Here is a 56,527-nt window from a genome sequence, read left to right as displayed (position 1 = left end):
CTCGGTGTTGGAAACGCCGCCTTCGAGTTCATCGAGGTAGCCCTTGACCGGGCCGCCCGCCGAAGCGCCGGCGCGGTACTGGCCGCGAACGGTCGCCTGCTCGACGTTTGAAGCGTCGATCGGCTTCAATGCGCGCAGGACTTTCAGCTTTTCGTCGCGAACGGCTTCCGAATCCATCGAAGAGGGGATTTCCATCGCGGTCAGGCAAAGCAGCTGCAGGATGTGGTTCTGCACCATGTCGCGGAGCGCGCCGGCGGTGTCGTAGTAGCCGGCACGGCCTTCGAGACCGACCGATTCTGCCACCGTGATCTGCACGTGGTCGATATGGTTGGCGTTCCACAGCGGCTCGTAGAGAGCATTGGCAAAGCGCAGCGCCATCAGGTTCTGCACGGTTTCCTTGCCGAGATAATGGTCGATGCGGAAGATCTGCTCTTCCTTGAAGACCTTGCCGATCGTGTCGTTCAGCTGCAGCGCCGAGGCGAGGTCGCGGCCGATCGGCTTTTCGACGACGATGCGGGTCTGCTTGGTAATCAGCTTGTGGTCGTGGATCTTCTGCGAGATGTCGCCGAAAATGCCTGGAGCGACGGCGAGGTAGAAGGCACGCACGCGCTCCTTGCCCTCGTCCAGAAGTTTCTTGAGCTGATCCCAGCCGGCATCGCTGCGGGCATCGACCGGCACATAGAACAGGCGAGCCAGGAACTTCTTGACTTCGGCCTCGTCATATTCGCCCTTCTTCAGGTGTTCCTTGAGGGCGGCATCGGCGAACTTGCGGTATTCTTCATTGGAAAGCGCGCTGCGCGAAGCGCCGATTACGCGCGTCGGCTCGGAAAACTGACCTTCGACCTGACGATGGTAAAGAGCGGGCAGGAGCTTGCGTTCGGCAAGGTCGCCGCTGCCGCCGAAAACGACATAATCAAATGGTTCAACGGGAATGATTTGGCTGCTCATGAGCTATCTCTCAATCGGTCTTGGTTGAGGCCCCTTTTAATCTAATCGATTTAAAAAGGCCAGTGTGCATCGCAAAATTCAGACTCGGCTTTTTAGAGCGGATTGCCGGCGGAAGAAATCATCTTCCGGTTTTTAAAACCTGTCGCGCAACGCAAACCACGAGAGCGCCAGGAACAGCAGAGGCGCCCGCATGCGCGCCCCGCCGGGGAAAGGCGGGATATTCAGCTCCTTAAAGAGATGAAGCTCGTCCGCATTCCCGAGAACCGTTTTCGCATAGAGTTTACCGCAATAGTTTGACAGCATCACCCCATGGCCGGAATAGCCGCCGATCGAGGTGACGCCCGGCATGACCTCGCGCACGAAAGGCTGGCGCGGCATGGTGATGCCGACCGAGCCACCCCAGGCATAGTCGATCTTGATATCGCCGAGAGCGGGATAGATTTCGGTGATCTGACGGCGGATGTGCTGCGTTATGTCGCGCGGATTGTCTGACGTATAGGCCTCGCGGCCGCCGAACAGCAGGCGTCCGTCCTTCGATTTGCGGAAGTAGCGCACGACGAACCGCGAATCGGCCACCGCCTCGTTGCCGGGTAGCACGGTTGGAAAATCATCGAGCGGCTCGGTGGCGCCGATGAAGGAGCGGATCGGCATGACGTGGCTCGATGTCACCGGCTCGAGGTTGCCGATATAGCCGTTGCAGGCGATCAGCACCCGGTCGGCGGTGATCTCTCCGCCATCCGTTTCGATGATCGTTTTGCCGCCCGCTTGGCGGAAGCCCTTCGCCTTCGTCATTTCGAAGAGCGCTGCACCGGCTTCGGCAGTGACGCGGGCAAGGCCGATGAGCAGCTTCAACGGATGGATATGGCCCGTGCCCATATCCCTGACGCCATAGAGATAGAATTGCGAACCCAGCCGTTCCTGGGTTTCGGCCTGATCCATGAATTGCATATGCGGATAGCCGTAGCGCGTCGCTGCGATCTCTGCATTGTCCATGTAGTCGCGCTTGTAGCTGCGCTTGTGCGTAACGTTCATCTGGCCGGGCAGAAAGTCGACGTCGATGCCGTGCTCGGCGGTGAAATCGAGGAGATGACGTTTCGCATCTTCGGCGACGTCGAAGAGCGCCTTTGAGCGCGCGTAGCCGATCGTCTCTTCAATCTCCTCGGGCCATGAGCGCTGTCCAGTGCCAAGCTGCCCGCCGTTGCGGCCGGAGGCGCCGTCACCGAAGCGGTTGCCGTCGATGAGAACGACGCCGACGCCGCCCTTGGCGAGATTGTAGGCCGCCTGGAGGCCGGTATAGCCGCCGCCGACAATGGCGACATCGGCCCGGCGCGAGCCATCCAGCTTAGGATAGCTCGGGCGCGGGCCGACGGTTGCCTGATAGAAGGAAAGCCCAGGCGCGATCGGGCTCTGCCACGTTTCCTGCAATGTCATGGGCGGTCTCCCTTCACACGTTGAGCAGAAGGAATTCCCGCTCCCACGGGCTGATCACCTGCATGAAGGTCTCGAACTCGCCGCGTTTGACGCCGGCATAGATGTCGATGAAGTCCTTGCCGAGCACCTCCTCGAAGGCCGGTTCGTCTTCCAGCAGCGCGATGGCTTCGAGAAGGCCGCGCGGCAGATCGATGGAGCCTTCATTGGCCGAATCCTCGGTCGGTGCCGTCGGGTCCACCTTTTTCATGATGCCGAGCAGACCGGAGGCGAGCGAGGCGGCAAGCGCCAGATAGGGATTGGCGTCGGAGCTCGGCAACCGGTTCTCGACACGGCGGGCCTGCGGATCGGACACCGGCACGCGGAAGGCAGTGGTGCGATTGTCGTAGCCCCACGCATTGTTGACCGGGCACGACATGTTCGGCGCCAGCCGCCGATAGGAATTCACGTAGGGCGCAAGCATGGCAAGCGCATTCGGCACGAAGCGCTGCATGCCGCCGATGAAATAGAAGAACTCCTGCGATGGGCTGCCGTCCGGATTGGTGAAGACGTTCTTGCCGGTCTCGATGTTCACGACCGACTGATGGATGTGCATCGCCGAGCCCGCCTGGCTCTGCATCGGCTTGGCCATGAAGGTCGCGTAGATGCCATGCTTCAGCGCCGCCTCGCGAATGGTGCGCTTGAACATGAATACCTGGTCGGCAAGTTCGATCGGGTCGCCATGACGCAGGTTGATTTCGAGCTGCGCCGGTCCCTCTTCATGGATCAGCGTGTCGATCTCCAGGCCCTGCTTCTCGGAAAAGTGGTAGATGTCGTCGATCAGCTCGTCGAACTCGTTGATGCCGGCGATCGAATAGCCCTGGCCGCCGAGGATCGAGCGACCGGAGCGGCCTTTCGGCGGATGCAGCGGATAGTCCGGGTCGTCATTCTTGGCAACCAGATAGAATTCGATCTCGGGCGCCACCACCGGCTTCCAGCCGCGATCGCGATAGAGCCCCATGATCCGCTTCAGCAGGTTGCGCGGCGTATAGGATACCGCGTGTCCCTCGGAATTGACGATATCGCAGATCACCTGCGCCGTCGGGTCGGTTTCCCAGGGAACGACGGAAAGCGTCGACAGGTCCGGCACCAGCTTGAGATCGCTGTCGCGCGGCTCGTAGCGGAAGCTCTCGGTCTCCTCGGGATATTCGCCCGAGATTGTGTGACGATAGATCGCCGAGGGCAGCGCCAGCGACGTATTCGAGGTGAATTTCGAGGTTGGCATCATCTTGCCACGGGGAACGCCGGCAAGGTCGGGCGTGATGCATTCTATGTCCTCGATCCCGCGCGCCCGCAGCCATTGCGCCGCTTCCGTCCAGTTTGCCACGCCGCGTGCCGATCTCAGATTGGGGGGCACCGTAGGGACTTTCGAGGCAGGCACGGAAGCTTTCAGCGGGGTCTTTCTCGCGGGCATAAAACACCGTATTTGGGTTGATCGGCGATTGTATCATAACCGCAGTTTGCCAATTGGCGAGGGGGAAAACCGCTCGGACTTTCGCCGTATGATGGAAAAATGACCAGAGAGCGCGGCGAAGAATGAAGGACTGAAGTGTGGCTGGCAGATATGATGTGATCGTCCTTGGTGCGGGCGCTGCCGGCATGATGTGCGCTATCCGCGCCGGCCAGCGCGGACGCTCGGTCGCCGTGCTCGATCACGCCGCAGCGCCGGGTGAGAAGATCCGCATTTCCGGTGGTGGCCGCTGCAACTTCACCAATATCCATGCCGGCCCGAAGAACTTCCTGTCCTCGAATCCGCATTTCGCCAAATCGGCACTGGCCCGCTTCACGCCCCAGGATTTCATCGCCATGGTCGAGCGCCACGGCATCGCCTGGCATGAGAAGACGCTCGGCCAGCTCTTCTGCGACGAGAGCGCCAAGGACATTATCCGCATGCTGATCGACGAGATGCGTGCGGTTGGGGCGCAGCTGCGATTGCGAACGGAGATCGCCAACATCGAGCAGACCTCCGGCGGCTATCGCGTCGGCACGTCCGAAGGTGTTTTCGAAGCGTCCTCGCTCGTTGTCGCGACCGGCGGCAAGTCGATCCCCAAGATGGGCGCCACCGGCTTTGCCTATCGCATCGCCGAGCAATTCGGATTGCCTGTCGTCGAGACCCGGCCGGGCCTCGTGCCGCTGACGCTCGATCCGCAATTGCTTCAGCGCCTGGCGCCGCTCTCCGGTATTGCGGCGCCGGCCGAGATCCGCCACGGCAAGACGTCCTTCCGCGAAGCCCTGCTCTTCACTCATCGTGGCCTGAGCGGCCCCGCCATCCTGCAGATTTCGTCCTTTTGGCGGGAAGGCGAGGACATCACGATCGTGATCGAACCCGACATCGATATCGTCGCGGTTCTCAAGAAGGCCAAGCAGATGAGTGGCCGGCAATCGGCGCAGACGGCCCTTGCGGAAATCCTGCCGAAACGGCTGGCGCAGTACGTCGTCGAGAGCGACGGCATATCCGGCAACATGGCCGATCAATCCGACAAGCGCTTGCAGCAGCTTGCGGCAGCCGTCCAGTCCTGGGCGATCAAACCCTCGGGCTCGGAAGGCTATCGCACGGCGGAGGTGACGCTCGGCGGTATCGACACAACTTGCCTCGATTCGCGGACGTTGCAGGTAAAGACCATTCCAGGCCTTTTCTTCATCGGCGAGTGCGTCGACGTGACCGGCTGGCTCGGCGGCTACAATTTCCAATGGGCGTGGGCATCGGGCCATGTCGCCGGCGAAGCCGCTTGAGCTTTCGTTTCAATGCCTTGCCGGCACTTTGGTAAAATGGAGCACGCCTCTGTTTCTCGCGTTTTCCTTTCCTACATTAATAGTGAATACATTGGCAGTTGCCGAAAGCACCATTTGCCGGTTATCGTGTCAGTGCGAAAATGGGAATATACTCATGAACAGAACACAGCGTCGCGCTCGCGCCATTGCAATCGCTCAGACCCGTGACAACGCCAAGTTTTTGGCGGCAAGACTGTTGATGTTGGCGACCGGCGTGACAGCCGCTTGCATCGCCTACCTGGCTGTACGCGGCTTCTGATTTCGCCGCCCCCGTTGTTCTCGGCCGTCGCTGGGCGACGGCCCTGGCTCGCGCACGGATATAGGTCTCGCCAACCGCTTTTCAGCGTTTGATTGTATGTTGCGGGCCACACAACGCCCTTATCCGAAAATTAATTAATCAGACCCACAATTCCTGACGATTTAATGGGGCGCTCTACTGCTTGATAGAGCCGAAGCAATGATTGCTTCCTGACTTTATACTCGGGAACCCCGCCTGCGGATATTTCAAGAACCATGGTTATACATCCGGTCAGCGCCGAGGCGGCGTCGACGGGGGAGCGGTGTGCGAGAGGTCTGAGCCACTATGTTCATTGATAAGATATTGTCGCGTTTCAAGATCAAGACGAAGGTTCTGATATTCGTCCTACCGTTCGTCATCAGCATTTCCGCCGTGGGCCTCACCGGGCTTTATGCGTCAGGCCTGCTCCAGGGACGCATGGAGATCTCCAACAGCGTTCTGCAGTCCTTGACCGGCTTCAAGAACCTCTATGGCTCGATGGACGACTTCCTGCGCATCACCAACGAACAGCAGCGCGACAAGCTCTATGCGGACATCAAATCCCAGCAGACCGTGCTCAATTCAACGCTTGGCCAGCTCGGCCAGGATGCGGAAGGTCGCGACAATCTGACGGACGCGACGACCAAGACCGCCGACATGTCCAATCTCGTCGGCAGGTTATGGTCGCTGCACGAACAGGAACTCGCGCTGCGCAAGACGATCGACGATGCGCAGCGCGCCTTGATCAGTGCCCGTTTCAACGTCGATTTCAATAGCCAGCAGCTCGAAGATCAGATGCGCCAGGATCAGGCGGATGCGACCTCGACCCTGCGCTCCGCCGATCGCCTGCTGAAGGGCGGCGACCTGCTGGGCTCCGTCGCGGAAGATTTCAACAAGGCTGCGACGCCGGCCGACAAGGTCAAGCTCCTGAAGGACCGGTTGCCGGATCTGAACAAGGCACAGCGCTCTATCGACCTCGCTTTGCCACAGAACCAGAAGAGCGTCGTCCAGTCGCTGGTCAGCACCATCAAGGATCTGACCGCCTTTACCGAAAGCACCGATGTTCCGACCGACGATACCGTCGCCAATATCAGCCGGCTGCTGACGCGCTTCCGCCAGACCTCGACCTATACCCAGCTGACGGCAACGCAGATGATGCGGCAGGCGACCACGACCTTCGTGTCGCTCGATGCGCGCGTCGCGCAGACCAATTCGGTCCTGCAGGATACGCGTCGGCTGGAAGATTCGGTCTATTCGCTGCAGCTCGTGCTGGCCGATTTCAACGCCAATACCAACAAGGACAACCTCGTGCGCCTGCGCCAGGAGGTCTCCAAGCTCGGCGGCGATATCGATACGCTGAACCAGAGCGCCAAGAGCATGGATTTCGCCACCGACATCGATGCGGCCATTCGCCCCGCGATCCAGTCGATGGGCGATGCCGGCGGCAAGCTGGTCGACACCATCACCCAGCGCATCGGCGAATATGCGAGCGCCCGTCAGCAGCTTGATCAGGTCTGGGGCCAGCTCACCGCCTTCGCCGAAACGCAGAAGCAGAGCGCCGGAACCGAACGCGATCAGGCGAACTCGATATCCATCCTGGCAACCGCCCTCGGCATCATCCTCTCGGTTGCCGGCGGCATCGCGCTCGTGCTCACCCTGCAGCGCCCGATCGGCCAGATCACCGCCGCCATGCGCCGCATCGCCGACGGCTTGCTGGAGACTTCGATCTCCGGCGAACAGCGTCATGACGAAATCGGCGACATGGCCCGTGCGCTTGGCATCTTCAAGGAGAATGCCATTTCGAAGATCCGCATCGAGGAGCAGAGCGACGAAGAGCGCGCTGCCGCCGAACACGAACGCCAGCGCAACGACGCGGAAAAGCGCGAGCTCGACCGCCAGATCGACTACGCCGTGAGCGCGCTTGCCTCCGGCCTTGAGCGTCTCGCCCAGGGCGATATCTCGGCGACGATCGACACGCCTTTCATCGGTCGCCTCGAGCAGCTGCGTCAGGATTTCAACAGTTCGCTGTCGCGACTGCAGGAAACGTTGAGCCAGGTCCGCAGCAATGTGGAGATGATCCAGAGCAATGGCGCCCAGATGGCGGCCTCCGCCGAGAACCTATCGAAGCGCACCGAGCAGCAGGCAGCTTCTCTCGAGCAGACCGCCGCGGCCGTCGACGAGATCACCGTTACCGTCCGTTCGTCCGCCGAGCGCGCCAAGGATGCGGATACGATCGTGCGTGAAGCCAAGCGCAGCGCCGATGATAGCTCGGTGGTCGTTGGCAACGCGATCGACGCCATGACGCGCATCGAAGACGCGTCGCGCAAGATCGAGCAGATCATCGGCGTCATCGATGAGATCGCCTTCCAGACTAATCTTTTGGCGCTCAATGCCGGTATCGAAGCGGCCCGCGCCGGCGACGCCGGCAAGGGCTTTGCGGTTGTTGCCATGGAGGTGCGCGAGCTTGCGCAGCGCTCGGCCGCTGCCGCCAAGGAGATCAAGGGGCTGATCAACAAATCGACCCAGGAAGTCAATTCCGGCTCGCAGTTCGTGCAGGAGGCCGGTTCGGTGCTCGCGCAGATCAGCAGCCAGATCGTCACCATCAGCCAGCATGTGGAAATGATCGCCCGCGCCAGCCACGATCAGGCAAGCGCATTGCAGGAGGTCAACGCTTCGGTCAATCACATGGACCAGATGACCCAGCAGAATGCCGGCATGGTGGAGGAGACCACGGCAGCAAGCCGCGAACTCTCAACCGAGGCCGACGCCTTGCTGCACCTCATTCTGCAGTTCAAGATCGAGACCGGCTACAGCGCCAACTACATGCGCGAGCAGGCTGCCTGACCGCAACTGTTGTTGCCATCGCAGGCGGATCGGCGGATTTCCGGCCGGTCCGCCTTTTTTGTTGCCTTGCTATGGCTGCGCGTCGCGGCAAACATCCGTCCGAGCCATTGGAAAAAGGGTGAGGGGTCTCGCGCATTGTCGAGGTAGAACAGGTCCTCGTTGCGGCGCCATTGCTCTTCGCGCGCACGGATCTTAATCTCGAGGGCCTTGGCCAAAGCAAAACTTTCCATCATGGGATGTCTCCTTGTTGTGAGGCATCCCTTCAATTACACACAGGAATTTTCTTTATAAACAGCCATTTTCGGCCTATGTTTTTCAATTATGAAAAACACCGCCTGGGACTCCTATCAGCTTTTTCTCGATGTCGCTCGCGGCGGCGGCCTGACGGGTGCTGTGGCCTCGAGCGGCCTCAGTCCGGCGACGATCGGTCGGCGGATGCTGGAGCTGGAAGGGCAGATCGGCCGGCCTCTGTTCGAGCGCAGCCAGGCCGGCTACGGGCTGACGGGCGACGGTCAGGCACTGTTCGACCAGCTGTTGGAGATGGAGGCCGCCGCCCGCAAGGTCGATAGCTGGCAGCGCGATGCGCAGGGGGCGTCGGTCGTCCGCATTGCCGCCGGCACATGGGTCGGCTGGCTGCTCAGCCAGAACATGCCGTCGATCTGCTCGGAACGGGACGGGTTTCGGATCGACCTTTATCTTGGTGAGCGCCGTGCCAGCCTTGCCCATCGGGAAAGTGACATCGGCATCCGCGCCTTCGAACCGGAAGAGGCCAATCTCGCTGCCATCAAGACCGGCGATGTCGCCTATGCTGCTTATCAGGCCCGCAACATGCGTTTTTCCGGCCCGCAGCGCTGGATCGCGGTGGCGGAGGAGGAGGCGGTGTCGGCCTATCTGCACTGGCCGTACCAAAACAGGCGCGAGGAGATCGCCTTCACGGTCAGCCGCCCGCGCTCCCTGCACGATTTGGTGCTGGCCGGATCGGGCATTGCCGTTCTGCCCCGCTTCGTCGGCGATCAGGAGCCGCGGCTGGAGCGGGTCGGCGAGGAGATCGCCTCGCTTCGCCACCGGCAATGGATCGTCATGAACAATGCCGACCGCCACCGCAGGGAGATCCGCACCGTGGTCGACCGCATGACCCGGCTGCTGAAGAGCCATTCGGAGCTGTTTGCCGGCAAGCGCCCGACCTATGCGTAAATCGGCGGCGATTGACCGCCGGTTTGCGTGTCTTCAGCGTGCCGCGTCACCCCAGCGGTACTCGACGGTGGCATCATCCAGCTTTGCTTTCAGGTCCGGATCGAGCTTCAGATCGATGGCCGCGAGCGTGTCGGTCAGCTGATCGGGGCGGCTGGCGCCGATGATGGCTGACGTGATGACTGGATTGGCGGCGACCCAGGCGACGGCGAGCTTGATGAGCGGCTGACCGGCCTCTTCGGCGATCCCCTGCAGCTTCTCGATCGTCGCGAATTCGCGTTCGTGCCAGTAGCGTTGCAGGTAGTTGCTGCCGGCGGCTCGCAGCTGCGCGCTGAAACGGCCCTCGGTCGGCGCGACGTCGTGCTTGTGCTTGCCGGTGAGAAGGCCGCCGGCGATTGGATTGTACGGGATGACGGCGATGCGCTGTTCTTCGGCGAGCGGTAGCAGCTCGCGCTCGATCTGGCGGAACAGCAGATTGTAGCGCGGCTGCACGGAGACGAAGCGGGCGGTGCGCAGGAAATCGGCGCGGCCAAGCGCCAAAGCCAGCCGGTAGGCGAGGAAGTTCGAGACGCCGACATAGCGGGCCTTGCCCGAGCGCACGATGACGTCGAGCGTCTCCAGCGTCTCGTCGATCGGTGTTTCGCGATCGTCGGAATGCAGCTGGTAGAGGTCGACGTAATCGGTGCCGAGACGCCGCAGCGAGGCGTCGATGGCGTCGAGGAGGTGCTTGCGCGACGCACCCTGGTCCCACGAGGAGGGGCCGACTTTTCCGACAGCCTTGGTCGCGACGATGAAACGGTCGCGCTTGCCCTTCAGCCAGCGGCCGACGATCTCTTCGGTGCGGCCGGCAAGCTGCTCGCCGCCGCCGAGCGGATAGACGTCGGCCGTATCGATGAAGTTGACGCCGGCATCGGCCGACTTGTCGAGGATGGAATGGGCTATGTCTTCCTGCTCGATCTGCAGGCCGAACGTCATCGTGCCCAGGCACAGGCGCGAGACGCTAAGGCCGGTATTGCCGAATTTTTGATACTGCATTGGTGAGCCCCGATCTGGGTTTGAGTTTGCCCGCTGGGCAGGATGGCGAAACAGGTTTGAGACTATTCGCGGAAGAGAACGCCCCAATGTTAGCAAAGCCGGTTTGCGCATTCACGCGCGAAGCGGGCCTCTGGTTCACAATCGCGTGCGAACGGCGTGGGCTTTCCGCGGGGCGATCGATCGTTTTCGGGGAAAACGGCTAAAGCTCATGCCGGCTTGCTTTTTCCCTTGTCGCCTTCCGATTTCCTTTCTAGTCTAACGGGAAAAACAGAGGGTTGGGTATCGTCTGGATGCCCTTGAACAAAACAGGAGAGACTATGAAGTCCATGTTCGCACGGCTTGCAGCAACGGCTTTCGCGGTCGTTTCGCTGGCGACGGTCGCTCAGGCAGAAGACAAGGTCGTCAATATCTACAACTGGTCGGATTACATCGATAATTCGATCCTGGCGGATTTCACCAAGGAAACCGGCATCAAGGTCGTCTACGATACCTTCGATCAGAACGAAACCCTGGAAACGAAGCTGCTTGCGGGTAAGACCGGCTATGATGTCGTCGTCCCGACGGCCTATTTCCTGCAACGCCAGATCAAGGCCGGCGTCTTCCAGAAACTCGACAAGTCCAAACTGCCGAACATCTCCAACATGTGGGATACGGTGCAGCAGCGCATCGCCACCTACGATCCCGGCAACCAGTACGCCATCGACTATATGTGGGGCACCAGCGGCGTCGGCTACAATGTCGACAAGGTGAAGCAGATCCTCGGCACCGACGCGGCGCCTGATATCAACGTGATCTTCGATCCCGCGCTGGCGGCCAAGTTCAAGGATTGCGGCATCTACGTGCTGGATTCGCCAACCGACGTCATTCCGGCGGCGCTGCGCTACCTGGGTCTCGATCCCAATTCGACCAAGCAGGAAGACTTCAAGAAGGCCGAGGATCTCCTGACCTCGATCCGGCCCTTCGTGCGCAAGTTCCACTCCTCCGAATACATCAACGCGCTGGCCAACGGCGATATCTGCATCGCCTTCGGCTATTCCGGCGACGTGCTGCAGGCCCGCAATCGTGCCGCGGAAGCCAAGAACGGCGTGAACATCGGCTATTCGATCCCCTCGAAGGGCGCGCAGATGTGGTTCGACGTCATGGCGATCCCGGCCGATGCGCCGCATGTCGAGGAAGCGCATATCTTCCTCAATTACATCATGAGGCCTGAGGTCATCGCCAAGGCAAGCGATTTCGTCGCTTACGCCAATGGCAACAAAGCGTCGCAGCAGTTCGTGAGCAAGGACGTGCTTGATGATCCGGCCGTCTATCCGACCGATGCGGTCCGCGAGAAGCTGTTCACCCTGACCCCATGGGACGCGAAAACGCAGCGCGTGGCAACGCGGCTGTGGACAAAGGTCACCACTGGCCAATAATTCCAAGCGGCCCGGACGGCAACGTCCGGGCCTTTCCTTAAGAGCATGGCGTAAGAACGAAGAGCGTGCCGGGAGGGGGAAGAGCCGGCGCTAAAGCATTTCCAGGAAAAGTGCGCAGCGGTTTTCCAGCCAGAATGCGGAAAGAAATGAAAGATGGAGCGTTTCCGCGATTCGTAGAAAAGCGGAACTACTCCAGGAAAGCCCGCGTGAGCGGCCATTTGGGGATAGATGATGAAGTCACTCGGTAATATCCGACGTTCCTTTGCTCCTTGGACCGATCCTTCGGCCAAGCCTTACATTTCCTTCAAGAACGTGACGAAGAAGTTCGGTGATTTCACCGCCGTCGACGACCTCTCCCTGGATATATACAACCGAGAATTCTTCGCCCTTCTGGGCGCCTCCGGCTGCGGCAAGTCCACGCTTCTGCGCATGCTTGCGGGTTTCGAGCAGCCGACGACGGGCGAGATCGTGCTCGACGGCCAGGATCTGGCCGGCACGCCGCCCTATCGCCGCCCGGTCAACATGATGTTCCAGTCTTACGCGCTGTTCCCGCATATGTCGGTGGAAAAGAACATCGCCTTCGGCCTGCGCCAGGACGGCATGCCGAAAGCCGAGATCGCCGATCGCGTCACGCAGATGCTGAAGCTCGTCAAGCTGGAGCAGTTCGCCAGGCGCAAGCCCAATCAGCTCTCCGGCGGCCAGCGCCAGCGCGTGGCGCTCGCCCGCTCGATTGCCAAGCGGCCGAAAGTGCTGCTGCTCGATGAACCCCTCGGCGCGCTCGACAAGAAGCTGCGCGAGGAGACCCAGTTCGAGCTGATGGATCTGCAGCAGAACCTGGGGCTGACCTTCGTCGTCGTCACCCACGATCAGGAAGAGGCGATGACCATGGCCGATCGCATCGCGGTCATGAGCCATGGCAAGGTGGTGCAGGTGGCAACGCCGGCCGAAATCTACGAGGCGCCCAATTGCCGCTTCGTCGCCGACTTCATCGGCGATGTGAATATCCTCGACGGCAACGTCACCTCGGCGCAATCGGGCATCGTCGAGATATCGGTCGATTCCGGCTTCACGGTGCGCTCGGCTTCCGGCGATACGCCGTCGGCTGGAAGCCGCGCCAGCCTCGCGATCCGTCCGGAGAAGCTCAGGGTAACGCCGCGCCCGCCGGCCAATGCCTCGGTCAACGCCGCCGAAGGCGAGATCTGGGACATCGCCTATCTCGGCGACATGACCGTCTTCCACGTGAAGCTGAAGAGCGGGCAGGTGGTCAAGGCATCGTCGCTGAACGCAGTGCGCGCCGTCGAAGAGCCTTTCGCCTATGACCAGGATGTCTGGGTCTCCTTCGACGAAAATGCCGGCGTCTTGCTGAAGGATTGACCATGAGAGCGCTCGGTTCCCTCATCTATCAGCGCCTCGTCATCATTGTCCCCTACACGTGGTTGCTGCTCTTCTTTCTCGCGCCTTTCCTCATTGTCTTCCGCATCTCGCTGTCGACGAAGGCGCTGTCGGTGCCGCCCTATGACCCGTCCTTTGCCTGGAGCGACAGCTTCGGCGACTGGTGGGACAAGCTGCAGACCATGTCGTTCGACAATTATACATGGCTCGCCGGCGACCCGCTCTACATGAACGCCTATATCGAGAGCCTGCAGATCGCCGGCATCTCGACGCTTCTGACCCTGATCATCGCCTATCCCATCGCCTATGGCATGGCGCAGGCGCCGCGCACCATCCGGCCGACGTTGCTGATGCTGGTCATCCTGCCCTTCTGGACGAGCTTCCTGATCCGCGTCTATTCCTGGATGTCGATCCTCAGCACGACCGGTTTGCTGAATCAGCTGCTGATGGGTCTCGGCATCATCCACCAGCCGCTTGTGATCCTGAACACCAATACCGCCGTCTATATCGGCATGGTCTATTCCTATCTGCCGTTCATGCTGCTGCCGCTCTATTCCGCGTTGGAAAAGATGGATGGCACCTTGATCGAGGCGGCGCAGGATCTCGGCTGTACGCCGATCGGCGCCTTCTGGCGCGTGACCTTTCCGCTCTCCATCCCCGGCGTCGTCGCCGGCTGCATGCTGGTCTTCATTCCGGCGGTCGGCGAATTCGTCATCCCCGACCTGCTCGGCGGTTCGGAAACGCTGATGATCGGCAAGGTGCTCTGGACGGAATTCTACAGCAATACGGACTGGCCGCTGGCCTCGGCGGTGGCGACCATCCTGCTTCTGGTGCTGGTGGTCCCCATCGTCTTCTTCCAGCACTTCCAGGCCAAGGCCGACGAGAAGGGGAGATAACAAATGATCCGCTGGTCCCGCTTCAACATCGTCTCGGTCACGCTCGGCCTCGCCTTCCTCTATCTGCCGATCCTGCTGCTGGTCATCTATTCCTTCAACAGCTCGCGCCTGGTCACCGTCTGGGGTGGGTTCTCGACGCAGTGGTATGTGCATCTCTTCAGCAACGACACGATGCTGAGCGCCGCATGGCTGACGGTGCGCATCGCTCTTCTGTCGGCGACGATTGCAACGGTGCTCGGCACCTTCGCGGCGATCACTTTGGTCCGCTACACGCGCTTCCGCGGCCGTATCCTGTTCTCGGGGATGATCTACGCGCCGCTGGTCATGCCTGACGTCATCACCGGCCTGTCGCTGCTGTTGCTCTTCGTCACCTCGGGCGTCGATCGCGGCTTCTGGACGATCGTCATGGCGCATACGACATTGACCATGTGCTTCGTCGCCGTCGTGGTGCAGTCCCGCCTCTTGACCTTTGACCGCTCGATCGAGGAGGCGGCGCTGGATCTCGGCGCGCCGCCGGTTCGCACCTTCTTCGAGGTGACGCTCCCGATCATCGCGCCGGCCGTATTTTCGGGCTGGGTGCTGGCGCTGACGCTGTCGCTCGACGATCTGGTCATCGCGACCTTCGCGTCCGGCGCCGGGGCCAAGACGCTGCCGATGTTGATCTACAGCCAGGTCAAGCTCGGCGTTACGCCGGAGATCAACGCCATCTGCACCATCCTGATCGGCGTCGTCGCCGTCGGCGTCATCTGCGCGTCCATCGTGACGAAGCGTCGCGAGGTCCAGCGGCAGAGGGACGAGCAGACCGCAGCCGCGGCTTGAGGCCGCCAAGGGCTGGCGCTCCAGAAGGAATTACTGCTGCTGTGTCGGCTTCTGCAGAAGCGTTGCGACCGGCGAAACGACCGGGTTCGGCCAGCTGCCGCCGATGAAGAAGGGCAGCATCGGCAGTTCGTCCGCGTCGGTCGGCGATGTCGCCTCGATTGCGCCCGACAGCGCCAGACCGTTGGTGCGGAAAGGGACGACGCCGTTAAACGTGATCGTCTCGTTGCGGCCGGTAATCGCGGCATTCTTGACCTCGGCCGATCCTTTCGCAAAGCTTGCATCGACATTGATGCTGTCGAAATCGAAAGATGAATCGGCGATATCGCTCATCCGGAAGAAGGTTTGCTGAGCGGCGAGCGTCCGAAAGGTGGAGATGTCGAATTGGCGGAACGAACCCGCCGCCGAGGTGAAATGCAGCGTGCCGGCAACGTCGCCGAGGTTTGCAACCCAGATCGGCTTGGAGGTGCTGAGCGCGAGATCAAGCGACGCCGATGAGGGCATCGGCAGCGGACCTATCAGCTTCAGGCGCGTGAAGAGGCCGCCGAAATCGGCATTTCGGATTGATATCTGCAACTTGCCGCCGCCGTCGAAATCCCCTGGAGCGACCTCCAGATGCGCCGTCAAGGAACCGCTCTCGAAGCCGCTGTCTCCGATGTCGAACTTGGCCTTGCCGCCCGCCACTAGCAGGCTGGCGCCGATATTTTCGAATTGGAAGGGACCGAGAGCCGCCTTGTTCGATGAAAGGCGCATATCGAGATCGAGACGTTGCAACGGATTGCCGTTCAGCAGCGCATCGATGGCGGTTTCGGCCGCAAGACGCATGGAGAAGGCGGCCAGGAACGGATTGAGGTTCATCTGGTCGAAAGCAAGCGTACCGGAAATCTTCGGTTTGCCCGCTTTCGTATAGTTCAGGTCCATGATGCCGGAGGCTGTGGAATCATTGATCTTGAAGCTGAGATTGTTGAAGCGCAGGCCGTTGTCGACTGCTGCGATGTTGGCGCTGAGCGAAATATTCTTGAGGGCGTCGGCTGCCGGCAGGCGCTGGCCGCTCCAGGCGAGGAAGGAAGGCACGTTCGGAACGCTGAGATCCAGATTGCCCGAAAGCGCCGAAAAGTCCGATATGCTGGTGATGCCGGTATAGGTCCAGCTGATTAGCGGCGAGACGAAGCTGGTCGTCGTATCCACATTCTTGCCGGCGAAGAAAAGCAAGGGCTGCGCCGAATCGAAATTCAGCTTGACGTCCTGGCCGTTGAAGCGGGCAAGGATGACGGCGCTCAACGACTGTGAAAGCCGCGGCCAGGCGATGTCGGCATTGACGGCGTTGAGCTTGTAGACGTTACCGCTGCGCTCGTCGGTCATCTCGATGCTGCCATCCTCGATGGTCAGCATGCCGATGGCGGCATCCTGTTCCTTGCTCATCCGGATGCCTTGACCGGAAGAGGCCTCCGCCTGCTCGATCGCCTTGGAAAGACGGCCTTCGTTCGTCCAGTCGATCAGGCCGTTCTCGTCGCGGCGGATATAGAGGATCGGGCGCAGGAAATGGAATTCGTGAAAATGCGCGTGCCCGCGGATCGCCGACCAAAGAGAGAAATCCGCCGAGAGGCTGTCGACATGGCCGAGAACCTTGCCATTCTTGGTCGGTTCGCGGATCGTGACCTGGTTGAGCGTCACGCGCGGCGTCGGCCAGAATTCAAGCGTCGGGTCGCCTTCGATCTGGGCGCGATACCCCGTCCATTCCGAGAGTGCCTTCTCGATGCCGGAGCGCACCAGCCCGCTTGAAATCAGGAAAGGCGCGGTCGCTCTGAAGACAGCGAACACGATGAGGATCGTGAGAAGAATGATGCCGGTCGTGCGAGCGACGGCAGGCAGCCAGCGCGAGGCCGATCGCATCGTCAACCGCCACTTGTTGTTTTTCGAAGCTCTCATGATCCCGCGGAGACTCTTGAACTGATAGGGATAATCTGCCTGAGTTTGCCGGATATAGGAAATGTTTGTCGGATGCAAACACCACGCACTGGCAATACCCACAACACCGTGATTTTATAATGCGCTGCAGCATCGCTATATAGAGCGAAAGGCGGGGGAGAGAAATATGCAGGATCAGCAGCCGCTCTGGGCACCATCGGAAGAATTTCGCCGCCAGAGCCCGATGTTTGCCTTCGCGCAGGAGTGCAATCGGCGTTTCGGCCTGTCGCTGTCCGATTTTGCCGGCCTCCATGCCTGGTCGATTGCCGACCGGGAAAACTTTTGGACCGCGGTCTGGGATTTCTGCGGCGTGAAGGGCAAGCGCGGTGAGCGGGCGCTGATCAATGGCGACCTCATGCTGGAAACCCGCTTTTTTCCCGACGCCGAGCTGAATTTCGCCGAAAACCTGCTGTCGCGGAGCGGCGAGGGCGATGCGCTGGTATTCTGGGGCGAGGACAAGGTGCGCGATCGCTGGTCATGGGACCGGCTGGCCGCGATGGTATCGCGCCTGCAACAGGCCTTTCGCGCCGAGGGCATCGGCAAGGGCGACCGTGTGGCGGCGATGATGCCGAACATGCCGGAAACCGTTGCTTTTATGCTGGCGGCGGCGTCGATCGGCGCGATCTGGTCCTCCTGTTCCCCGGATTTCGGCGAGCAGGGCGTCATGGATCGCTTCGGCCAGATCGAGCCGAAGCTCTTCATCGCCTGTAGCGGCTATTGGTATGGCGGCAAACTGCAGGACGTGACCGCGAAGGTCAGCGCCATCGCGCAGCGTCTGAAGGCGCCTGCTGTCATCGTGCCCTATGCCGGCAATGCCGAGGCTGTCGTGGCGGCGACGCCGGGCGCGAGAACCCTTGATGATCTGGTTGCGCCCTTCGAGGCAAAGCCGGTCGAGTTTGAGCCGGTATCCTTCTCCCATCCGCTGTTCATCCTGTTTTCCTCCGGAACCACGGGCGTTCCGAAGTGCATCGTGCATTCCACCGGCGGCGCGCTGCTGCAGCTCATCAAGGAGCATCGCCTGCATTGCGGCGTCGTGCCGGGCGAAAAGGTCTTCTATTTCACCACCTGCGGCTGGATGATGTGGAACTGGCTGGTGACGGGCCTTGCCGCCGGGGCGACGCTTTGCCTCTATGACGGTTCGCCTTTTGCCCCCGACGGCAACATCCTCTTCGATTATGCGCAGGAAGAGAAATTCGCGTTGTTCGGCACCTCGGCCAAATATATCGACGCCGTCCACAAGAGCGGCCTCATGCCGAAGACCTCGCATGATCTTTCGAGCCTGCGGCTGATGACCTCCACCGGCTCGCCGCTGTCGCCCGAGGGCTTCACCTTTGTCTATGAAGGCATCAAGGGCGACGTTCAGCTCGCCTCCATTTCCGGCGGCACCGATATTGTTTCCTGCTTCGTGCTCGGCAATCCGCTGCAGCCGGTCTGGCGCGGCGAGATCCAGGGGCCGGGGCTCGGCCTTGCCGTCGATGTCTGGAACGACGAAGGCAAGTCGGTGCGTGGCGAAAAGGGCGAGCTCGTCTGCACCAAGGCCTTTCCGTCCATGCCGGTCATGTTCTGGAACGATCCGGAACGCGCCAAGTATCGCGCCGCCTATTTCGAACGCTTCGACAATATCTGGTGCCATGGCGATTTCGCCGAATGGACCGAGCATGGCGGTCTCGTCATCCACGGCCGCTCGGATGCGACGCTTAATCCCGGCGGCGTGCGCATCGGTACGGCCGAGATCTACAATCAGGTCGAGCAGATCCCCGAAGTTCTGGAGGCGCTCTGCATTGGCCAGGATTGGGACGATGACGTCCGCGTCGTGCTCTTCGTCCGCCTCGCGGCCGGCGTCTCCCTGACCGAGGATCTGGTGAAGGCGATGAAGACCCGCATCCGCACCGGCGCCTCGCCGCGTCACGTGCCGGCCAAGATCATCGCGGTTGCCGATATTCCCCGTACGAAATCCGGCAAGATCGTCGAGCTTGCGGTGCGCGACGTGGTTCATGGCCGGATGGTAAAGAACAAGGAGGCGCTCGCCAACCCGGAGGCGCTGGATCTCTTTGCCGGGCTGGAGGAACTCAAAAGTGAAGACGGGCCTTAAAACTGAGGGGCAAACGATGACCCCCGTTTGGTAACCCCGCGTTAAGACAGCTTGGTCAAAGGTAAAGGCCAACTTGAGACCGTTCGCATGAGCTGGAGCGGATTGGAGCTGCCCTTGGCTCCCGAGACATGAAGTTCACCGACTCGAGCTTGTTTTCGACAGCATAAACTTCAAAGGCAGCGCGATTCGCTGCCTTTTTTTCGTTTCGCCGCGCGCGAAGATGCGTCTGCTCTGTACATTGGCGCTTTGAGCAAGTATGTGCACGCCTGAAGAAGAGGCTCGCGACGTGCGAGCCACGATGATCGCCGCCTTTTGGCGTGCGAAGAATTCCGAAAGACAGATGATGACGGATTTCGAAGGCATCGCTCCTGCGATTGCCCAGGCTTTGGCGAAGCGTGGTTATGAAACGCTGACGCCGGTGCAGAAGGCCATGCTCGATCCGGGCCTGGCCGGCAAGGATGCGCTTGTCTCGGCCCAGACCGGCTCGGGCAAGACGGTTGCCTTCGGCTTGGCACTGGCGCCCGGCCTGCTTGACGGTTCGGAACGTTTCGGACCCGCCGGAGCGCCGCTGGCGCTGGCGATCGCGCCGACCCGCGAGCTGGCGCTGCAGGTCCAGCGCGAGCTGGAATGGCTCTACGGCCTGACGGGGGCGACCATTGCCTCCTGCGTCGGCGGCATGGACATGCGCACCGAACGGCGGACGCTGGAACGTGGCGCTCACATCGTCGTCGGCACGCCCGGCCGCCTCTGCGATCACATCCGCCGCAACTCGCTCGACATTTCCGAACTGCGCGCCGTCGTGCTCGACGAGGCCGACGAGATGCTCGATCTCGGTTTCCGCGAGGATTTGGAATTCATTCTGGAAGCCGCGCCGTCCGAGCGCCGCACCCTGATGTTTTCCGCGACGGTGCCGCGCTCCATCGCCAAGCTTGCCGAAAACTACCAGCGCGACGCCGTTCGCATCGCCACCGCCTCCGAAGCCAAACAGCATGTCGATATCGATTATCGCGCGCTGACCGTGGTTCCGAGCGACCGGGAAAACGCCATCATCAACGTGCTGCGCTATTATGAAGCGCGCAACGCCATAGTCTTCTGCTCGACGCGCGCCGCCGTCAATCATCTGACGGCGCGGTTCAACAATCGCGGCTTTGCGGTCGTCGCTCTCTCAGGCGAACTCAGCCAGAACGAGCGCACGCACGCCCTTCAGGCCATGCGCGATGGCCGCGCCCGCGTCTGCATCGCAACCGATGTCGCCGCTCGCGGTATCGACCTGCCGGGTCTGGAACTGGTCATTCATGCTGACCTTCCAACCAATCCGGACACACTGCTGCATCGCAGCGGCCGCACCGGCCGCGCCGGCAACAAGGGCGTGAGTGCGTTGATCGTGCCGCTCAGCGCTCGTCGCCGCACCGAGCGCCTGCTGGAGGCCGCCCGCATCCGCGCCACCTGGGCAAAGCCGCCGTCGGCCGACGAGGTAAGCCAGCGTGACGACGAGCGTCTTCTCGCCGATCCGGTCTTCACTGCTGCGCCCGCCGAGGACGAACAGTCGATCGTCCAGCAACTGCTGGAACGCCATGGTGGCGAGCAGGTTGCGGCCGCATTCCTGCGGCAATACCGCGCTGGCCATTCCGCGCCCGAGGAATTGCAGGACGTGCCCGCCGAAGGCGAGCGCAGAAAGCCTCGCCGCGACGATTTCCCGGTCACGCCGCGCGATGAGGGCTCGTCTGGGGGACGCAACGATTTTACCGACGGCGTCTGGGTTTCGCTTTCCGTCGGCCGCAAGCAGAATGCCGAGCCGCGCTGGCTGATCCCCATGCTCTGCCGCAACGGCAACCTCACCAAGCGCGATATCGGCGCCATCAAGATGCAGCCCGAGGAAACCTTCGTCGAGCTTGCGCCTGAGGGGGCGGAGCGCTTCCTCTCGGCCATCGGCCCGGACAAGACCCTCGAGCGCGGCATTCGCGTCAAGCAGCTTGCCGGCATGCCGGATTTCCAGGCCAAGCGCGAAGGCGGCTTCGCCAAGAAGAAGCCTTTCGCCGACAAGGGCGCGCGTTCGAACGATGCCCCAAAGCCGAAGTGGAAGGCCGATCGCAAGCCGGAACGGGCGCATACGGGCGAGGGCGGCGTCTCGGAACGGTCCGACAAGAAGCCCTGGGCAAAAAAGCCCGGCAAGCCAAGCTTCGCCAAGAATGACGGCGGCCCACCGAAAGGCGGCCAGCCGAATTCGAGGGCCGCACGCAAGGCTGCGAAGACGAGGGGCGAGTGATCCATGGCAGCCGCGCTGAAATCAGTGCGGCACGTCCACTGGCGTTGTCGCTATCTTGCTTCAACGACCACACCGCAGGCAGCGAATGAGCCGGACAGGCGGCAGACGTTGAGAAAATGTCTGCTGCTAAAACTCGGCTGGGAAGATAGAAATCGGCGACTTTTGGAGTGCGTTTCACTTGATGCCGGATCTGCTGATACGTAGCCTTCGACCTGGCGATACCGACGCCATTGTCAACCTTTACGACGCAGCGTCCGCGCGAGATACGAATATCGGGCCGATTACGGCGGCCCAATGGACAGACTTCGTGCAGCGCCCTCACAATCAAGGCGGGCAGGATTTCCGGGTTGCCGTCCAAGACAATCAGCTCATCGGCCTGGCAGAGTCCTCCTTGCGCGATCAAGACGGCCGTCAGGTCCGCTTTTTCAAGCTGGTGATTGACCCTTCGAGGCGTCGGCAAGGTGTGGGAACGGCTCTCCTGAAGGAACTCCTGGCGCTGAATGCCCCCGACAGCGCTGTCTCGTTTCAGACATTGGCCGCGAGCGATTGGCCCGACGGCCTCGCTTTTCTGGAAAGGCTTGGCTTTCTGCATATCGAGTCCGAGATCACCATGCGGTGCTCGTCATTGTCGGCGCAGGCTCCTGCCTTATCCGATGGAATTGTCGTTGAGCGGAGCGCAACGCCATTGTATCTCGCGACTGACGTCGCTCGTCTCCACAATGCCGCCTTCGCCTCGGACGTCGCATTTCGAAGCTACAGCGTCGCCGAGATGGAGCAGATTCTGGCGGAAAAGGGCCAAGTGCTTTGGGTCGTCAGGGACCGCTACCGCATCCTGGGTTATTGTCGAATGGAATGCGAACCGGGGCTGATCTGGCTTGAGCAGATTGCCATTGATCCGAACCATCAGAGCCGGGGTCTCGGGATGGCGCTCGCCTATGGGGCATTGCAAGCTGCCGGGGTTGATCGTGGTCGCCCTGCCGGCCTCAATGTTTCCAGTGTTAACGGCACGGCTCGATCAATGTATCAGAAACTTGGCTTCGCGATCCGCCGGGAGGTTCGTCGATACAGCTTATCGCAGTTGGATCTGATAGGGCGCATGGCGATAGCCCGATGACTTGAAGGCCGACGGCGCTCTTGCAAGGCTGCTCACTCGCGCGGAGAACAGCCCCGACCGCTTTGCTATGACGTGAAGCTGAGATCAACGGCCGGTTCATCGCCTCTGTTGGTCCAATAATGCTGGGATATGTTCCGACCATTTTCGAGGATGCTGGCGGCGATATCGGGATTGCCGCCCATAAATGTCTCGGGGTCTGCTCCGCACAACAGAAGGAAGAGCTTCTGATGTGCGACGGCGGCAAAATAGTCGTATGTCGGCGGCGTCTCCTGCGATCCGATGGATCGTAAGTCCTCGGTTGCTTGCCTGCTGGCGTCTTCGATCGCCTTATAGATCGTCGTCAACATGGCCCGTTCGGCCCGGTCCTGAATGCTCAGATATTGTTTCTCGGCCGGTGTCGGAACGGGACAGCTGTCGCTCACGATATGCATCTCCTGCGTGAATTCGCAGTACGCCAATGCCCCGAAATTGTGTCCGCTTTGGGTCGCCGGGAAGGGCCATCGCAAGCAGCTTCGCTGCCTCACCTGCGCGATGTCAGCCATACCCCCACCAGCGTCACCGCCAGCCCCGCGAACATCGCCGTTGTCAGCGGTTCGGAAAACAGGGCCCAGGCCCAAAGCATGGTCACGGGCGGGCTGAGATAGATGGCCGCGCTGACCTGCGCCACCGGGAAGAGGCGCAGGCTGGTGTAATAGACCGAATAGGCGACAAAGGTTGCAATCAGCACCAGCCATATGACGCCGATTGCAAAACCGCGGGTCATCGGCGGCGCAAGATTCCCCTGCATCGTCGCGCAGATGCCGAACAGCACCGAGGCCGTCAGGGTATGGATGCAAAGGCTTTGATGGATGGGCATATGGCCGGTCCGGCGGCGCTTGTGCAGCACCGATGCGAAGGCAAAGACGAGCATGGAGCCGACGGTCAACCCATAGGCCCAAAAGGGTGCTGCGCCGAAACTGAGGCTGTCCAGCGACACGATCAGCACGCCTGTCACGGCGATTGCTGTTCCCAGCCATTGGCGGCCGCTCAGCCGTTCCCCAAGGACCGGCTGAGAGAGAGCCGCGATCGCCAGCGGCAGCAGATCGGAGATCAGCGCCACCAGCCCGGTCGGCACCCGTTGTTCGATCGCGAGCGCAAAGCCACCGAGATAGAGGAAGACCGACATAACGCCGAACAGCATCTGTTCGGCTACCGCACGCAATCGCATCCGCGGGCCGATCGCCAGGGCAAAAGGCATCAGGATCAAACCCGACAGAAGCGTGCGCCAGAACAGGACCAGCATGACGCTGGCCTCCTGGCTGGCGTAGCGAATGCCGATGAAGCCGGAACTCCAGCTGACGATCAGCAGCGCGGCCATCAAGGGCCAAAGGAAACGGCGTTCGTTCGGCGCGGGCCGGGATAGGCTTTGGTCTGTCATCAGCTTCTCGATCGAATGTCCCTCACGGCTCAGCCATAGGCGAGAATCGGCTCGATGACGCATGACAAATATCGATCACGGCATGACATTTCAGTCTCGATGCTCATGATTATTTGCCAATTGATGGCAAGCCATGCATTCTCTCTGCTGGATTATCATCTGGGCTGAATCGCCATGACCGAATTGACAAGCCGACGTTTGGAAATCGATGCCCTGCGCGCGCTATGGGCGATCCGCCATCACGGCGGCATCACCCGCGCGGCGGAAGCGCTCGGCCTGTCGCAATCCGCCGTCAGCCACAAGATCAAGCGGCTTGAAACGAGCCTCGATTGCGATCTCTTGAGCCGCAAGCCCGGAGTGCCGACGTTCACCGCGGCGGGCGAGGATCTGCTCGACTATGCCGGGCGCATCCTCGGCCTGCACGACGAAGCGTTGCTGAGCCTGTCGAAGACATCGCTTGCCGGCCGCGTCGCCCTTGGCCTGACCGAGGATACGACCTGCACCGACCTTGCCCGCATCCTAGGGCGTTTCCGCCGCCTGCACCCGAACGTCTCCGTACGCACCAAGGTTCGCATGAGCCTGGTGCTGCGGGGAATGCTGGAGCGGGGAGAGCTTGACGCCGCCATCATCCAGGTTTTCGCCCATGAAGTCCGCCCGACCGATGTCGTCCTCTTTTGCGAACACTTGCATTGGGTCAAGCATCCGGACCTGTCCCTGCCGCCGGACGAGCCGGTTCCGTTCCTCTCCTTCGACGATGAATGCTTCTATCGTCGTTGGGCGCTCGACATCGGTCAGGATGGCGTTGTCGTCCTTGAAACCGTATTCGAATGCACCAGCTCGGCGGGCATTGTCGCGGCGGTCAGCGCCGGCTTGGGCGTAGCGCTTCTGAACGGTCGTCACCTGCAGCCCGACATGGAGATCATCACCCAGGACCTGCCGGCGCCACCTGCCTTGGCCTATGTGGTACGCCGTGGCCGCAAGGTAAGAAATCCTGCGCTCGATACGCTTGTCGGAGAGATCGAGAGCGAAATCAGCCGCTATGGCGGCTTGGCTTTGGCAAGTTGAGGCTTGTCCAAGGTCAGGCTAGGGGTCGATGTCGTCGAGATCAGATACAAAACAACGCACTCGTTTGTTGTAACCAAAGGGTGCGCACCACACGGAAACCCATTGCCTCCTTGGTCAAATTTCCTATCCTGCCGCCAGCTTCGCCATCGGCTTGACCATGCTCATGGATATAGAATTGCAGGTAGAAACTCCGCGACTGCTGCTCCGCCCCTCAAGGCTCTCCGATGCCCCCGCTCTGTTCGAGTTTCTTGGCGACAGGGATGCCATGAGGCACACTCACGCAGATGAGACGCTGGCGAGTTGTCGCCGTAGAATTGCTGTTCATGAGTGGCGGCGTCGACGCGATGGATACGCGCCTTGGACTGCAATCAGGAAGGTCGACGGAAGAGCTATTGGTTGGGGCGGTCTCTATGATGATCCGTTTGAACCCGGTTGGGGTTGCGAGGTTGGATACTTCTTTCACCCGGACGCCTGGGGATGCGGATATGCGTCGGAATTGGTCTCCGCCGCTATGAATTTGGCGGATGAGGAGTTGAAGCTTCCTGAAGTCCGGGCTTTTGTACATCCTGACAATGGCGGTTCACGGAAAATCCTGGAGACCGCGGGTTTCAAAGTCATCCGCTTCATTCCTGAAATGAATCGCTTCTTCTTTTCCAGACCTCGACGCCAAGATGGTGTGATTGGCTAGAGGCTACTCGTATTTCCTCGGAATTTGCAGACATTGCACGACTGGCGCAGAATGTTTTTCGACCAGATAGCCGGATGGAGTGGCTTACCCATGCTGATCGGTTCATGCCATTGCGGCAAATCAGGCTGGACGCTCGAAGGTGATCCGGGCTCGATCACGGCCTGTAACTGCACGCTCTGCCGGCGCTATGGCGCCCTATGGGCCTATGACTACGAGGGAGAACGGATTTCCGTGACCGGACCGACGGCCTCCTATGCCCGCACGGAAAAGCAGCCTTCCCTCGAAATATTGTTCTGCCCATCCTGCGCCAACGTCTTGAGCTGGCGTGGCCTGCGGCTTCAAAGGGATGGCCGCCGACGCATCGCCGTGAACCTGCGTCTTGCGCCGCCGGATCTCGTCGCCGACCTGCCGATCGATCATTTCGACGGCCTGGACACATTCGAAGACCTTCCGTCCAAGGGGCGGTGCGTACGCGATCTCTGGTTCTAAAAATAAGCTAGCGCTTTCTCAGTTCGCCAGCACCCTCGGCGAGGGAAAGGTGATCTCGACCAGCGTCCCCTCGTTCGGGGCCGAGTTGATCGAGAAAGTCGCCCTGTTGGCATCGACCATCGCCTTGGTCAGCGGCAGGCCGAGGCCGGTGCCGTCGCCGCGCTTGCGGGAGTTTGTCGATACCTGCCGGAAGGGCTTCATCGCCTGTTCGAGTTCCGAGCGCGTCATGCCGACACCCGTATCCCTGATGCGCATCACCACGCTGCCGTTGCCCTCATAGGCTGTGGACACGACGATCTGGCCGCCCGATGGCGTGAAGCGGATGGCGTTCGAGAGGATGTTGAGCGCGATCTGCTTGATCGAACGCAGGTCGGCCACGACATTCGGCACCGCTTGCGACAGCGCCGTGCGAATGATGACGCGCTGGCTGTTGGCCTGCGGCTGCACCAGCGACACCGCTTCGGTGATCGCTTCGTTGAGGCCGACGGAGGCGAAATCCAGGTCCATCTCGCCGGCTTCGATCTTCGAAATGTCGAGGAGATCGTTGACGATGTCGAGTACGTGCCGGCCGGAGCGGCCGATATCGGTCGCATATTCGACGTAGCGCGAATGGCCGATCGGCCCGAAGCGTTCGCCGGCCATCATGTCGGAAAAGCCTATGATAGCGTTGAGCGGCGTGCGGATTTCGTGGCTGACGCGGGCCAGGAAGTCCGTCTTGTGGGCATTGGCGGTTTCGGCGGCGCGCTTGGCGTTGCGCAGCTCTTCCTCGGTCCGCTTCCATTGCGTGATGTCGCGGATGACGGCGCAGTAGCCGTTCGAGGAGTTGAGGCGACCCATGGTCATGAAGAGCGGCACGAAGCCGCCGGATGCCTCGCGACCGATCACTTCGCGGCCGTCGTTGAGGACGCTGGCGACGCCATGGCCCGAAAGGCCGCCGAGATAATCGAGCACCGCCTTCTGGCTCTCATGCGCAAACAGCATGACGAAGGGTTTGCCGCGCGTTTCCTGGTCGTCATAGTTGAAGAGGGCGCTCGCGGAGCGGTTCATCGAGCGGATCTCGCCATCCTGGCCGATAATGATGACGCCATCCGTCGCCGTCTCCAGCGTCGAGCGCAGCTCCTCGATCTCGACCTGCAGTTTGGCGACCTTTTCGAGGATGCGCTCCGGTCGCGCTTCCTCGGGGACTGGCTGCGGCGGCGGTGCCGGCGGTTCGCTCCGTTCCACCGGCATCAGCGCCAGCATCAAGGCCGTGCCGTCTTCCCAGCGGATCGACTGCAGCCGTGCCGTGACGGGCACCAGCGCATCGTCGGCGCGCACGACCATCATCGTGCCGGGCTGCTCGGTCTTGCCTTCGAGATCGTTGCGCTGCAGCAGCGCATCCAGACCGCCGACCTGTTCTAGCTCGTCTAGGCTGTCATAGCCGGTCAGCCGCAGGAATTCCGGATTGCCATGGATCAGGCGATCGCCGGCATGGACGAGAATGGCGAGCGGCAGCTGATCGACGATATCGGACGACAGACCAGTGCGCATTTTCACGCGCGGCGGAATGGCGTTGTTCAGAACATCGAGCGGATCGAAATCCTCTTCCGGCTCGGCCGACGCCGGCGAAGCTTCGTCACCTGTTTTCGCGCTGTCGCCATCCGTGGTCTCGACGAGCTTCACGACCGGCGCGGATGCTTTTTCTTCCGCGTTTGGTACTGCCCCCTGCTGATCGTCGGAATGGTCGCTTCCGTCGGTCGTCTCGGAGAGGATCTCGTCGGCCGCATTCGGCAGCGGAGGGGTGTCGCCACCGTCTTCGTGCTGCTCGTCGTGGGGCTGCTCCGCAGGCGGTTCGGTGCGCTTGCCGAAGGGCTCGAGCTGGCGGGCGATCTCACGGAAAGCGGCCTGTTCGCTGAGCGAAAGCGCAGCCTGCGTCAATGTCCGGCGCTCGTGCAAACGGACGACCTTGTCCGATTCGCGACGGTTCGGCGTCTCGGAAATCCGCAGGGCAGGGGGTTCGTAATGGACGGCCGGGCCAACTTCTGCGATATCGTGGGCGGGGCTTTCGATCTCTTCTGCCGCCGGCGAGGTTTCAGCCTCGGCAATGGGCTGCTGCTCGTTCGATGCGGCTTCCGCCTGCGGGGCCGGCTCGGCAACGGCTATGGTTTCATCGGCCGCTTGCGTGCCGAGAGCCATGCCGCGCCTCATCGGGTCCTCGATGGCATCCGCCAGACGGACGACGCCGAAGCCCCTAAAACCGTCGAATTCACGGCTGCGCGTATAGGTCGGCAAGGCGGCAAGATCGACCGGCACGGTCAGGCTCGTGCCCTCCACCGGCCAGTAGATCGTGCGGCCGGACCATGTATCGCGCCGCGCCAGCAGTTCCGCGATCTTGCCGTCCGGATCAAGGTTGAAGCGGCGGGCGACATCGGCAAAGGCAGTGCCGGCAATCTGGGCGGCGTGCGGTCCCACGGCATCGGCGAACTCGCGGGAAACTTCGCTGAAATGGCCGGCGGCATCGATCTTCCAGACAAAGCGGGTGGCACGCCCGTTGCGCTTGAAAATGAAGCCGTCCGCGGCCGTGCTTTCAGTATCTGTGTGATTTTCCAGCGGCGGCGGCTCCGCTCCCGTCGTCGTCTCCAAGACGGTATTTTGTTCATCGCCTGTCGCAGCTTCCGGCTGATGCTCGTTGGCGCGAGGCTCCGTCTCAGTCGTTGCCTCGGCAGCGCTATCCGCATCGGCCACCGCTTCCGTCGCCGCTTCGCTTGAGTTTCCGGCGGCCGGGGCCACCTCCTGCTGCTCGTCGGCCTGATATTCCGGTGTCTCGTCCAGCTCCTCGATGCCGGCCACGGCATCGATCACGTCGCCGAAGGGTGCGGTCGGGGTGGCTTTCGGTTCCTCGTCCGCGGCGGCGGCTTCCAGTTCCTTGCGAGCTTCTTCGGCCTGCGGCTCCACGGCTGCAGCCGGGCGCGCCGCCTCGGCAAGACTTCCCGTCGGGTCGAGATGGCCGAGCACTGTCTCCACGACGAACAGCAGATGCAGGGCGGGAATTTCGGAGAGCTTGCCGATGGCGGCAGGCAGATAGCCGTGGCCGGTCGAGATCGGCCGCTTGATCAGCCGGTCCGGCTGCGCGCCCGCCATGGTCGTCAGCATCCGCGCCGTCTGCGGCGTTACGCCGAGCGTTCCGAAACCGGCAGAGGCGGTAACGATTTCGCCGTCGCGACCGATGACGGCGATGTGGGTATCGGGATCATCGAACCCGTCGATCATGCGCCTTGCGCATTCGGCCGATGCGAGCGGCTTTGACGAAACGGGCGAAGAAAACAGCACGGCCTCTTCGCCGGCCTGAATGCGGATGAGCTCGACGGCCGCATTGACGACGGCTCGCTGGAAGCCCGAGGCCATGCGGATCAGGAATGTGCGCTGGTCGCCGACCGCGCCGAGACCGCGCGCCGTCGCCTCGATCTGGCGGAACGAGACGTCGCCGGATTTCGGCCCCTGCTCGACAAAATCGTAAATGACGTCATAGCCGAAAAGATTGGCGCCGGCGCCGTTGGCCCAGAGCACGCGATCCATGCCGGTCGAGAACATGACCATGGCTTCACCGCGCGCGAAACGCTCCCGAACGCGCGGATGCACGGCAATGTCAATGAACGGATATTGAATTGCGGGCATTTTCCAACCTGTTTTGCGGGCGTGACCGCCTCTCTCGATTTAACGGTTTATTAATAACGGCGCCCGGCTTTTCGGTCCAGCGAAGGGCCCATCTTTCGGCCGAAAAGGTTAACGCGTTGTGCGGCGCACAAATATGTTGCATTGCACAATATTTTATATTATATAGGCCTCACACAGGTTCACGACGGGCGCCTCAGAGAGGGCCCTTTTAGGAGCGTAATCATGGCTACTGTAAAGAAAGACGACGTTTTTTCAACGGCTGCATTCGATCCGTCCAAGTTCTCCGAATCCTTCCGCGACTTCGCGGAAAAGGGCGCGACCCAGTCCAAGGAAGCCTTTGCCAAGCTGAAGGCTGCGACCGAAGAAGCCGGCAAGACGGTTGAAGCAACCGTGCAGACCGCACAGGCTGGCTCTGTCGAAATCGGCCTCAAGGCCATCGACGTTCTGCGCACCAATGCCGAAAGCTCGCTGGCTCACATGGAAGCCCTGCTTCGCGTCAAGTCGGTTGCCGAACTCTTCGAACTTCAGACCGCTTTTATCCGCAAGCAGGCCGAAGTCACCGTCGAGCAGGCCAAGTCCATTCAGGACACCACGAAGAAGGTGGCCGAAAAGCTGGCAAAGCCTGCCAAGGACGCCGCTGAAAAGGCAATGTCCTCCTTCAAGGCCTAATCTACTTCCGATAAGCCTCCCAAGGCACGAACGTCCCGTTCCCAGGTGAAAACCTGGGGCGGGACTTTTCATTTCGGCTGCCCGATGGGTTTTGCCTCGACGAATGTCGGCGCATCATCGCTTGGATATCTTCGAAGCTTTTTCATATTGCGGGGAGATAGGACTTGAAATAATTTTAAAGTCCTCGTATGTCACCCCCGTTCGCGGCGACGCGAGCATGTGCGGTTGTAGCTCAGTTGGTTAGAGCGCAGGTTTGTGGCACCTGAGGTCGGAGGTTCGAGACCCCCCAACCGTACCATTCCCTCCCCGATAGATCCATTGCAAGACGCCTGCGCCTCTGGCCTCGGGGCCTATTTCTTGTCTTCAGGCTTCTTCGACACATGGCCCGGCGAGATCGGGTCGCTCGCCGGGAAAGTCTCTTCCAGCGCTTCTTCCAGATAGTCGTCCTGTTCCTTGTGCTCTTTTTCGCTTGGTTTTTCCTGCTTCTTGTCGCTCATGGTCCTGGCTCCCTGATCTCTCCTGAAATACTAGGCTTCGGCCGGCCTTTGTCCAGCAGCAACGGGCCGAACGGGTAGGCGTGGGGGCGAATATGGCCGCGTCTGCGTCGTGTGATGAAATTATCTTGGAACCGTCCGTATCGCTCATCGTTGTGTTCCTATCGGCAACGAGACGAAAGGAGCTGGCATGTCTTTACCGAACGAGCCGGTCCCCGACACGCCACCAATGCCCGATCCCGGCTGGATACCGAGGCCGCCGGTCGAAGAGCCGGAGCCGGACAGGCTGCCGGATGAAATTCCCGTCCCCAATCCCGACGAGAACGAGGAGCCGCCCAAGCACGCCGAGGCCGCAGCACTGCCGCATCCCCCATGCTGGTGGAGCTGCCTGATGCCATGACGTTCGCGGATGCTACAAAAACATCCGCCGTTCTTCGCTGACCAGTTCCTGCAGGAAATCCGCGACGGTGCGCACCCGCACGAGATCGCGGGCGCTTTCATGATAGGTCGTCCAGTAGGCCCGCTTGATGGAGACATCGGGCAGGATGCGTGTGAGTTCGGGGAATTGCCTGGCGATGTAGTCGTGCAGAATGCCGATCCCCGCCCCAGAGCGAACAGCTTCCGTCTGGCCGATGGCGGTGGAGATTTCGAAGGAGGCGTCCCAGCTGCGCATGATTTCGCCGGAAAAATTCAGCGAAGCCGTGAAGATCAGGTCTTCGACATAACCGACGCGTGGATGCAGCTTCAGCGCCTCGACGCTGTCGGGCAGTCCGGCCCGTTCCAGATAGGTTTTAGAGGCATAGAGCCCGAGCGTGTAGTCGGTCAGCTTGGATGAGACCAGTCGGCCCTGCTCGGGGCGCTCCAGCGTAATCGCGATATCAGCCTCGCGCTGCGACAGCGAAAACGAGCGGGGAACGGGCACGAGCTGGATGCGCAGTTCCGGATAGCGGGCGATCAGCCGCCCGAGCCTGGGCGCCAGGAAGGAAACGCCGAAACCATCAGGCGCGCCGATGCGCACCGTGCCTGTGATGGCGCTGTCGAGATGGCCGACGCTTGCCTGCGCGCGCAGCATCTCGGTTTCCATGCGCTCCGCCGCATGCAGGAAGATCTCGCCCTCCGCCGTCAGGTCGCAGCCGTTGGTGCGCCGCACGAGCAACCGCGTCTTCAACCGCTCCTCGAGCGTCGTCACGCGGCGGGAGAGGGTGGCGTGGTTGACACCGAGGCGTTTCGAGGCGGCCAGGATCTGCCCAGTGCGCGCGACGGCGAGAAACATGCGGACATCGTCCCAATCCATTTACACTACCCGTTTGCACATCTAGGACTTTAATTTTTGCACAACGGTTGCTTATAGCAGCTCATTGATTTGTGCAAATTGAAGTGCCATCCTGTAGCCATCCAAGAAAACGAGGAGGCACATCCATGCGTGAGATCGGTCATTTCATCGGCGGCAAGCATGTCGCTGGCACCAGCGGACGCACGAGCAATGTCTACAATCCGGCAACCGGCGAAGTGCAGGCGACCGTCGCGCTCGCCAGCGTCGATGAACTGCGCGCAGCGGTCGCAAACGCCAAGGCCGCCCAGCCGAAATGGGCCGCCACCAATCCGCAGCGCCGCGCCCGCGTCTTCTTCAAGTTCGTCGAGCTTCTGAACCAGAACATGGACGAGCTGGCGACCCTGCTCTCCACGGAGCATGGCAAGACGGTCGAGGATTCCAAGGGCGACATCATCCGCGGCCTCGAAGTCTGCGAATTCGTCTGCGGCATTCCGCACCTGCAGAAGGGCGAGTTCACCGAAGGCGCCGGCCCGGCGATCGACATGTACTCCATCCGCCAGCCGGTCGGCGTTGGCGCCGGCATAACGCCGTTCAATTTTCCCGGCATGATCCCGATGTGGATGTTTGCCCCGGCCATCGCCTGCGGCAATGCCTTCATCCTGAAGCCGTCCGAGCGCGATCCGTCCCTGCCGATCCGCCTGGCCGAACTCATGATCGAAGCCGGCCTGCCTGCCGGCATCCTCAACGTCGTCAACGGTGACAAGGCCGCCGTCGACGCCATCCTGACCGATCCGGACATCGGCGCCGTCTCCTTCGTCGGCTCCACGCCGATCGCCCGCTACGTCTACGGCACGGCTGCCATGAACGGCAAGCGCGCCCAGTGCTTCGGTGGCGCCAAGAACCACATGATCATCATGCCCGATGCCGACATGGATCAGGCCGTCAACGCGCTCATGGGCGCCGGCTACGGCTCGGCCGGCGAGCGCTGCATGGCCGTATCGGTCGCAGTCCCGGTCGGAGAGGACACGGCCAATCGTCTCGTCGAGAAGCTGGTGCCGAAGATCGAGTCCCTGCGCATCGGCCCCTATACCGACGACAAGGCCGACATGGGCCCGCTCGTCACCAAGGACGCCTACAACCGCGTCAACGGCCTGATCGACCGTGGTGTCGAGGAAGGCGCCAAGTTGGTTGTAGACGGCCGCGGCTTCAAGCTGCAGGGCTATGAGGACGGTTATTTCGTCGGCGGCACGCTGTTCGACCACGTCACGCCAAGCATGGATATCTACAAGACCGAGATCTTCGGACCGGTTCTGTCGCTCGTTCGCGCCAAGAACTATGAGGAGGCGCTCGACCTGCCGATGAAGCACGAGTACGGCAACGGCGTCGCCATCTATACCCGCGACGGCGATGCGGCCCGCGATTTCGCCTCGCGCATCAACATCGGCATGATCGGCATCAACGTTCCGATCCCGGTTCCGCTTGCCTACCACTCCTTCGGCGGCTGGAAGGCTTCGAGCTTCGGCGATCTCAACCAGCACGGCACGGACTCGATCAAGTTCTGGACGCGCACCAAGACGATCACCGCCCGCTGGCCGTCCGGCATCAAGGATGGCGCCGAATTCGTCATGCCGACGATGAAGTAGGCCTTATTGCTTTGACAGTATCGACCGCCGTCCGGCATTTCCCGGGCGGCGGTTTTTTGTTGCGTTTGTTTTCGATAGAGTCATCTTGCCTGGGCCGCCGTTTTCATCTAGAACAAAACGAGAACAACGGGAGGGCCGCGTTATGCCCGCGACATATCAGATCGACTATCTCGAATTTCCGTCGAAGGACGGCCTGAAGACCCGCCGCTTCTTCGAGGAAGCTTTCGAGTGGAGCTTTGTCAGCTACGGACCGACATACCATGTCATCGAGGCCGCCGGGATAGATGCCGGCATCGACGGGAGCGCAGGGGAGGCGGCTGGAACGCCGCTACCCGTGGTGCGGGCCACCGATCTGGAAGCCGCCCAGCGCGCCGTCGAGTTTGCCGGCGGCATCATCACCCGTCCTGCCTTCGATTTTCCCGGAGGTAGAAGATTTCATTTCCGCGAGCCGGGCGGCTGCGAAATGGCGGTGTGGGTCTCTGTGCCATAGGCGGGCTGAGATGGATCAGGCAGATATCGACAGGGCTGGGTGGCTGTGCTTTCGAGATAACGTGAATATGAATTTCATATTTTGGAATTGTTCAAAACTGAGAAAGCCACTATATACGGGTCCAGCCCCTAAGCAGCCTTGATTCCAGGAGATCGGCATGCGCTTGACGAAGCAGACCAATTACGCAGTGCGCATGTTGATGTATTGCGCCGCCAACGATGGCCATCTGAGCCGTATTCCGGAGATCGCCAGGGCGTACGGCGTTTCCGAGCTTTTTCTGTTCAAGATCCTGCAGCCTTTGACCAGGGCAAGCCTTGTGGAAACGGTGCGCGGCCGCAATGGCGGCGTGCGCCTTGCCAAGCCGGCCGCCAATATCAGCCTGTTCGACGTCGTTCGCGTCACCGAAGACAGCTTCGCCATGGCGGAATGCTTCGAGGATGGCGTGGTGGAATGCCCGCTGGTCGATAGCTGCGGCCTCAATTCCGCGCTGCGCAAGGCACTCAACGCCTTTTTCGACGTTTTGACGGAATATTCCATCGACGATCTGGTCAAGGCGCGGCCGCAGATCAACTTCCTGCTCGGGCTCACCGATGCCGATCACAAGGCGATAGCCAAGAAGCCGGCGATCTCCGCACCCGCGGCCTGATCGCTCTCCACGAATTCGATCGCATTTCCGATCCGCAGTTGCCTCCGGTAGCTGCGGATTTTCGTTTGTGTTGCCTCCTATCCGGGCAATATAGGGTTTGCGGATTGTGAGGAGAAAACGTCAAATCGTTCTGAATATAATAAAAAGATGCAAAATTTTGCCAGAATCTTACCAATTCAGAGGTCTTTTTGTCCAAAAATTTCCAAACTCTACGATTTGGAAGAATTTTAGGCGGCGCTTGTTGCTTTCAAACTTAAAATAAAGTTCCATCGGCGCGATCCGGATGGGAACCTCTGGTGGTGTCCACGGCTTCAAAAGAATAACAAATCTGGGAAACGATATCATGAAAAAGATTTCTGTCCTGCTGGCAGTGACAGCCCTGGCTTCGGTCATGGCAACGTCCGCCTGGTCAAAAACGCTTGTCTATTGCTCTGAAAGCTCGCCGGAAGGTTTCGATCCGGGTCTCTATACGGGCGGCAACACTTTCGACGCCTCGTCGCGCACGGTCTATAGCCGCCTCGTCGAATTCAAGCATGGCAGCACCGAGATTGAGCCGGGCCTCGCTGAAAGCTGGACCGTGTCTCCGGACGGCAAGGAATACACCTTCAAGCTCCGCAAGGGCGTGAAGTTCCAGACCACCGATTTCTTTACGCCGACGCGTGACCTCACTGCCGACGACGTCATTTTCTCGATCACCCGTCAGCTGGGCTCGGACAGCCCGTGGGCCAAGTATGTCGCCGGCGGCTCCTATGAATACGCCGACGGCATGGGTTTCCCGAAGCTCATCAAGTCGATCGACAAGGTCGACGACCTCACCGTCAAGTTCGTGCTGAACCGTCCGGAAGCTCCCTTCCTCGCCGACCTGGCCATGGACTTCGCCTCGATCCTGTCGAAGGAATATGCAGACAAGCTTCAGGCCGACGGCAAGATGGAGCAGATGAACCAGCAGCCGCTCGGCACTGGCGCATTCACCTTCGTTGCCTACCAGCCGGATGCCGTCATCCGCTACAAGGCCAACGAAACCTACTTCAAGGGCAAGGAAAAGATCGACGATCTGGTCTTCGCGATCACGCCGGATGCATCCGTCCGCGCGCAGAAGCTGAAGTCGGGCGAGTGCAACATCATGCCTTACCCGAACGCGGCCGACATCAAGGATCTGAAGGCTGACAAGAACCTTAAGGTTCTCGAGCAGGCCGGCCTGAACGTCTCCTACCTCGCCTACAACACGCTGGTTGCTCCGTTCGACAAGGTCGAAGTGCGCAAGGCGATCAACATGGCCGTCAACAAGCAGGCCATCGTCGACGCCGTCTTCCAGGGCTCGGCCAAGGTTGCGACGAACCCGATCCCGCCGACCATGTGGTCCTACAACAAGGAAGTGAAGGACGACGCCTTCAATCCGGAAGAAGCCAAGAAGATGCTTGAAAAGGCTGGCGTCAAGGATCTCAGCATGAAGATCTGGGCGATGCCGGTGTCGCGTCCGTACATGCTGAACGCCCGCCGCGCTGCCGAGCTGATGCAGGCGGACCTTGCCAAGATCGGCGTCAAGGTCGAGATCGTCACCTATGACTGGGCACAGTACCTGAAGCTTTCCGCTGCCAAGGACCGCGATGGCGCAGCCATCCTCGGCTGGACCGGCGACAACGGCGACCCGGACAACTTCCTTGACACGCTGCTCGGCTGCGATGCCGTTGGCGGCAACAACCGCGCGCAGTGGTGCAACAAGGAATTCGACGATGTCGTGAAGAAGGCCAAGCAGACGGCTGACATCAAGGAGCGCACCAAGCTCTACGAACAGGCCCAGGTCATCTTCAAGCGCGAAGCACCATGGATGACCATCGACCATTCGGAAGAGTTCATCCCGATGACGAAGAATGTCTCCGGCTACCACCAGGACCCGGTCGGCGTTCACCGCTTCGATGGCGTCGATATCGCCGAATAACGAAAAATCTGTGAGAATGCCCGGCTAAGACCGGGCGACCCGGCGGTCAGACACTCTGTCTGGCCGCCGGAAAAATTTGGACATCTACCATGTTGCGATTTCTTTTCAGCCGCCTTGCAGTGCTGATCCCGACATTCCTGGGCGTATCGATCGTCGCCTTCTCCTTCATTCGCCTGCTTCCCGGCGATCCTGTCATGTTGCTGTCGGGCGAACGCGTCATGTCGCCGGAGCGCCATGCACAGATTTCGCACGATCTCGGCTACGACCAGCCGATGGTTGTCCAGTATGGCAAGTACATCTGGAACGCCTTGCACGGCGATCTCGGCACGTCGATCACCACCAAGCGTGACGTGCTGACCGACTTCTTCACCTTCTTCCCGGCCACGCTCGAACTGTCGATCTGCGCCATGATCCTGGCGATCTGTCTTGGCATCCCGGCCGGCGTTTTCGCCGCCGTCAAGCGAGGGACATGGTTCGACCAGAGCGTCATGGGCGTCGCCCTCGTCGGCTATTCCATGCCGATCTTCTGGTGGGGCCTGCTGCTCATCATCGTCTTCAACGGCTATCTGCACTGGACGCCGGTTTCCGGTCGCATCGGCCTCATCTATTTCTTCAAGCCGATCACCGGCTTCATGCTGATCGACAGCCTGCTGTCCGGTCAGAAGGGCGCTTTCTGGTCCGCGTTCAATTCGCTGATCCTGCCGACCGTCGTTCTCGGCACCATCCCGCTCGCCGTCATCGCGCGCCAGACGCGTTCCGCCATGCTGGAAGTCCTCGGTGAAGACTATGTCCGCACCGCCCGTTCCAAGGGTCTGTCGCCGCTGCGCGTCGTCTCCGTGCATGCGCTGCGTAATGCGATGATCCCCGTCGTCACCACGATCGGCCTTCAGGTCGGCGTGCTGCTCGGCGGCGCCATCCTGACGGAAAGCATCTTTTCCTGGCCGGGCATCGGCAAATGGATGATCGACGCCGTCTTCAAGCGCGACTATCCGGTGGTGCAGGGCGGCCTGTTGCTGATCGCCGGCATCGTCATGCTCGTCAATCTCGCTGTCGACTTGCTCTACGGCTTCGTCAATCCACGCATTCGTCACTAGGAGCGGTCCATGAGCACGGTAAGCGTCAAATCCGACCGTCCTTCCGCTCTCGCGGAGTTCTGGTACTACTTCTCTCGCAACAAGGGCGCCGTCATCGGCCTTGCGATCTTCCTCTTTGTCCTGTTTCTGGCGATCTTCGCCGGCATCGTGGCGCCCCATAATCCCGATGTCGCCTATGGCAGCGACATGCAGCGCCTGCCGCCGGTCTGGTCGGAAGGCGGCAACAGCAGCTTCCTGCTCGGCACCGATGCCAACGGCCGGGATCTCCTGTCGCGCCTCATCTACGGCACGCGGTTTTCGCTGTTCATCGGTCTCGTGGTCGCGTCGCTTTCGGCGATCGCCGGCATTCTGATCGGCCTTGTGGCCGGCTATGTTCGCGGTCGCACCGATACGATCATCATGCGTATCATGGACATCATCCTTGCCGTCCCGTCGCTGCTGCTCGCCCTGGTGCTGGTGGCGATCCTCGGGCCGGGCCTGACGAACGCCATGATCGCGATCTCCATCGTCAATCAGCCGCATTTCGTTCGCCTGACGCGCGCCTCGGTCATGACCGAGCGTGACAAGGAATATGTCATCGCCTCGCGTGTCGCCGGTGCTGGTCCACTGCGGCTGATGTTCAAGACGATCCTGCCCAACTGTCTGGGGCCGCTGATCGTGCAGGGCACGCTTGCGTTCTCGTCGGCCATTCTCGATGCCGCCGCTCTCGGCTTTCTCGGCCAGGGCGCCCAGCCGCCGACGCCGGAATGGGGCACGATGCTGGCGGATTCGCGTGAATTCTTCCAGAGCAACCCCTGGCTCGTCACTTTCCCCGGTCTCTGCATCCTGATCACGGTTCTCGCCATCAATCTGATGGGCGACGGCCTGCGCGATGCCTTCGACCCGAAGCTGAAGAGGTCGTAATGGCACTTCTTGATATCTCCAATCTCACCGTTGAATTCCAGACCTCGTCCGGCCTGTTCCGGGCCGTGGATAGCGTCTCGCTTACCTGCGACAAGGGAGAAATCCTGTCGATCGTCGGCGAATCAGGTTCCGGTAAATCCGTCTCTATGCTCGCCATGATGGGGCTTTTGCCCTGGACGGCGAAGATATCAGCCGACCGCATGACCTTCGACGGCAAGGATCTGCGCGGTATCTCTCCGCGCCAGCGCCGCAAGATCATCGGCAAGGACATGGCGATGATCTTCCAGGAGCCGATGTCGAGCCTCAATCCGTGTTTCACGGTCGGCTTCCAGCTCGGCGAAACCCTGCGCATCCACATGGGCCTCGACCGCAAGGCGCGTCGGCAGCGCTCGATCGAACTTCTGAATCTCGTCGGCATCCCGGCGCCGGAAGATCGCCTGTCGAACTTCCCGCACCAGATGTCCGGCGGCATGAGCCAGCGCGTCATGATCGCCATGGCGCTCGCCTGCAATCCGAAGCTGTTGATTGCCGATGAGCCGACCACCGCGCTCGACGTGACGATCCAGGCGCAGATCCTCGACCTGCTCGTGCGCCTGCAGCAGGAGCAGGGCATGGCGCTGGTGCTCATCACCCACGACATGGGCGTTGTCGCTGAAACGGCAGAGCGCGTGCAGGTGCAATATGCCGGCCAGAAGGTCGAGGAGCAGCCGGTCAAGGAACTGTTCCGCGATCCGCATCACCCCTATACGGCAGCGCTTCTCTCGGCACTACCGGAACGGGCCGTGGTCGGAGAACGCCTGCCGTCGATTGCCGGCGTCGTTCCCGGCCAGCACGATCGCCCAACAGGCTGTCTCTTTGCGCCACGTTGTTCCTTCGCCACGCCGGAATGCGACAAGGGCGTCACGCGCCAGGGTGGCGAACTCGGCATGACGCTTTGCAACTATCCGCTGGAACATGGCAAACCGCTCGGCCACCCGGGCATTGCCGCCGCGCAACGAGCAGGAGGTGCCGCATGACTGGCGCTGTTCTCGAAGGGCGCGATCTCGCCCGTTTCTACTCCGTCAAGCGCGGCAGCTTCAAACCGGAGGCGACCGTCAAGGCGTTGAACGGCGTCAGCTTCAGCCTGCAGTCGGGCCGCACGCTCGCCGTCGTCGGTGAATCCGGCTGCGGCAAGTCGACGCTTGCCCGTCTGGTGACGATGATCGAACATCCGACGGCCGGCGAACTGCTGATCGATGGCAAGCCCGCCAAGCTTGGCGACCGCAGCCTGCGCAGCGCCGTGCAGATCGTCTTCCAGAACCCCTATGGCTCGCTCAATCCGCGCCAGAAGGTCGGCTCCATTCTTGAAGAGCCGCTGAAGATCAACACGGATGACGACGCCGCCACCCGCCGCCGCAAGGCCGAGGAGATGATGGCGCGCGTCGGCCTTCGCCCGGAGCATTATGATCGCTACCCGCATATGTTCTCCGGCGGCCAGCGCCAGCGCATCGCCATTGCCCGCGCCCTCATGCTTAGGCCGAAGGTGCTTGTTCTCGATGAGCCGGTTTCGGCGCTCGACCTGTCGATCCAGGCACAGGTGCTGAACCTGCTGATGGACCTGCAGAAGGAGATGGGCCTGGCCTATCTCTTCATCTCGCACGGCCTTTCCGTCGTCCGCCACATCGCCGACGACGTGATGGTCATGTATCTCGGACGCCCGGTCGAAACCGGCACCGCGGATGAAGTCTTCACCCGGCCGCGCCATCCCTACACGGCCGCCCTTCTGTCGGCGACGCCGATCGCCGATCCGGAACGCGAGAAGAACCGCATCCGCCTGCAGGGCGAGTTGCCGTCGCCGCTCAACCCGCCGAAGGGATGCCACTTCAATCCGCGCTGCTGGCGCGCCCAGGATCAGTGCCGGCAGGTCGAGCCGGAACTGGCGGGCGAGGGAACGCATAAATTTTCCTGTTTCTTTCCGCTGGATTGATCCAAGTTGCGAATCGGGCATGGCTGAAGAGCGGTCATGCCCGATTTGAAATCAATCATTCCGGACGGGCCCATGCGCGATAACCAAGACACCCCCCTTGCCATCATCGTCATGGGTGTGAGCGGCAGCGGCAAATCCTCGATCGGCGAGGGTGTCGCGGCTCGGCTCGGCGTGCATTTCATTGAAGGCGATGCGCTGCATCCGGCCGCCAATGTCGAAAAGATGAGCAAGGGCATTCCCTTGACGGACGAGGACCGCTGGCCCTGGCTGGAAAAGATCGGCGAGGTGATCACGGCGAGCCTTGCCAAGGGCGAAGGGATTGCCGTTTCCTGCTCGGCCCTGAAGCATGTCTATCGCGAGCGCCTGCGGGCATCTGCCGGCGGCCATCTCTATTTCATCTATCTCGATGGCTCCAAGGAACTGCTGACCAAGCGCATGGGTGAACGCAAGGGGCACTTCATGCCGGCCTCGCTGCTCGAAAGCCAGCTTCAGACGCTGGAGGTGCCAACCGGCGAGCCTGGTGTCGTCACCGTCGATATCGACACAACGATTGAGGCGATTGTCGACGCTTCCGTCAAAAGCCTCAAAGCAATTCTCTGAACCAATAGCTCAGGGCGCAAACCGGCCAGGAGCATAAGCCAAAATATCGATGAACGGCTTCTCGCCGGTGATGAGCTCGGCGAGCACGCGGCCCGTCACCGGCCCGAGTGTCAATCCGTGATGGGCATGACCGAAGGCGAACCACAGGCCATTGTGGCGTGGGGCCTTGCCGATGATCGGCATCATGTCGGGGGTGCAGGGGCGCGCACCCATCCAGGGTTCCGGGTCGAGCCGCTCGCCGAGCGGGAAGGCGGCGCGCGCGACGGCCTCGGCCCGGTCGAGCTGCACTGGCGTCTTCGGCGCATCGCGCAGAGCGAATTCGGCGCCGGTCGTCAGCCGAATGCCACGGCTCATCGGCGCCAGCAGATAGCCGCGCTCGGCATCCAGCGTCCAGTTGTTGAGGACTGCATTGCCTTCGGCCGCATAGTGCATGTGATAGCCGCGCTTGATGCCAAGCGGAAAGGCATAGCCGAAGCGTTTCGTCACGATATCGGCCCATGGGCCGAGTGCGACGACGACATCCTCCGCCTCGATCGACCCTTCGGCCGTCACCATTCTCCAGGCCTTGCCGGCCATGCCGAGCGAGACGGCATCTCCCGTCGTTACGTGGCCGCCGATGCTTTCGAAGTAGCGGCGGTAGGCCGCCGTCAGTCCGTGCGGGTCGAGCACCGACCAGGGATCGCGCCAGCGCAATGCGCCGGAAAAGCTGCCTCTGAGATGCGGCTCGGCGGTTGCGATCTCCACGCTGCTCAACGCGTCGTAACCGATCCCGAATTCGCGGTTGAGGCGCTCGGCTTCGGCAAACTCCGCGTCGCGCTTCTCGTTCGAGCGGAACAGCTCGACCCAGCCGTTCTTGCGAATGAGCTCCCCGGCATGGGAGGCCTCGATGAGGTCGTTATGTTCGCTGACGGAATGCGCGATCAGCGGCGCATAGGCGCGCGAAATCATCTCGTGACGCTTCGTATTGGAGTTCCACCAATAGCGGGCGAGGAAGGCGATCTGCGCCGGTAGGGCGCGCAGATGGTAGTGCGCGTCGATGCGATTGTTGAAGGCATAGCGCAGCAGCAGGCCGAATTGCTGCGGAAACCCATAGGGCACGACGCCCTCGCGCTGGATAAGGCCGGCATTGCCGAAGGACGTTCCCTGGCCCGGTGGCTGCCGGTCGACGAGGACGACCTGTCGCCCCCGCCTCTGCAGATGGATTGCCGTCGAAACGCCGACGATGCCCGCACCGAGAACGATTGCGTCCTTTGTCATCTTATCCTGCTATCCGCATGCCGATTGCATTCTCGCGCGATCCCCGTCATTGACCGTAACGCGCACTAAGCATCGAAAATGCCTGCCAAATTTCAGCGGCGCAATGGAAAAATGTGGATCAATTCGCAGCCTGTCTCAGGCAGGCGTTTTCGGCACGGATGCGGATGGCGAGAATGATGCCGTTCAACACCGAAAAGACCGCGGCGTAGATCGGCATGCCGAAGGCGAGCGGTAAGACGGCGATCTCGCCGATGACGACGGCATAGTTCGGATGGTTGAGCAGGCGATAAGGACCTTTGGTCACGAGTGCCGCGCCGGGCAAGACGATGATGCGCGTCGTCCAGCGATCTTTCAGTGTCGCCAGCACCCAGAGACGCAGCCCCTGCAATACCATGAACAGCAAGAACCAGGCGGGATCGACCGGCCGGCCGATGGCGAAGAGCCACAATCCGATCAGCCAGGCCGCATGCAGCGCCACCATGAAGGGATAGTGCTCCGGCGCATGTTCCCCGGCGCCGCGGGCAAGCAGGGCAGCGGTATTGTGCCGGGCATAAATGAGTTCCGCCAGCCGCTGCAGCGTGACGAAGGTCAGAAGCGCGATCGATGGCCGGAGCATCATGCGACCCTCTTCAGCGTGATGCAGCTTGCCGAGAAACCCGGACCCATGGCGAGCAGGGCCGAGCGATGCGGCAATCCGGCGGCGATCACCCACTCCAGCACGAACAGCACGGTGGGAGAGGACATGTTGCCATAGTCGCCGATCACCTGACGCTCGATGTCGAGCGAGCCTTCTTCGAGGCCAAGTGCGCTTTCGAGTGCTGTCAGCACCTTGGCGCCGCCGGGATGGCAGATGAAGCGGTCGATATCCGAGAGCAGGAGCCCGGATCGTTCGAGAATGCCGGCAACCGCGCTCCTCAGATGGGTTTCGGCAAAGACCGGCAGAGATTGTTCGAGCACGATACCGAAGCCGGTATCGTCGATCTTCCAGCCCATGATGCCGAGACTGTCGGGAAAGAGGTGTTCGCCCGTTGATTCGATCTCCGCGATGCCGCCGCCGCCGGCCCGCAGCACGCAGGCCGCAGCGCCATCTCCAAACAGCGCCGTCGCGATGATGTTTTGCCGGGTCAGTTCATCCAGACGGAAGGCGAGCGAGCAAAGTTCGATCGCGATGAAGAGCACGACGGCGCCTGGCCGGCTTTTCGCCATTCTCGTCGCGACGGCAAGGCCGGATATGCCAGCAGCGCAGCCGAGCCCGAAGATCGGCACGCGCTCGATATCGCAGCGGAAGCCCATCTCGCCGGCAAGCCGAGCCTCCAGGCTCGGCGTCGCAAGCCCGGTGGACGATGCTGTGACGATGCAGTCCACCTCGCCGGCCTCCAGGCCAGCTCGCTTCAGCGCCGCGGCTGCCGTGCGACGGAAGAGCTCGGAGGCAACCTCCGTATAGGCGGCCATGCGATCCTGCCAGCCATGCGGCTCTTCGAACCAGGAAAGCGGCCTTGCTACATGGCGCTTGCGAATGCCTGTGCTCTCGAACACGCGGGCGAGATATTTGAAGTCCTGGAAGCGGTCCGAGAACAGGCGGCTTGCCGTCTCGGCCGCGTCGGTCTGGAGGATGATGTTATCGGGCGTCGCAACGGCAAGGCTTAGAAGTTTGACGGTATCGGTCACGGGTTTCTCCTGTGCCCTTGAGGGGCATATGGCGGAAACACGCGATGACATCTGTCTATTCGATGCCGGAGCGGTCACGAAAGAGTGACGGCATTCGAAAATGGGTTTGCTCAAAAAAGTTCTGAACCTGTCCGAATAAAAGGTGCCGGCGGTGTGTTCTCCCCTCGCAACGTTCATTTTGCCAAGGAGACATCCCATGACGACCAAAGCATTTCGCCTGGCTTCCATCGCCCTCGGTGCAGGCCTGACCCTCGGCGCCTTCGCCGTTCCGGTCTTTGCCGCCGGCGACGATTCGAGCACGACGCCGACCTGCAAGAAGGGCGAGATCTACGATCAGAAGGCGAAGAAATGCGTCAAGCAGCAGAGCGCCAACGTCACCGACGAAAACCGCGCCGACTATGCCTATTCGCTGGCCAAGAAGGATCATCGCTACGAGGAAGCCCTGGCGGTTCTCGATACGATGAAGAACCCGAATACGGCTGAAGCGCTGAACTATCGCGGTTACGCCACCCGTAAGCTCGGCCGCACGGATGAAGGCATTTCCTACTATCGGAAGTCCGTTGCCATGGACCCAAAATATACGCTGGTCCGCGAGTATCTCGGCGAAGCCTACGTCATCAAGGGCCAGATGGATCTCGCCAAGGATCAGCTGAGCACCATCAAGACGCTCTGCGGCAATACGAGCTGCGAGGAATATCGCGATCTTCACGCCGCTATCGTGAACCCGTCCAGCCTTTGAGGGCAGTCGGGGGCGAAGGTGAAGCGTAAGCAGGGAGCTTTGCGAGGGATATGGGAGTGATGCCGGTCGCTCGTGGCGCGATTTCTGCTTATAGTCTGATGGCAACGGAGCCGCCGAAAAGGTCGGCGGCTCCCGGACGTGCTGATGTCGCGGAGGATGCCATAGCGAGCGAAGAGGATATCAGGGCAGGCCTGTCCCAGCACCTGACGCGGCTGTGGCGCTACGGCGTGGTGCTTTCGCGCCAGCGCGACGTGGCCGATGATCTCGTGCAGGCGACCTGCGTCCGGGCTCTGGAGCGGGCGGCGCAGTTTACCGCGGGAACGAGGCTGGATCGCTGGCTGTTTGCCATCCTCCATTCGATATGGCTGAACGAGGTCCGTTCGCGCCGGGTACGCATGGGGCAGGGCTTCGTCGATGCCGATCAGACGCTGGTGTTCGACGGCGTGCAGGAGACCGAGACGCATATTCTTGCCGGACAGGTGCTGGAGCGTGTGCAGGCATTGCCGGAGGCACAGCGCACCGCCGTGTTCCTGGCCTATGTCGAAGGGCTTTCCTATCGCGAGGTGGCTGACGTGCTTGATGTGCCGATCGGCACTGTCATGAGCCGGCTGGCCACGGCGCGGGCGAAGCTGGCGGATGGCATGGGACTGGCGGCTGACGGCAAATCGTCCGGAGGTGGGCGACTGGGGAATGGAAATGAGTGAAGTGAATAAAGGACAAATGCCCACGGACGAGCAGCTCACCGCCTTCATCGATGGCGAGCTGGACGCCGCCGACTGCGAGCGGATCGAACGATTGATCGCCGACGACGAGCGCGTGGCGGAACGTTTCGATTTCCTGTCGCGCAGTGCGCTGCCCTTTGCGGAGGCATTCCAGCCGATGCTCGCCGAGGCCCCGGCTGCGAAGCTGGACGCCATGCTTGCCGCTATCCCCTCGGCAAGGGAGAACAAGACCCGCGCCGCCGGCATCGGTCGTCGCGGTTTCCTGACAGCGGTTGCTGCGAGCTTCGTGGCCGCCATTGCCATCGATCGCGCTGTGATCGGCATTGGCCATCGGCTTTCGAAGCCGGATGAAGATAGCGAGTGGCGTGCCGTGGTTGCCGAATATCTCTCGCTCTATACGACTGATACGCTGAGCGCGCCGGCCGGCGATCATGCGCAACAGGTCGCGCAGTTGAACGGCGTGGGCGCCAAGCTGGGGCTTTCGCTGGCGCCGGAAGCCATCGCCATGCCCGGTGTCGAGTTCAAGCGCGCCCAGATCCTGAATTATGATAGCAAGCCGCTCGTCCAGATCGCTTATCTCGATCCGGAAAGCGGCCCGATGGCGCTTTGCATCGTTCAATCCACCAAGGGCGCGGCGGCGCCGGACATGGAAAATCGCCGGGGCATGAATGTCGTCTATTGGTCGAGTGCCACCCACGCCTTCATGCTGATCGGCCATGCGCCGATCGACAGGATGCAGCAACTTGCGGCTGATATCAGGGCGCGGCTTGTCGCCTGAGGGCTGTTCTGAACACGTCCAAACTGGCGCGATTCAAAAAGAATTTGGCGAAAACCCATCCTGCTGGTATTCTTTGCCCAACGAAAATCGAACGAGCGCCAGCAGCATGCCTTAGGGCCTTGCGCGGCGCGGTGGAAAAGATACGTGAGTGACCCCGACAGCGGCTCAGCGCCGCAAGCAGACGGGGCGTCGGAAGCAGAGCGCAGGAAGGGTAAATCCTCCCGGCGCGCGAAGCGTAAGCGTGGTCATGGCCGCCCGAACGCTCATTCTGCGGAAGCCAACCAGGCGGGCAAGTCCAGCCAGGTGGCGCAACGCCCAGCAGAGGATGAGGCCGGCTCACCGGCCAGAAAGCGCAAGCGTCGACGCCGCGCGCGTGGCGGAGCCCAGGGCGGCGCGCAACCTGCTTCCCCGGCACAGCAGCTTTCGGCACCGGCGGAACCTCGTGCTTCGCCGGATCATGGTCACGCATCATCGCACAAGAGCGGCAAGAATCGGCGCAAGCATCGCAGCAAGCGCGGCCTGCAGGGTCGACCGCTGGCGCATGAGAAGACGGCGCAGATCGTCGCTCCGGCGAACACGCCTGCGAACGTGCAGACCCATGACGATCCGCGTCAGAATCGGCAATCGCAGCCGAGGCGCGACGGACAGCACTATCACGCCGATGCCGATACGCGGCCGCTCGACCTCTATGCCGCCCTCGATCTCGGCACCAACAATTGCCGGCTGCTGATCGCGCAGCCGACCCGTCCGGGGCAGTTCCGGGTCGTCGATGCCTTTTCCCGCATCGTGCGCCTGGGTGAAGGGCTTGGAGCCAGCGGACGGCTGTCGGGCGACGCGATGGACCGCGCCGTGGAGGCGCTGCGCATCTGCGCGGCCAAGCTGAAGACGCGCGAAATCCGCCGCATGCGGCTGATCGCGACCGAGGCCTGCCGCGCCGCTGACAATGGCGAAGCGTTCCTTTCGCGGGTCACCGAGGAGACGGGATTGCAGCTGGAGATCATCGATCGCGAGACCGAAGCCCGGCTTGCCGTCTCCGGCTGCTCGTCGCTCGTGGGACCCGAGGCGCGCTCGGTCGTGCTCTTCGATATCGGCGGAGGCTCTTCCGAAATCGCCGTCATCCGCATCGGCGACAACCGCTCCAGCCGTCTTGCCAATCACATCACCCATTGGACATCGCTGCCTGTCGGCGTTGTGACGCTTTCTGAGCGACATGGCGGCCGCGACGTGACGCCGGAGCTGTTCGAGACCATGGTGTGCGAAGTTCAGCGCATGCTCGAGCGTTTCGATTGCCCGCCGGTCCAAGGCGCGGCGCGCGAAAGCGGCGATTTCCATCTGATCGGCACCTCCGGCACGGTGACGACGCTTGCCGGCGTCCATCTCGATCTGCCGCGCTACGATCGACGCCGGGTCGATGGTGTCTGGCTATCGGACGATGAAGTGAGCGCGATGCAGGCCAAGCTCTTGTCCTGGGATTTTGCCGGCCGCGCCGCCAATCCCTGCATCGGGCCGGACCGCGCCGATCTGGTTCTTGCCGGCTGCGCCATTCTGGAGGCGATCCGCCGCCGCTGGCCGAGCCCGCGCATGCGCGTTGCCGATCGCGGCCTGCGCGAGGGATTGCTGACTGACATGATGGCAGACGATGGCGTATGGCGGCGTGGCCGCTCGCGCAGGGGTCATCGACCGAGGGATATGAAGGGGCCGCAGACGTGACCAAGCCAACCATCGCCGGCAACCGCACGGGCCGCAAGCTCGGCCAGCGCGTCAAGAAAAAGAAGCTGAAGGCCTCGTCGCGTCAGTGGCTGCAGCGGCATATCAATGATCCCTATGTGCAGCGCGCCCAGCTTGAGGGCTACCGTGCCCGCGCCGCCTTCAAGCTGCTGGAGATCGATGAGAAGCACCAGATCCTGAAGGGCGCGCGCCGCATCATCGATCTGGGCGCGGCACCTGGCAGCTGGTCGCAGATTGCCGCCAAGGTGACCGACTCGACCGAAGAGGACATCCGCGTCGCCGCCATCGACTTCCTGGAAATGACGCCGATCCCTGGCGTGACAATCCTGCAGCTCGATTTCCTTGATCCGGATGCGCCGCAGCGGCTGATCGATGCGGTCGGCGGTGCGCCGAATCTCGTGCTTTCGGATATGGCCGCGCCGACGACGGGCCATCACCGCACGGACCATCTGCGGACGATGCATCTCTGCGAAGTTGCGGCCCATTTCGCTGTCGAAGTGCTGGCGGAAGGCGGGCATTTTCTGGCCAAGACTTTCCAGGGCGGCACGGAGCGCGAACTGCTCACCTTCCTGAAGCAGAGTTTCCGCCAGGTCGTCCATGTGAAACCGGGCGCATCCAGAGCCGAGTCGGTGGAAATGTTCCTGCTGGCGAAGGGCTTCAAGGGCCGGAAGCCGGATGGCGAGGCGGAAGAAGAGCAATCCAGCGCAGAGCGCTGAATCCGGCGATCCTCAATCGGTAAATCGATGAAGCCCTCGTGGCGCCTCGGCTTGGCCGAAGCGTCATGAGGGTCGTATCATCACTTCGCCGCCGGCTGCTGCACCTGTGGCTGCAGGGCGTCGACGCGCTTGAGGCCGGCCTTGTGGCCGGAGACCATGGCGCCGGCGCTGCGGTCCATCCGGATGAAGGGAATGGTGGCGACCACGGTCAGGATCGAGATGCAGAAGAAGGCGATGTGGAAATCGCTGACCTGTAGTTCCGTGCCACGGAAAAAGGTGGAGGTTTCCAGGATCATGGCGGCGACGGCGACGCCGAGCGCCAGGCTGATCTGCTGCATCACGGAGCTCATGGATGTCGCCTGGCTGGCCTGCTTGTCGCTGATATCGGCAAAGGCAAGCGCATTGATGCCGGTGAAGAAGAAGGAGCGCGAGAAGCCACCGACCAACAGGATGGCGATGATGATGAGGTGCGGTGTCCAGGGCTGGAAGAAGCCCGTGCAGATCGTGGTGATGGTCGTGATCGCCGCAGCCGAAAGCAGTGCCGTCTTGAAGCCGACGGCGGTAAAGACCCGGCGGGCGATAAACTTCGTCGAAATCGCGCCGATCGCGCCGGCAAAGGTGATGAGGCCGGACTGGAACGGATTGAGGCCGAAGCCGAGCTGCAGCATCAGCGGCGTCAGGAAGGGCATGGCGCCGATACAGATGCGGAACAGCGTGCCGCCGGTCACCGAGGCGCGGAAGGTGGCGTTTTTCAGCAGCGTGAGATCAAGGATCGGCGCCGGATGGCGGCGTGCATGGCCGATATAGAGAAAGCCACAGACAAAGCCGATGACGACGGCGGAGATGCCGATATAGGGCGGTAACGCCGGCAGGCTGATGACGGACATGCCGAAGACGACGCCGGATGCTGCAAAGGACGTCAGCAGGAAGCCGATGACATCGAGCTTCGGCGGCATGGTTGCCTCGACATCAGGCAGGAAGATCGACGACAGGATGACGCCAAGGATGCCGACGGGCACGTTGATCAGGAAGATCCAATGCCAGGAGGCATAGGTGGTGATGAAGCCGCCGAGCGGCGGGCCGGCGAGCGGGCCGACGAGCGCGGGAATGGAAAGCAGCGCCATGGCTGAAACCAGATCGCTCTTCTGCGTGGTGCGCACGAGCACCAAGCGCCCGACCGGCGTCATCATCGAGCCGCCGACGCCCTGCAGGAAGCGGGCGAAGACGAATTCCAGCAGGCCGCCGGAAAAGGCGCACATGATGGAACCGATGACGAAGACGCAGATGGCGATGCGGAAGATGTTCTTCGCGCCGAAGCGGTCCGCCATCCAGCCGCTGATCGGGATGAAGACGGCCAGCGATACCATGTAGGAGGTCAGCGCCAGTTTCAGGGTAATCGGGCCGACATGGAGATCGTTGGCGATGGCCGGCAGCGCTGTCGCGATGACCGTGGAATCCATCTGTTCCATGAAGAGGGCTACGGCGAGGATCAATGGAACGATGCGATTCATAGGCATCTGCCTTGATAGGTCTGTCTTCGGGAAGGCTGTCGCCCACTGCATAATTCCTCAAATCGGAATCGATTTGAGGAATTATGCAGCAGACTGAAAGTGCTACAGCGACCTTTGCGCGTCACATGTGACGCGCGGCGCTGTAGTGCGCGATCAACCGCTCTGTAGTCCCATGCGGTGCCGCTGCCAATCCCGGATTCTGCTCTATGACGGCTTGGGGATCACGTCTTCGTGATATCCATCGCCACATGCCGCGAAACGCAAGATTTGACATATGCTAAGAGCATGGAAATGCTAAACGCATAAAACGTCGTCCGGTCTATTAGCGGATTTGGATTGTCTTGTCATGACCAAAATTCCGGTCGAAGACGATGACTTTCCGGGCCGCTGCCGCCGGCGGCGACGATAGGCGCGGCTTACCTGCGCATCAGCACAAGGAGTGACACTATGACCGCTGTTCTGCCCCCGGACACGCACCAGTTCAAATTGGGTTCCTGCACCGTCACCGTCGTCAAGGACGGCGCCAATGTCATGGACAACCCCTGGGAGACCTTCGGCTCGAACCAGGCGCCCGATACCGTGCGTAAGCTGTTGGAGCAGAATTTCCTTCCGACCGAAAAGCTGGTGAACAGCTATGCGCCGGCCATCATCGACACCGGCTCCGACCTGATCGTCGTCGATACGGGTTTCGGTGCAGCCGGTCGTGCCCGCGGTATGGGTCGTCTTCGCGAGGGCCTGAAGGCAGCTGGTTACACGCCGGAGCAGGTCACCGTCGTTGCTCTAACCCATCTGCATGGCGATCACATCGGCGGATTGATGGAGGAGGGCGCTCCGGCCTTTCCGAACGCCCGCTACGTTACCGGCGAGATCGAATACGGCTTCTGGACCGACAAGGCGCGCGAGGGGACGCCGGCGGAAGGCGGCCACAAGGCAGTGCTTGCCAATGTCGTGCCCTTTGCTGAAAAGATGACCTTCCTCAAGGACGGCGACCATATCGTCAGCGGCATGACGGCCATGCTCGCGCCCGGCCATACGCCCGGCCATCTCGTCTTTCATCTGGAATCCGACGGCAAGCAGCTCGTCATGACCGGCGACACCGCCAACCATTATGTCCTGTCGCTCGGCCGTCCGGATTGGGAGGTCCGCTTCGATGTGGACAAGGCCCAGGCCGCAAAGACCCGCCGTCGCATCTTCGACATGATCGCCGCCGACCGCATTCCCTTCCTTGGCTTCCACATGCCTTTCCCCGCCGTCGGCTTCGTCGAGAAGCAGGCGGAAGGCTTCCGCTACATTCCGAAAACCTACCAGCTGGACGTTTGAGGGAAACGTTGCTTTTGTCTTTGCGGTAGAACAGTAGCTTGAGGGGCGGTTGCGAAAGAGACCGCTATCCTATCGCGCGACGGAACGGACGGCGTCTGCAAAGGCAGCAGGCGCCTCCTGCGGTAAGTTATGCCCAACTCCCGGAATGATGCGACGTTGGTAAAATGGCGTTTTGAAATGGCGCTCGGCATGGTCGATTGCACCAGGTGGATCTACGCCATCATCGGCACCTTGCAGGACGCAGGTCGGCACGCTGATATTCGGCTGCTCGGCTAGCTTTGTCTCGATGGACTGCAAGGCTGGGTCCCCAGGGGTGCCACCGAACCGATGCCGGTAGGAGTGAACGACGATTTCAACGAAATCGGGATTTTCGAACGCGTGATAGCTCCGCTCGAAAGTGGCTTCATCGAATGCCCATGTTGGCGACCATATCCGCCAGATGAACCGGCAGAGATCACGGCGATTTTGAGTAAGCCCGGCCCTGCCGCGTTCCGAGTGGAAATAGTATTGATACCAGTAACGGCGTTCTTCTTCCGGAGAGACGGGTTGTCCAGCCAAGGCGATATTCTGAATGTTGTATCCCGTTCCGCAACTCACCAATCCTCGAACGCGCTGGGGCCAAAGGGCGGCGACGATGCAGGCCGCACGGCAGCCCCAATCATAGCCTCCGAGCACGGCGGAAGGGATGGAAAGTGCATCCATGAACGCCAGCAGGTCTGCTCCGAGTGCTGCTTGCTCTCCGGAGCGGAAGGTGTGTTCTGACAGGAAGCGGGTTGGGCCGTAGCCGCGCAGGAACGGCACGAGGCAGCGCCAGCCCTCTGTTGCAAGCTGCTGTGCAACCTCGTCATAGGCGTGAACATCATAAGGAAAACCGTGCAGAAGGATGACCGGTTTGCCGTCGAGCGGTCCGATGTCCTCGTAGGCGATTTCCAAAACTCCGGCCGTGATGGTTTTCATGCCCGATCCGTCTTCCAATCAAAAGCTGCGCACCCAGGACGTCGCAGCATGGCAAAGCGATGCTTGGACGGCAATCGAAATTCTGGGCGCTTATGGCGGTTGCATGGCGGAGTGAAAGGGATGGTATTATCCACCGGGCGCTTTTGGGTATTCCCTTCCTGTCATAGACGTGTTACCAGCCCTCGCCAACTTCCAAGCAACACTTGCAAGATCGCCCGGTAGACGATTCGTTCCGGGCTTTCCTGTTTTTCACAGACGAAGGAATTGGCCATGGCACGCATCATTGAAACGTCAACCGGGTTGGATGCTCTGACATTCGACGACGTGCTCCTGCAGCCGGGACACTCCGAGGTCATGCCCGGCCAGACCAATGTCGCCACCCGCATCGCCCAGGATATCGACCTGAACCTGCCGATCATTTCGGCGGCGATGGACACCGTGACCGAAAGCCGTCTGGCGATCGCCATGGCGCAGGCCGGCGGTATCGGCGTTATCCACCGCAATCTGACGCCGGTTCAGCAGGCTGAAGAGGTTCGTCAGGTCAAGAAGTTCGAAAGCGGCATGGTGGTCAATCCCTTGACCATCGGCCCGGACGCAACGCTTGCCGATGCGCTCAGCCTGATGAAGGCAAACGGTATTTCCGGCATTCCGGTCGTTGAAAAGTCGCAGCGTCCCGTCGGTATCCTGACTAATCGCGACGTTCGCTTCGCTTCCGATCCCTCGCAGAAAATCCATGAACTGATGACCAGTGAAAACCTGGTCACGGTCACGGACGGCGTGCAGCAGCAGGAAGCCAAGCGCTTGCTGCACAAGCACCGCATCGAGAAGCTGCTGGTCGTGGATGCCGAAGGTCGTCTGGTCGGCCTGATCACCGTCAAGGACATCGAGAAGTCGCAGCTCAACCCGAACGCCTCCAAGGATGCGCAGGGCCGCTTGCGCGCCGCCGCCGCCATCAATGTCGGCGATGACGGCTTCGAGCGCGCCGAGCGCCTGATCGAGGCCGGCGTCGACCTTCTGGTCGTCGATACCGCCCATGGTCACTCGCAGCGTGTTCTGGATGCCGTCACGCGCGTCAAGAAGCTTTCCAACTCTGTCCGCATCATGGCCGGCAACGTTGCCACCTATGACGGCACGCGGGCGCTGATCGATGCCGGCGCCGACGCCGTCAAGGTCGGTATTGGCCCCGGCTCCATCTGCACGACCCGCATTGTTGCCGGCGTTGGCGTGCCGCAGCTTGCCGCCATCATGTCGGCGGTCGAGGCGGCGCAGGAACAGAACATCCCTGTCATCGCCGATGGCGGCATCAAGTTCTCCGGCGATCTTGCCAAGGCCATCGCCGCTGGCGCATCGGCCGTCATGATAGGCTCGCTGCTGGCCGGCACGGATGAAAGCCCGGGCGAGGTCTATCTCTATCAGGGCCGCTCCTTCAAGGCCTATCGCGGCATGGGCTCCGTTGGCGCCATGGCGCGCGGTTCGGCCGATCGCTACTTCCAGGCTGAGGTGCGCGACACGCTGAAGCTGGTGCCGGAAGGTATCGAGGGCCAGGTGCCTTACAAGGGCCTGGTGTCCGGTGTGCTGCATCAGCTTGCCGGTGGCCTCAAGGCAGCGATGGGTTATGTCGGCGGCGCCGATATCAAGCAATTCCAGGAGCGCGCGACCTTCGTGCGCATCTCTGGCGCCGGCCTGCGCGAAAGCCATGCCCATGACGTCACGATCACGCGTGAAAGCCCGAACTATCCCGGCGGCGGCGTCTGATCGATGACAGATCGCGCTCAGGGCAACGTCAGGTCCTTGCAGGGCCTGGCGGCGATCCTCGCAGCTCTTTCGCTGGCGCTCTTTGCCTGGATCTATGCCGGTTTCGTCAGGGCCTTCGGTGATGCCGCGGCCGGCCAGCAGATGCTCGATGCGCGCATCGGCGGCTACGAGCGGGAAGACGTCATCGCCATGCTGCTCTACCTCAGGGATCACCCCGATCCGGCCATGATCCTGCACTCCATGTATCTCGGGCCGGAGCTCATCTTTCCGCTGGTGCTGGCCGGGTTGCTATTTTGCCTGCTGCGGCTGATTGGCCCCGGCGGTTTCTTCTTCGGCCGTCCCATCCCGCCGGGCGCGATCGCGGTCATTTTCTGCTTGCCGGTCCTCTACGCGGCTGCAGACTATGCCGAGAATATCGCCGGCCTGATGCTCTACCCGCCGGCAACGCCATCCGATGCCACGGTATCGCTGCTTGCGAGCTTGCTGCCTGTTATCGTCAGGCTGAAATTCCTGACGCTGGTGGTGACGGTTATTCTACTGGCCCGTTTCGCGATTTTTCGCTACCTCTCGCCGGACGGCTCGAAACCGTCCTGATCGACCATTTCGGCGTTCGGAAATTCCAAAGGAGTTGGCGGCGTGACAGGCTATGAAATGTTCTGGCCCATGGTGGCGCATGCGGTGCTGGTCTTCATGCTCTACGCGCTGCTCGGATGGCGCCGCCGCGTGCTGGTGAAGACCGGCCGCGTTCGACCCGCGCAATTTCGCGAAAACCATGCAGCCAACGAGCCGGCCGAGAGCCTGGTGGTGCGAAACAGCATCGCCAATCAGTTCGAGCTTCCCTTGCTGTTCCATGCCTGCTGCATCGTGCTCTACGTGACCCAGGCGGATAATCTGCCGGCCGTGATCCTCGCCTGGGTCTTCGTCGTCACGCGCTACGCGCACGCCTTCGTGCATGTGACCAGCAACGACCTGCGCTATCGCAGCCCGCTCTTTGCCCTCGGCTTTGCCGCCCTTGTCTGCATGTGGGGCTGGCTCGGCATCTGGCTTGCTTTCTCCTAAAACGATCCAGGTTGCTACCCTAGGCGGCAACCAGCGGTAACGTGTTTGTGTTTTTCCTTGACCATTACGCTGCCACCCACTGACCTATCTTGTCAGCGGGTGGCTGGTCGTTGGGTGCCTGCTGCCGGGGAAACAGGGAGAACAGGACGATGAGCACGGAAAAGCCCGTTGTGACGCAGGCGATGATCAACGCCTATGACGAATATACGCATCTCACGCTCGACCGTCGGGGTTTCATGGAGAAGCTGACCAAGCTCGCGGGCTCGGCGGGCGCTGCTGCCGCCATCGCGCCGCTGCTTGCCGCCAACAAGGCAAGCGCAGAGGTCATCGCCGCCGACGATAACAGGCTGGAAGCGAAGGACGTCAGCTATGCCGGCAGCAAGGGTGAGATGAAGGGCTATCTTGTCCGCCCGAAGGATGCGGCCGGCAAGCTCGGCGGCGTCATCGTCATCCATGAAAACCGCGGGCTCAACCCTCATATCCGCGATGTCGCCCGCCGCATGGCGCTCGAAGGTTTCGTGGCGCTGGCGCCGGATTTCCTCTCGCCGCTCGGCGGCACGCCCGAAGATGAGGACAAGGCGCGCGATATGTTCACCAAGCTCGATCCGGCACTGACGGCCGCCAATGCCGAAGCGAGCCTAGCGTACCTTGCGAAGGTGGATGGCGCCAACGGCAAGGTCGGCGCCGTCGGCTTCTGCTGGGGCGGTGGTCTCGTCAATCGTTTTGCGACCGTCTCGCCGGAATTGAAGGCGGGTGTCGCCTATTACGGTGCTCAACCGCCGGCAAGCGACGTG

Annotated in this window: 51 protein-coding genes and 1 tRNA gene (2 of these 52 running past the window's edge); 36 read left to right on the top strand and 16 right to left on the bottom strand. The window is 61.5% G+C overall.

From position 1 onward, the window contains the following. The 3 genes from zwf to ACIQWP_RS25220 all read right to left on the bottom strand — a co-directional run. Positions 1-948 carry the 5' portion of a glucose-6-phosphate dehydrogenase gene (zwf, locus tag ACIQWP_RS25230; protein WP_199149665.1) on the bottom strand. Its footprint begins 528 nt before the window's first position, so the window shows 948 of its 1,476 coding nt (coding positions 1-948); it begins with the start codon at positions 946-948; its stop codon lies beyond the left edge, outside the window. 132 nt (positions 949-1,080) lie between these two features. Further along, positions 1,081-2,379 (bottom strand): FAD-dependent oxidoreductase, encoded by a 1,299-nt coding sequence (locus ACIQWP_RS25225; protein WP_402793472.1) that lies wholly within the window; start codon positions 2,377-2,379, stop codon positions 1,081-1,083. Positions 2,380-2,392: 13 nt separating this feature from the next. Beyond that, positions 2,393-3,829, bottom strand: coding sequence for a glutamine synthetase family protein (locus ACIQWP_RS25220; RefSeq protein ID WP_402793470.1), 1,437 nt, complete (start codon positions 3,827-3,829; stop codon positions 2,393-2,395). 137 nt (positions 3,830-3,966) lie between these two features. On the opposite strand from ACIQWP_RS25220, the gene ACIQWP_RS25215 reads away from it, so the two are divergent. The 3 genes from ACIQWP_RS25215 to ACIQWP_RS25205 all read left to right on the top strand — a co-directional run bounded on the left by ACIQWP_RS25215 (position 3,967) and on the right by ACIQWP_RS25205 (position 8,308). Continuing rightward, on the top strand, positions 3,967-5,148 hold the full coding sequence (locus ACIQWP_RS25215; protein WP_402793468.1) for an NAD(P)/FAD-dependent oxidoreductase: 1,182 nt from the start codon (positions 3,967-3,969) through the stop codon (positions 5,146-5,148). A 154-nt stretch (positions 5,149-5,302) separates the two neighbouring features. Then, positions 5,303-5,446 (top strand): hypothetical protein, encoded by a 144-nt coding sequence (locus ACIQWP_RS25210; RefSeq protein ID WP_402793466.1) that lies wholly within the window; start codon positions 5,303-5,305, stop codon positions 5,444-5,446. A gap of 324 nt (positions 5,447-5,770) precedes the next feature. Further along, positions 5,771-8,308, top strand: a complete 2,538-nt coding sequence (locus ACIQWP_RS25205) for a methyl-accepting chemotaxis protein (protein ID WP_402793464.1) — start codon at positions 5,771-5,773, stop codon at positions 8,306-8,308. Here the strand turns inward: ACIQWP_RS25205 and ACIQWP_RS25200 are convergent. Continuing rightward, positions 8,284-8,541 (bottom strand): hypothetical protein, encoded by a 258-nt coding sequence (locus tag ACIQWP_RS25200; protein WP_402793463.1) that lies wholly within the window; start codon positions 8,539-8,541, stop codon positions 8,284-8,286. The genes ACIQWP_RS25205 and ACIQWP_RS25200 overlap by 25 nt on opposite strands. Before the next feature lie 88 nt (positions 8,542-8,629). Here ACIQWP_RS25200 and ACIQWP_RS25195 point away from each other — a divergent pair, with 88 nt between their 5' ends. Next, positions 8,630-9,502, top strand: coding sequence for a LysR family transcriptional regulator (locus ACIQWP_RS25195; RefSeq protein WP_402793462.1), 873 nt, complete (start codon positions 8,630-8,632; stop codon positions 9,500-9,502). Positions 9,503-9,535: 33 nt separating this feature from the next. Here the strand turns inward: ACIQWP_RS25195 and ACIQWP_RS25190 are convergent, their stop codons facing one another. Then, entirely contained in the window at positions 9,536-10,534 is a 999-nt protein-coding gene (locus ACIQWP_RS25190) for an aldo/keto reductase (RefSeq protein WP_402793461.1), read from the bottom strand. 326 nt (positions 10,535-10,860) lie between these two features. On the opposite strand from ACIQWP_RS25190, the gene ACIQWP_RS25185 reads away from it, so the two are divergent. The 4 genes from ACIQWP_RS25185 (at position 10,861) to ACIQWP_RS25170 (ending at position 15,056) form a co-directional block, all read left to right on the top strand. Beyond that, positions 10,861-11,949 carry a polyamine ABC transporter substrate-binding protein gene (locus ACIQWP_RS25185; RefSeq protein WP_402793503.1) on the top strand — a complete coding sequence of 363 codons (1,089 nt, stop codon included), beginning with the start codon at positions 10,861-10,863 and terminating at the stop codon, positions 11,947-11,949. Positions 11,950-12,180: 231 nt separating this feature from the next. Beyond that, complete coding sequence (locus tag ACIQWP_RS25180; RefSeq protein WP_402793459.1) at positions 12,181-13,323, top strand: ABC transporter ATP-binding protein; 1,143 nt, start codon at positions 12,181-12,183, stop codon at positions 13,321-13,323. A gap of 2 nt (positions 13,324-13,325) precedes the next feature. Next, positions 13,326-14,237, top strand: a complete 912-nt coding sequence (locus tag ACIQWP_RS25175) for an ABC transporter permease subunit (RefSeq protein ID WP_402793457.1) — start codon at positions 13,326-13,328, stop codon at positions 14,235-14,237. A gap of 3 nt (positions 14,238-14,240) precedes the next feature. Further along, positions 14,241-15,056, top strand: a complete 816-nt coding sequence (locus tag ACIQWP_RS25170) for an ABC transporter permease subunit (RefSeq protein ID WP_402793455.1) — start codon at positions 14,241-14,243, stop codon at positions 15,054-15,056. 30 nt (positions 15,057-15,086) lie between these two features. On the opposite strand, the gene ACIQWP_RS25165 is transcribed toward ACIQWP_RS25170, so the two are convergent. Continuing rightward, a complete protein-coding gene (locus ACIQWP_RS25165) occupies positions 15,087-16,982 on the bottom strand; it encodes an AsmA-like C-terminal region-containing protein (protein ID WP_402793453.1) in 1,896 nt (631 codons plus the stop codon). A gap of 166 nt (positions 16,983-17,148) precedes the next feature. Here ACIQWP_RS25165 and ACIQWP_RS25160 point away from each other — a divergent pair, with 166 nt between their 5' ends. The 3 genes from ACIQWP_RS25160 to ACIQWP_RS25150 all read left to right on the top strand — a co-directional run bounded on the left by ACIQWP_RS25160 (position 17,149) and on the right by ACIQWP_RS25150 (position 22,493). Next, on the top strand, positions 17,149-19,113 hold the full coding sequence (locus tag ACIQWP_RS25160; RefSeq protein ID WP_402793451.1) for an acetoacetate--CoA ligase: 1,965 nt from the start codon (positions 17,149-17,151) through the stop codon (positions 19,111-19,113). Between the two features lie 343 nt (positions 19,114-19,456). After that, a complete protein-coding gene (locus ACIQWP_RS25155; RefSeq protein WP_402793502.1) occupies positions 19,457-21,379 on the top strand; it encodes a DEAD/DEAH box helicase in 1,923 nt (640 codons plus the stop codon). Between the two features lie 181 nt (positions 21,380-21,560). Beyond that, complete coding sequence (locus tag ACIQWP_RS25150; protein WP_402793450.1) at positions 21,561-22,493, top strand: GNAT family N-acetyltransferase; 933 nt, start codon at positions 21,561-21,563, stop codon at positions 22,491-22,493. A gap of 65 nt (positions 22,494-22,558) precedes the next feature. Here ACIQWP_RS25150 and ACIQWP_RS25145 read toward each other — a convergent pair whose 3' ends face one another. Beyond that, on the bottom strand, positions 22,559-22,915 hold the full coding sequence (locus ACIQWP_RS25145) for a hypothetical protein (RefSeq protein WP_402793448.1): 357 nt from the start codon (positions 22,913-22,915) through the stop codon (positions 22,559-22,561). A 98-nt stretch (positions 22,916-23,013) separates the two neighbouring features. Then, positions 23,014-23,910 carry a DMT family transporter gene (locus ACIQWP_RS25140; RefSeq protein WP_402793446.1) on the bottom strand — a complete coding sequence of 299 codons (897 nt, stop codon included), beginning with the start codon at positions 23,908-23,910 and terminating at the stop codon, positions 23,014-23,016. 174 nt (positions 23,911-24,084) lie between these two features. On the opposite strand from ACIQWP_RS25140, the gene ACIQWP_RS25135 reads away from it, so the two are divergent. The 3 genes from ACIQWP_RS25135 to ACIQWP_RS25125 all read left to right on the top strand — a co-directional run bounded on the left by ACIQWP_RS25135 (position 24,085) and on the right by ACIQWP_RS25125 (position 26,152). Next, the gene (locus tag ACIQWP_RS25135; RefSeq protein ID WP_402793444.1) at positions 24,085-24,975 is read left to right on the top strand and encodes a LysR family transcriptional regulator; all 891 of its coding nucleotides are present in this window, start codon (positions 24,085-24,087) and stop codon (positions 24,973-24,975) included. Between the two features lie 163 nt (positions 24,976-25,138). Beyond that, on the top strand, positions 25,139-25,663 hold the full coding sequence (locus ACIQWP_RS25130) for a GNAT family N-acetyltransferase (RefSeq protein WP_402793442.1): 525 nt from the start codon (positions 25,139-25,141) through the stop codon (positions 25,661-25,663). Between the two features lie 90 nt (positions 25,664-25,753). Further along, positions 25,754-26,152: a GFA family protein gene (locus ACIQWP_RS25125; RefSeq protein ID WP_402793441.1), complete on the top strand. Its 399-nt coding sequence runs from the start codon at positions 25,754-25,756 to the stop codon at positions 26,150-26,152. Positions 26,153-26,170: 18 nt separating this feature from the next. Here ACIQWP_RS25125 and ACIQWP_RS25120 read toward each other — a convergent pair whose 3' ends face one another. After that, entirely contained in the window at positions 26,171-29,806 is a 3,636-nt protein-coding gene (locus ACIQWP_RS25120) for an ATP-binding protein (protein WP_402793439.1), read from the bottom strand. A gap of 222 nt (positions 29,807-30,028) precedes the next feature. Between ACIQWP_RS25120 and ACIQWP_RS25115 the strand changes: the two genes are divergently transcribed. Both ACIQWP_RS25115 and ACIQWP_RS25110 read left to right on the top strand, forming a co-directional pair. Next, positions 30,029-30,475, top strand: coding sequence for a phasin (locus ACIQWP_RS25115; RefSeq protein ID WP_402793437.1), 447 nt, complete (start codon positions 30,029-30,031; stop codon positions 30,473-30,475). 221 nt (positions 30,476-30,696) lie between these two features. After that, a tRNA-His gene (locus ACIQWP_RS25110) sits at positions 30,697-30,773 on the top strand. A gap of 52 nt (positions 30,774-30,825) precedes the next feature. On the opposite strand, the gene ACIQWP_RS25105 is transcribed toward ACIQWP_RS25110, so the two are convergent. Continuing rightward, positions 30,826-30,972, bottom strand: coding sequence for a hypothetical protein (locus ACIQWP_RS25105; protein ID WP_402793435.1), 147 nt, complete (start codon positions 30,970-30,972; stop codon positions 30,826-30,828). 187 nt (positions 30,973-31,159) lie between these two features. On the opposite strand from ACIQWP_RS25105, the gene ACIQWP_RS25100 reads away from it, so the two are divergent. Next, a complete protein-coding gene (locus ACIQWP_RS25100) occupies positions 31,160-31,369 on the top strand; it encodes a hypothetical protein (RefSeq protein WP_402793433.1) in 210 nt (69 codons plus the stop codon). A gap of 12 nt (positions 31,370-31,381) precedes the next feature. Here the strand turns inward: ACIQWP_RS25100 and ACIQWP_RS25095 are convergent, their stop codons facing one another. Then, the gene (locus ACIQWP_RS25095) at positions 31,382-32,263 is read right to left on the bottom strand and encodes a LysR family transcriptional regulator (protein WP_402793431.1); all 882 of its coding nucleotides are present in this window, start codon (positions 32,261-32,263) and stop codon (positions 31,382-31,384) included. A gap of 125 nt (positions 32,264-32,388) precedes the next feature. On the opposite strand from ACIQWP_RS25095, the gene ACIQWP_RS25090 reads away from it, so the two are divergent. The 9 genes from ACIQWP_RS25090 to ACIQWP_RS25050 all read left to right on the top strand — a co-directional run bounded on the left by ACIQWP_RS25090 (position 32,389) and on the right by ACIQWP_RS25050 (position 41,523). Continuing rightward, positions 32,389-33,885, top strand: a complete 1,497-nt coding sequence (locus tag ACIQWP_RS25090) for a CoA-acylating methylmalonate-semialdehyde dehydrogenase (protein WP_402793429.1) — start codon at positions 32,389-32,391, stop codon at positions 33,883-33,885. Positions 33,886-34,027: 142 nt separating this feature from the next. Beyond that, positions 34,028-34,375, top strand: a complete 348-nt coding sequence (locus tag ACIQWP_RS25085; protein ID WP_402793427.1) for a VOC family protein — start codon at positions 34,028-34,030, stop codon at positions 34,373-34,375. A gap of 157 nt (positions 34,376-34,532) precedes the next feature. Then, positions 34,533-35,021, top strand: a complete 489-nt coding sequence (rirA, locus tag ACIQWP_RS25080; protein WP_402793425.1) for an iron-responsive transcriptional regulator RirA — start codon at positions 34,533-34,535, stop codon at positions 35,019-35,021. Positions 35,022-35,364: 343 nt separating this feature from the next. After that, positions 35,365-36,960, top strand: coding sequence for an ABC transporter substrate-binding protein (locus ACIQWP_RS25075; protein ID WP_402793423.1), 1,596 nt, complete (start codon positions 35,365-35,367; stop codon positions 36,958-36,960). 89 nt (positions 36,961-37,049) lie between these two features. Next, on the top strand, positions 37,050-38,054 hold the full coding sequence (locus ACIQWP_RS25070) for an ABC transporter permease subunit (RefSeq protein WP_402793421.1): 1,005 nt from the start codon (positions 37,050-37,052) through the stop codon (positions 38,052-38,054). A gap of 9 nt (positions 38,055-38,063) precedes the next feature. Continuing rightward, entirely contained in the window at positions 38,064-38,957 is an 894-nt protein-coding gene (locus ACIQWP_RS25065; RefSeq protein ID WP_402793419.1) for an ABC transporter permease subunit, read from the top strand. Next, positions 38,957-39,973, top strand: a complete 1,017-nt coding sequence (locus ACIQWP_RS25060; protein ID WP_402793417.1) for an ABC transporter ATP-binding protein — start codon at positions 38,957-38,959, stop codon at positions 39,971-39,973. Before ACIQWP_RS25065 ends, ACIQWP_RS25060 begins: the two co-directional genes overlap by 1 nt. Further along, positions 39,970-40,923, top strand: a complete 954-nt coding sequence (locus tag ACIQWP_RS25055; protein WP_402793415.1) for a peptide ABC transporter ATP-binding protein — start codon at positions 39,970-39,972, stop codon at positions 40,921-40,923. The genes ACIQWP_RS25060 and ACIQWP_RS25055 overlap by 4 nt, the downstream gene beginning before the upstream one ends. Before the next feature lie 72 nt (positions 40,924-40,995). Continuing rightward, on the top strand, positions 40,996-41,523 hold the full coding sequence (locus ACIQWP_RS25050) for a gluconokinase (RefSeq protein WP_402793413.1): 528 nt from the start codon (positions 40,996-40,998) through the stop codon (positions 41,521-41,523). A gap of 9 nt (positions 41,524-41,532) precedes the next feature. On the opposite strand, the gene ACIQWP_RS25045 is transcribed toward ACIQWP_RS25050, so the two are convergent. The 3 genes from ACIQWP_RS25045 to ACIQWP_RS25035 form a co-directional block, all read right to left on the bottom strand. Next, positions 41,533-42,780, bottom strand: a complete 1,248-nt coding sequence (locus tag ACIQWP_RS25045) for an NAD(P)/FAD-dependent oxidoreductase (RefSeq protein WP_402793411.1) — start codon at positions 42,778-42,780, stop codon at positions 41,533-41,535. 118 nt (positions 42,781-42,898) lie between these two features. Further along, positions 42,899-43,396: an isoprenylcysteine carboxyl methyltransferase family protein gene (locus ACIQWP_RS25040; RefSeq protein ID WP_402793501.1), complete on the bottom strand. Its 498-nt coding sequence runs from the start codon at positions 43,394-43,396 to the stop codon at positions 42,899-42,901. Further along, positions 43,396-44,448, bottom strand: coding sequence for a type III polyketide synthase (locus ACIQWP_RS25035; RefSeq protein WP_402793409.1), 1,053 nt, complete (start codon positions 44,446-44,448; stop codon positions 43,396-43,398). Before ACIQWP_RS25035 ends, ACIQWP_RS25040 begins: the two co-directional genes overlap by 1 nt. A gap of 196 nt (positions 44,449-44,644) precedes the next feature. Between ACIQWP_RS25035 and ACIQWP_RS25030 the strand changes: the two genes are divergently transcribed. The 5 genes from ACIQWP_RS25030 to ACIQWP_RS25010 all read left to right on the top strand — a co-directional run bounded on the left by ACIQWP_RS25030 (position 44,645) and on the right by ACIQWP_RS25010 (position 49,131). Continuing rightward, the gene (locus ACIQWP_RS25030; protein WP_402793407.1) at positions 44,645-45,187 is read left to right on the top strand and encodes a tetratricopeptide repeat protein; all 543 of its coding nucleotides are present in this window, start codon (positions 44,645-44,647) and stop codon (positions 45,185-45,187) included. Between the two features lie 59 nt (positions 45,188-45,246). Then, positions 45,247-45,891 carry an RNA polymerase sigma factor gene (locus tag ACIQWP_RS25025; RefSeq protein ID WP_402793405.1) on the top strand — a complete coding sequence of 215 codons (645 nt, stop codon included), beginning with the start codon at positions 45,247-45,249 and terminating at the stop codon, positions 45,889-45,891. Continuing rightward, entirely contained in the window at positions 45,884-46,687 is an 804-nt protein-coding gene (locus tag ACIQWP_RS25020; RefSeq protein WP_402793403.1) for an anti-sigma factor family protein, read from the top strand. The genes ACIQWP_RS25025 and ACIQWP_RS25020 overlap by 8 nt, the downstream gene beginning before the upstream one ends. Before the next feature lie 144 nt (positions 46,688-46,831). Further along, positions 46,832-48,397 (top strand): Ppx/GppA phosphatase family protein, encoded by a 1,566-nt coding sequence (locus ACIQWP_RS25015; protein ID WP_402793401.1) that lies wholly within the window; start codon positions 46,832-46,834, stop codon positions 48,395-48,397. Next, positions 48,394-49,131, top strand: coding sequence for an RlmE family RNA methyltransferase (locus ACIQWP_RS25010; protein WP_402793399.1), 738 nt, complete (start codon positions 48,394-48,396; stop codon positions 49,129-49,131). Before ACIQWP_RS25015 ends, ACIQWP_RS25010 begins: the two co-directional genes overlap by 4 nt. Before the next feature lie 80 nt (positions 49,132-49,211). On the opposite strand, the gene ACIQWP_RS25005 is transcribed toward ACIQWP_RS25010, so the two are convergent. Further along, on the bottom strand, positions 49,212-50,642 hold the full coding sequence (locus ACIQWP_RS25005) for an MFS transporter (RefSeq protein ID WP_402793397.1): 1,431 nt from the start codon (positions 50,640-50,642) through the stop codon (positions 49,212-49,214). A gap of 447 nt (positions 50,643-51,089) precedes the next feature. On the opposite strand from ACIQWP_RS25005, the gene ACIQWP_RS25000 reads away from it, so the two are divergent. Further along, positions 51,090-51,962 (top strand): MBL fold metallo-hydrolase, encoded by an 873-nt coding sequence (locus tag ACIQWP_RS25000; protein ID WP_402793395.1) that lies wholly within the window; start codon positions 51,090-51,092, stop codon positions 51,960-51,962. A 69-nt stretch (positions 51,963-52,031) separates the two neighbouring features. Here the strand turns inward: ACIQWP_RS25000 and ACIQWP_RS24995 are convergent, their stop codons facing one another. Further along, positions 52,032-52,919, bottom strand: a complete 888-nt coding sequence (locus ACIQWP_RS24995) for an alpha/beta fold hydrolase (protein WP_402793393.1) — start codon at positions 52,917-52,919, stop codon at positions 52,032-52,034. A gap of 270 nt (positions 52,920-53,189) precedes the next feature. Between ACIQWP_RS24995 and guaB the strand changes: the two genes are divergently transcribed. The 4 genes from guaB to ACIQWP_RS24975 form a co-directional block, all read left to right on the top strand. Beyond that, entirely contained in the window at positions 53,190-54,674 is a 1,485-nt protein-coding gene (gene guaB, locus ACIQWP_RS24990; RefSeq protein WP_402793391.1) for an IMP dehydrogenase, read from the top strand. 3 nt (positions 54,675-54,677) lie between these two features. After that, on the top strand, positions 54,678-55,268 hold the full coding sequence (locus ACIQWP_RS24985) for a hypothetical protein (protein ID WP_402793389.1): 591 nt from the start codon (positions 54,678-54,680) through the stop codon (positions 55,266-55,268). A gap of 42 nt (positions 55,269-55,310) precedes the next feature. After that, entirely contained in the window at positions 55,311-55,733 is a 423-nt protein-coding gene (locus ACIQWP_RS24980) for an MAPEG family protein (RefSeq protein WP_402793387.1), read from the top strand. 149 nt (positions 55,734-55,882) lie between these two features. Next, positions 55,883-56,527 carry the 5' portion of a dienelactone hydrolase family protein gene (locus ACIQWP_RS24975; protein WP_402793385.1) on the top strand. 237 nt of this gene lie beyond the right edge of the window, so the window shows 645 of its 882 coding nt (coding positions 1-645); it begins with the start codon at positions 55,883-55,885; its stop codon lies beyond the right edge, outside the window.

This window comes from Rhizobium sp. NPDC090279 (assembly GCF_044769665.1).
Classification (GTDB): domain Bacteria; phylum Pseudomonadota; class Alphaproteobacteria; order Rhizobiales; family Rhizobiaceae; genus Rhizobium.
This window is presented reverse-complemented; position numbering and strand designations above follow the sequence as displayed.

Bases quoted from the DNA above. Each gene is read 5' to 3' on its own strand.
- ACIQWP_RS25225 (WP_402793472.1), bottom strand. From the start codon at position 2,379: ATGACATTGCAGGAAACGTGGCAGAGCCCGATCGCGCCTGGGCTTTCC.
- ACIQWP_RS25220 (WP_402793470.1), bottom strand. From the start codon at position 3,829: ATGCCCGCGAGAAAGACCCCGCTGAAAGCTTCCGTGCCTGCCTCGAAA.
- ACIQWP_RS25210 (WP_402793466.1), top strand. From the start codon at position 5,303: ATGAACAGAACACAGCGTCGCGCTCGCGCCATTGCAATCGCTCAGACC.
- ACIQWP_RS25205 (WP_402793464.1), top strand. From the start codon at position 5,771: ATGTTCATTGATAAGATATTGTCGCGTTTCAAGATCAAGACGAAGGTT.
- ACIQWP_RS25200 (WP_402793463.1), bottom strand. From the start codon at position 8,541: ATGATGGAAAGTTTTGCTTTGGCCAAGGCCCTCGAGATTAAGATCCGT.
- ACIQWP_RS25195 (WP_402793462.1), top strand. From the start codon at position 8,630: ATGAAAAACACCGCCTGGGACTCCTATCAGCTTTTTCTCGATGTCGCT.
- ACIQWP_RS25190 (WP_402793461.1), bottom strand. From the start codon at position 10,534: ATGCAGTATCAAAAATTCGGCAATACCGGCCTTAGCGTCTCGCGCCTG.
- ACIQWP_RS25185 (WP_402793503.1), top strand. From the start codon at position 10,861: ATGTTCGCACGGCTTGCAGCAACGGCTTTCGCGGTCGTTTCGCTGGCG.
- ACIQWP_RS25180 (WP_402793459.1), top strand. From the start codon at position 12,181: ATGAAGTCACTCGGTAATATCCGACGTTCCTTTGCTCCTTGGACCGAT.
- ACIQWP_RS25175 (WP_402793457.1), top strand. From the start codon at position 13,326: ATGAGAGCGCTCGGTTCCCTCATCTATCAGCGCCTCGTCATCATTGTC.
- ACIQWP_RS25170 (WP_402793455.1), top strand. From the start codon at position 14,241: ATGATCCGCTGGTCCCGCTTCAACATCGTCTCGGTCACGCTCGGCCTC.
- ACIQWP_RS25165 (WP_402793453.1), bottom strand. From the start codon at position 16,982: ATGAGAGCTTCGAAAAACAACAAGTGGCGGTTGACGATGCGATCGGCC.
- ACIQWP_RS25160 (WP_402793451.1), top strand. From the start codon at position 17,149: ATGCAGGATCAGCAGCCGCTCTGGGCACCATCGGAAGAATTTCGCCGC.
- ACIQWP_RS25155 (WP_402793502.1), top strand. From the start codon at position 19,457: ATGACGGATTTCGAAGGCATCGCTCCTGCGATTGCCCAGGCTTTGGCG.
- ACIQWP_RS25150 (WP_402793450.1), top strand. From the start codon at position 21,561: ATGCCGGATCTGCTGATACGTAGCCTTCGACCTGGCGATACCGACGCC.
- ACIQWP_RS25140 (WP_402793446.1), bottom strand. From the start codon at position 23,910: ATGACAGACCAAAGCCTATCCCGGCCCGCGCCGAACGAACGCCGTTTC.
- ACIQWP_RS25135 (WP_402793444.1), top strand. From the start codon at position 24,085: ATGACCGAATTGACAAGCCGACGTTTGGAAATCGATGCCCTGCGCGCG.
- ACIQWP_RS25130 (WP_402793442.1), top strand. From the start codon at position 25,139: ATGGATATAGAATTGCAGGTAGAAACTCCGCGACTGCTGCTCCGCCCC.
- ACIQWP_RS25125 (WP_402793441.1), top strand. From the start codon at position 25,754: ATGCTGATCGGTTCATGCCATTGCGGCAAATCAGGCTGGACGCTCGAA.
- ACIQWP_RS25120 (WP_402793439.1), bottom strand. From the start codon at position 29,806: ATGCCCGCAATTCAATATCCGTTCATTGACATTGCCGTGCATCCGCGC.
- ACIQWP_RS25115 (WP_402793437.1), top strand. From the start codon at position 30,029: ATGGCTACTGTAAAGAAAGACGACGTTTTTTCAACGGCTGCATTCGAT.
- ACIQWP_RS25105 (WP_402793435.1), bottom strand. From the start codon at position 30,972: ATGAGCGACAAGAAGCAGGAAAAACCAAGCGAAAAAGAGCACAAGGAA.
- ACIQWP_RS25100 (WP_402793433.1), top strand. From the start codon at position 31,160: ATGTCTTTACCGAACGAGCCGGTCCCCGACACGCCACCAATGCCCGAT.
- ACIQWP_RS25095 (WP_402793431.1), bottom strand. From the start codon at position 32,263: ATGGATTGGGACGATGTCCGCATGTTTCTCGCCGTCGCGCGCACTGGG.
- ACIQWP_RS25090 (WP_402793429.1), top strand. From the start codon at position 32,389: ATGCGTGAGATCGGTCATTTCATCGGCGGCAAGCATGTCGCTGGCACC.
- ACIQWP_RS25085 (WP_402793427.1), top strand. From the start codon at position 34,028: ATGCCCGCGACATATCAGATCGACTATCTCGAATTTCCGTCGAAGGAC.
- rirA (WP_402793425.1), top strand. From the start codon at position 34,533: ATGCGCTTGACGAAGCAGACCAATTACGCAGTGCGCATGTTGATGTAT.
- ACIQWP_RS25075 (WP_402793423.1), top strand. From the start codon at position 35,365: ATGAAAAAGATTTCTGTCCTGCTGGCAGTGACAGCCCTGGCTTCGGTC.
- ACIQWP_RS25070 (WP_402793421.1), top strand. From the start codon at position 37,050: ATGTTGCGATTTCTTTTCAGCCGCCTTGCAGTGCTGATCCCGACATTC.
- ACIQWP_RS25065 (WP_402793419.1), top strand. From the start codon at position 38,064: ATGAGCACGGTAAGCGTCAAATCCGACCGTCCTTCCGCTCTCGCGGAG.
- ACIQWP_RS25060 (WP_402793417.1), top strand. From the start codon at position 38,957: ATGGCACTTCTTGATATCTCCAATCTCACCGTTGAATTCCAGACCTCG.
- ACIQWP_RS25055 (WP_402793415.1), top strand. From the start codon at position 39,970: ATGACTGGCGCTGTTCTCGAAGGGCGCGATCTCGCCCGTTTCTACTCC.
- ACIQWP_RS25050 (WP_402793413.1), top strand. From the start codon at position 40,996: ATGCGCGATAACCAAGACACCCCCCTTGCCATCATCGTCATGGGTGTG.
- ACIQWP_RS25045 (WP_402793411.1), bottom strand. From the start codon at position 42,780: ATGACAAAGGACGCAATCGTTCTCGGTGCGGGCATCGTCGGCGTTTCG.
- ACIQWP_RS25040 (WP_402793501.1), bottom strand. From the start codon at position 43,396: ATGCTCCGGCCATCGATCGCGCTTCTGACCTTCGTCACGCTGCAGCGG.
- ACIQWP_RS25030 (WP_402793407.1), top strand. From the start codon at position 44,645: ATGACGACCAAAGCATTTCGCCTGGCTTCCATCGCCCTCGGTGCAGGC.
- ACIQWP_RS25025 (WP_402793405.1), top strand. From the start codon at position 45,247: ATGCCGGTCGCTCGTGGCGCGATTTCTGCTTATAGTCTGATGGCAACG.
- ACIQWP_RS25020 (WP_402793403.1), top strand. From the start codon at position 45,884: ATGAGTGAAGTGAATAAAGGACAAATGCCCACGGACGAGCAGCTCACC.
- ACIQWP_RS25005 (WP_402793397.1), bottom strand. From the start codon at position 50,642: ATGAATCGCATCGTTCCATTGATCCTCGCCGTAGCCCTCTTCATGGAA.
- ACIQWP_RS25000 (WP_402793395.1), top strand. From the start codon at position 51,090: ATGACCGCTGTTCTGCCCCCGGACACGCACCAGTTCAAATTGGGTTCC.
- ACIQWP_RS24995 (WP_402793393.1), bottom strand. From the start codon at position 52,919: ATGAAAACCATCACGGCCGGAGTTTTGGAAATCGCCTACGAGGACATC.
- guaB (WP_402793391.1), top strand. From the start codon at position 53,190: ATGGCACGCATCATTGAAACGTCAACCGGGTTGGATGCTCTGACATTC.
- ACIQWP_RS24985 (WP_402793389.1), top strand. From the start codon at position 54,678: ATGACAGATCGCGCTCAGGGCAACGTCAGGTCCTTGCAGGGCCTGGCG.